The sequence below is a fragment of the Pararhizobium arenae genome, from assembly GCF_001931685.1.
GTDB lineage: Bacteria > Pseudomonadota > Alphaproteobacteria > Rhizobiales > Rhizobiaceae > Pararhizobium > Pararhizobium arenae.
The window spans coordinates 114058-171413 of sequence record NZ_MOOY01000008.1 but is presented as its reverse complement, the minus strand read 5'-3'; the positions used below and the strand labels follow the sequence as shown (position 1 = coordinate 171413).

Below are 57356 nucleotides of genomic sequence, written 5' to 3'. Positions count from 1 at the left end.
GCAAGCCAGTTCTTCGAGACTTTCAAAATTTTCGAGGGAATTGGGCTTACGGCTTCTGCGTTAGGATTCGGCCTCCATCGGACCTTTGGAGGAGTATTCATGAGATATATCAGAGACATGCACGGATATGGCGCAGCACCGCCCGTGGCCGCATGGCCGAACGGCGCGCGGATCGCGGTGCAGATCGTCGTCAATTACGAGGAAGGCGGCGAAAACTGTGTGCTGCATGGCGATGCCGCATCGGAGGCATTTTTGTCCGAAATCGTGGGCGCGCAGCCCTGGGCCGGCCAGCGCCACTGGAACATGGAATCGATCTACGAATACGGCGCCCGCGCCGGCTTCTGGCGCCTTCACCGGCTGCTCACCGAGCGTGATATTCCCGTGACGGTCTACGGTGTCGCGACCGCGCTTCAACGCTCCCCCGCACAGGTTGCGGCCATGCAGGAGGCCGGTTGGGAAATCGCTTCCCACGGCCTGAAATGGGTCGAGCACAAGGACATGGATCGTGAGACGGAACGCGCCTCGATCGCGGAGGCAATCCGCCTGCATACGGCCGTGACAGGCGAACGCCCGCGCGGCTGGTACACCGGCCGCTGCTCCGAGAACACCGTAGACCTGATCGCGGAAGAAGGCGGGTTTGCCTATGTCTCCGACAGTTATGCCGATGATCTGCCCTACTGGCATGCCCACGGCGGGCGCCAGCAGCTGGTCGTACCCTATACGCTCGACACGAACGACATGCGCTTTGCCACCGCGCAAGGGTTCAACAGCGGACAGCAGTTCTTCGACTACCTGAAGGACACGTTCGACCTGCTCTATGCGGAAGGTGCCGCTGGTCAGCCGAAGATGATGAATATCGGCCTGCACTGCCGCCTTGCCGGTCGCCCCGGCCGCGCGATGGCCTTAGCGCGCTTCCTCGATTACGTGAGAAGCCACGATCAGGTCTGGCTCGCACGCCGCATCGAGATTGCCGAGCACTGGGCGAAAACCCATCCGCCGCAGGCTAACGATAACCGTCCATCTTGCCTTGCGGAAAACGAGTTCGTCGACCGCTTCGGCGGCGTCTTCGAACATTCCGAATGGATTGCCCGCCGCGCCCATGCCGGCGAACTGGGGGCCGCCAACGACACGGCCATCGGGCTCCATGCGGCGCTCGCAGGCGTCTTCCGCGCCGCAACGGAGGAAGAGCGGCTCGGCGTTCTGAACGCACACCCCGATCTCGCCGGCAAGCTCGCACTTGCCAAGCGCCTGACGGAAAGCTCGACGCACGAGCAGGCATCCGCCGGGCTTGACGCTTTGACGGATGCCGAGCGTGCGCGTTTCACCACGCTGAACGACAACTATGTCTCAACCTTTGGCTTTCCGTTCATCATGGCCGTGAAGGGCCGCAGCAAGGACGAAATCCTCGCTGCCTTCGAAAGCCGTATCGCCAACGACCGCGAAACGGAGTTCGACACCGCCTGCCGGCAGGTGGAGCGCATTGCGCTTCTTCGCCTGCGCGACATGCTGCCGGCCTGATGCCGGCAAGGCCAGGGTGGACGCCGATCGCGCCTCTCCCGGCCTCATATTCCGGCCGCCGGGTAGGCAGCCGCCCGTTTCACCCGTTCAATCCTGAGGAGGCATGATGAAGACGATCGATATACAACCCCTGACCCGCGAAGCATTCGCACCCTTCGGTGACGTCATCGAAACCGATGGCGCACCGAGCTTCCCGATCAACGCCGGGAAATGCACCCGCTACCATGATCTCGCCAAGGTCGAGACAACCGGAGAGAAGGCGCGCGCGATGATCAGCCTTCTCAGGGGCGAGCCTTATCCGCTCCCCCTGAAGCTGAAGATGGTGGAGCGTCACCCGCTCGGCAGCCAGGCCTTCATCCCCTTGAGCGAGCACCCGTTTCTGGTGGTGGTCGCGTCGGAAACGGAAAATGGTCCCGGCGAACCGATCGCCTTTCGAACAGCGCCCGGCCAGGGCGTCAATATCGGCCGCAATGTCTGGCACGGCATCCTGACGCCGCTCGATGGCATCTCCGATTTCGCCGTCGTCGATCGCGGCGGAGAAGGCGTCAATCTGGAAGAGCATTTTTACGCCGAGCCATTCATGGTCGGCTGAATCGCGAGGCCAGCCCGGATCTTCCGGACTGGCGGTCTCTCCAACACAAAATGGCCGCGTCGATGTGAACTGACGCGGCCATTTTGTTTGCGGCGATATTCGCTTTATTCCGCGAAGAAGGCGAACCGTATGACAAACAGCGCCGCAACGATCTGGGTCGCGGGATGCAGGATGTTCCAGCGGCCGGTAAACACCTTGAGCACGACGTAGCTCACGAAACCGAAGGCAAGACCGTTGGCAATCGAATAGGTGAAGGGCATGGCAAGCGCGGTCAGCGCCGCCGGTGCCGCTTCCGTCAAATCGTCCCATTCGATCTCGGTCAGTTCGCGCATCATCAGGCCCGCGACGTAAAGCAGCGCCGGGGCCGTCGCATAGGTCGGAACGGAGGCGGCGAGCGGCGAGATGAAGAGTGCGGCCAGGAAGAAGACCGCGATGACGAGTGCGGTAAGGCCCGTGCGTCCGCCGGCCTGAACGCCTGAGGCACTTTCGACATAGGCGGTGGTGCTGCTGGTGCCCATCAGCGAACCGGCGACGATGGCCGTGCTGTCGGCCAGAAGCGCGCGGCCGAGGCGGCTCGGCTGACCCTCCTGGACGAGGTTCGCCCGCTTGGCGACGCCGATCAGCGTGCCGGTCGCATCGAACACTTCGACAAGCACGAAGACGAGGATGACATGAACCAGCCCGCCATGCAGGGCACCGACGATATCGAGCTGCAGGAACGTCGGCATCATCGAGGGCGGCATGGACACGATACCGCGGAATTCGCTGACGCCCGTGACCCACGAGAGCACCGTGACGGCTAGAATGCCGATCAGGATCGCGCCCCGGACCTTCAGGGCATCGAGCACGGCGATGACGAAGAAACCGAAGATGGCGAGCAACGGTCCGGTCTGCTTCAGATCGCCGAGACCCACGAGCGTCGCGGGATTGTCAACGACGATGCCCGCATTCTTCAGGGCGATGATGCCGAGAAAAAGCCCGATACCGGCGGCGATGGCGCTGCGCAGCGAATGCGGAATGCCGGCGATCAGCCAGCTTCGCACGCCCGTTACCGTCAAAAGCAGGAAGATGATGCCGGATATGAAGACCGCGCCGAGCGCCTGCTGCCAGGTGAAGCCGAGTGCTGCAACGACGGTGAAGGCAAAAAAGGCATTGAGACCCATGCCCGGCGCCATGCCGATCGGCCAGTTGGCGACCAGCGCCATGATCAGCGTGCCGAGTGCCGCCGCCAGACAGGTCGCGACGAAGATCGCATCCCGATCCATGCCGGTGGTCGACAGGATGTCAGGATTGACGAAGATGATATAGGACATCGTGAGAAACGTCGTGACGCCAGCAACCACTTCGGTGCGGACGGACGTTCCGTGCTCACTCAGCTTGAAAAGCCGTTCAAACATATTTCCTCCCCGTGCGGACGCCTCCGGCGCCGCCGAATGACAAAAGATTCCTCGACGCGCTCCTCCCGCCGTTGAATCATTCAAACTGTAACGGTAACGTCAGCGACATGATCGTCCCGCTGGGCGGGCGATGATGCGGTCGCACCTTCGTCTGCACAGGGTCGGGATTGTGCGTCTTCCGCGCGGTCAGCGCTAGATCGCCATTTGGGGCGTCTTTCTAAAAGACTTTCAAGTTTTTCAGGGGCAGTTCAGCCGCCATACCGGCAGTGGCGTGCGATACCAAGATTCGGACGCCTCGTCTCAGCTCTTCTCCCAATACCAGGCGACGTACATATTCTTGCGATCGTGCCGGCGCTCCTTGAGGTGCGACCGGATGGCACGAATGTCCTCCTTCTCGCAGGCGGCCCAGACGAAGGTGCCTTCCGCCATCGCGTCGATGGCCTTTTTTGCCGCCTCCACCAGCACCGCGCTGCCCCCTTGCGGATAGGAGGATCGATGCAGCCAGCGCACGTCAAGCGTGCCATTGCTCGCAAGCGCCTGCTCCTCCGCCGCATCCTGAACCTCGATAAGGGCCTGCATGTGCGTTCCCGCAGGAACCTCGGCTGCGATCCGGGCGATGGCCGGCAGGGCGCTTTCGTCGCCGATCAGCAGGATCGATCGCGCGGAGGGCAGGTGGCCGGCACCCGGCCCGATCAGGCCAACCACATCGCCGGGCTGCGCATCGCGGGCAAAGTCGGCGCCGGGGGTCGAGACACCGGGTGCGGGATGCTGCAGAAAGTCGATCCATACCTCCTTGCGCGCAGCATCGACGGCACGGATCGTGTAGACCCGAACCACCAGCTCGTCCTCGCTTTCGGGCCAAGCGATACGGCCGTCCTCGCGGAAACCGGGCCAAACCGGCGGCCTGCCTTTTGGCGGCACCAGCAGACGCACATGCATGTCGCCGCCGACGAAGGGAGTGACATCCGCGCAGGAGAAGATGACTCTTCGCATATGAGGGGTGAGGTCTTCCGCCGACACGACCTTCACCTCCTGCAGGTTGGGCAAGGCGGTCAGGGACGTCTTTTCCGACCATGTCAGTTCGAAGGGCTGGTCCTCGGCAAAATAGAAAAGATGCTCCGCAAGGATCGTGCGGCTCATCTGCAATGTCTCGGCCGTTGGACAGTCGAGATCGATCAGCAGGCGGCCGGCATTGATCTCGATCCGGGCGACACCAACATCGCTTTTCAGCACGGCCAGATCGCCGGTCCGCTCCACATCGGCATGTTCGACAAAATGCTCGCAGATTTCGTCCAGCATGTCTGTCGCGCTGCTGGGGACTGCCACGCCCGAAAGCGTGAAGGAGGAATGTTCGTTCATGCGTTTTTCTCCTTTGAGGACGGTTCGCGCGCCGTGTCGGTCGAGGCAGCCATCCGGTGGCGTCCGATGGGCAGCATGATCGGCCGCCCGGATGTGGGATCGGTGATAACCCGGCTTTCAAGCCCGAAGACATGCCGCACGGTGTCCTCGGTCAGCACCGCCTCCGGCGTGCCGGAAACGTGCACGCGGCCTTCAGCGAGGGCGACAAGATGATCCGCGTAGCGGGCGGCAAGGTTAAGATCGTGCAGGACCATGACGACGGTTGTGCCGCGCGTGCGGTTGAGGTCGGTCAGAAGATCCAGCACCTCGATCTGATGGTTGATATCGAGAAAGGTGGTGGGCTCATCGAGCAGCAGGATATCCGTCTGCTGCGCCAGCGCCATGGCGATCCACACCCTTTGCCGCTGACCGCCGGAAAGCTCGTCGACAGGGCGCTCGGCAAGCTCGAATGTTTTCGTCGCCGAAAGCGCACTGTCGACCGCCTCGTCGTCCTGCCGCGTCCAGCGGGAAAACAGGCTCTGGTGCGGATGCCGCCCGCGGCTGACGAGATCGGCGACCGTGATGCCCTCCGGCGCGATGGGCGACTGCGGCAGAAGGCCCAACGTCCGGGCAAGGTCGCGGGACGGCGTGCGGTGAATGGACTTGCCGTCGAGCAGAACCTGCCCCTTGCTTGGCGAGATCAGCCGCGACAGGGTGCGCAAAAACGTGGATTTGCCGCAAGCATTGGCACCGACGATCACGGTGATCCTACCGGGCGGAACCGTAAGATCGAGGCCATGAAGGATTTCGGTATCGTCATAACCGGCGGAAAGGCCGGTGGCGACAAGCAGGTGATCGGTCACAGCGAACCTCCGATCCGGTTGACGCGAATGATCAGGTAAATCAGGTATGGAGCCCCGAGCGCACCGGTGACGACGCCGACCGGGTAGCGGCCGGGCAGAAGATGCTGGCCGACGTAATCGGCGGCAAGCACGAGGACCGCGCCTGTCAGTGCCGACGGTATCAGCAGCGATCCATCGTTGCGCACGATCCGTCCGGCGATCGGTCCCGAAAGGAAGGCGACGAAGGCGATCGGACCTGTTGCGGCGGTGGCCGATGCGATCAGGCCGACGGCGGCGACGATCACCAGCATCCGGGTTCGCGAGACACGCGTGCCGAGGGCGGCCGCCATGTCGTCCCCCAGCCGCAGGGCTTCCAGGTCGCGGCTGCGGCTGAGGAGAACGCCACCGAAGAACAGGAGGGCAAACAGCAGCGGCAGAGCCTGATCGAGCTTTGCACCGTTGACGCTTCCCGTGAGCCATCGCATCGCTTCCTGCAGGCTCCAGGCGGGAGCAGATTGCAGAATATAGGCGATGACACTCTGCAGCATGGCGGAGACGCCGATCCCGACAAGAATGAGCCGGGTTCCGGCGACACCGTTTCGAAAGGAAAGGCCGTAGACGAGCAGCGCTACGCCAAGCCCGGCAACGATGGCGAAAACCGATACAATCGGCCCGCTCATTGACAGGACGACGATGGCAAAGACGGCCGCCGCCCCGGCGCCGGAGGTGATGCCTATGATATCGGGGCTGGCCAGCGGATTGCGCAGCATCACCTGAAACGCGACGCCCCCCAGCCCGAAGCAAAGCCCGGCGAGGATCGACAGAACGGCGCGCGGCAGGCGGAGCTGGCCGACGCTGAAAGAAGCCCCGGCAACCTCCTCGCCCAGCAGCACGCGCAGGACATCCCCCGGTGGCGTGACGGATTGCCCGACCGCCAGCGTAACGGCGAAGACCGCAACGACGAGGACCAGCAGCACCGAGAGCACGACGGCATATCTGCGGGTGCGCCCGCGGCGATTGGCGATGACCGCATTGATGGTGGAGGAATGCGCGGTCACAGATCCCTCACCCGCTGGTTCCGGACGATCCAGATGAAGAACGGCGCGCCGATCAAAGCGGTGATAATGCCGACATCAATCTCGGCGGGGCGGGCGACGATGCGACCGAGCACATCCGCCGCCAGCAGCAGGCATGCGCCGCCAAGCGCGGAGAACGGCAGCAGCCAGCGGTGATCGACGCCGATCAGCAGACGGCAGACATGCGGCACGACCAGCCCGAGAAAGCCGATCGGCCCGCATATGGCCGTTGTCGCGCCGCACAGCAGGATCGCGCCGAGGGAAGCAACAGCGCGCGCGACGGCAACGTTTTCGCCGAGCCCGGCGGCCAGATCGTCACCAAGCGCAAGAGAATTCAGTTTTCTGGCCGAGAGCAGGCTGATTGCGAAACCAACCGCCAGAAACGGCAACACCGGCAGGATACGCTGGTAGGTCGCACCGCCGACCCCGCCGATCTGCCAGGACTGGATGCCCCCGGCGATATCGCCCCGCGGCAGGACGATGGCGATGACCAGCGACGCGAACGCCACCGAGGTCGCCGCTCCGGCCAGCGCCAGTTTCAAGGGCGTCGCGCCGCCGCGACCAAGCGAGCCGATGGTGTAGACGAAGATTGCCGCACCTCCGGCGCCCGCGATCGCGGTCCAGATATACGCATAGGCGGAGGACATGCCGAACCAAGCGACGCCGACGACAACGGCAAGCGAGGCCCCCATGTTGACGCCGAGAATGCCGGGATCGGCAAGCGGATTGCGGGTCACGCCCTGCATGATCGCCCCGGCAAGTCCCAGCGCGCCACCGGCGAGCAGGGCGAGAAACGTCCTCGGGATGCGCAAGGCGACCGCTGCCCGCCCGATATTGTCCTGCGCGCCGCCGATACCTGCGGCGATATCGGCCCAGCCGACATTGCGGGTACCGATCGTCACGGACAGAAAAACGAACACCAAAGGAAGCACAACGAGCCCTGCAAGCCAGAGGCCCCGCGTCCGGTTAGAGCCGGATGCCGCAGACCAGCGCCCACGCGATGTCTTGAGGGTTGCGGCGGTCATTTCGACTTCTTGGCAGCCTCGCTGAGAAGCGTCACATAATCCTTCAGCACCCAGCGGATCGACAGCGGCGTCGGATTGGCGCCGGTGCCGACGGCATTGTTACCCAGCATCACGATCGATTCCCTGGACACCGCCGGCATGTGCAGCATCAACGCATTCGTCTTCAGGGCATCGAAGAGCATGCTGTCGCCATAGGTCACGAGAATATCGACATCATCGAAGGCATCGATCTCTTCGGCGCTGACGGAGCCCGAGAATTTTCCAGACTGCGAGGCCTGAACGACGCTTTTCGGCGATGCGAGGCCGAGATCAGCGAAGAATTTCACGCGGGTATCGTTGGTCGTATAGAAGTTGACGGTGCTCAGGTCCCATGAACTGAGATGGGTGATGAACATCGCCGACTTGCCCTTGAGTTCGGGATGCCCGGCAAGGGTGCCGGCGATATCCGCCTCGATACCCGCGATCAACGCTTCGCCTTCGGCAGCCATGCCAAGGCCGGCACTGTTCAACCGGATCGTTTCGCGCCAGTCCGTCGACCAGGGAGCCTGCGGATAGGCGATGACGGGCGCGATCTCGCTCAACGTGTCGTAATCCGTCTGGCTGAGACCGGAATAGGCGGCGAGAATGACGTCGGGGCGGGTGGCGGCGACTGCTTCGAAATCGATGCCATCGCCCTCGTCGAACAGCACCGGCGGCTCGGCCTTCAGTTCTGCGAGCTTCGCGGCAACCCATGGCAGGATTCCGTCACGATCATCATCGCCGAAATTGGCGCGCGCCATGCCGACCGGCACGATGCCGAGCGCGAGCGGCACCTCATGGTTTGCCCAGGCAACGGTCGCGACCCGCTCCGGCTTCTTTTCGATCGTGGTGGTTCCGAACGCATGTTTGATGGTGAGGGGATAGGACGCGTTTTCTGCGGCAACCGCGGATTTTCCGGCACCCGGCCAGACAAGCGCGATCAGTGCCACCACGACGACATGGAAAAGCTTCACCGCCGTTCTCCATTCAACAATATAAGTTGACGCCAAGTCTCAGCTTAATAACGCGGCGTCAACGGCAAAGCGGCCGATATCCAGAAACTGCGTGGAGATTTCCGTCGGATCGTACAAAACCGGGGAAATATACAATACTAGACAAAGACGCTCCAGTTAATAGCGGATCGTGGGGACAAGGACTTCTAGCGGGGGACCGGTCGGGCACAGGGTTCATGCGCTGTGGACGACCACACGCGATGCGGTTCGGCTGCCTCGAAACGGGATTGGCAATCCGGCCGGTCGCTTTCAGCATTTACGTCAAGTGGAACATGAATATGGACATCGATCAAACAGGCCGTTGCGCGGCGCGAGCGCCAATCCGTTACCGAAACGCGCTCCTTCTCGGCTGCACGGCGGTGATTGCGCTGACGCCCGCCCTTTCTTTGGCGCAGGATACCGGCGGCGAAGGCGACCCTACCGTGCTCGAGACGCTGGTGGTCCAGGGCTCGGGCAGCAGCGCAACCAAGCTCGATACCGATAATGATTCGAAGTCCATCGTCGCCACGGAGACCACCGGTGTCGGCAAGATGCCGAGCGAAATCCTGACGACGCCTGCTTCCGTTTCCGTCGTCACCGCCAAGGAAATCGAAGAGCGCGGCGCAAACACCATCGAGCAGGTGGTGCAGTATACGGCCGGCGTGGTCACCGATTATTACGGCTCCGACGATCGCTACGACTATTTCAAGATCCGCGGCTTCAGCCCCTTCACCTATCGCGACGGCCTTGCCATCGGCCGCAGCTGGGGCGGGCCTCTGGAAGAGCCCTACGCCTTTGAGCGCGTCGAAATCCTGAAGGGCGCCAACTCCACCGGTTTTGGCGTATCCGATCCCGGCGGTTCGGTGAACTACGTCACAAAGCTGCCGAAGAGCGAGCGCTTCGGCGAGGTCTATGGCACCGGCGGTTCGTTCTCCCACAAGGAAGCTGGCTTCGACTTCGGCGACAACATTACCGAGGACGACACGCTTTCCTATCGCCTGACCGGCAAGTTCCAGCGGTCGGACGCGGAGTACGATTATTCGCAGGACGACGAGAACTTCATCATGGGCGGCATCACCTGGCGCCCGACGGATGCGACAAGTCTTTCCTTCGTCTTCGACCATCTGGACAGGGACGGCACGCCAAGCGGCGGCGGCCATCCGCGCGGGACGGACCTCGACAGGGACGTGTTCTCCGGCGAACCGGCCTATAACTATAACGACGTCAACCGGAACACCTACAGCGTCATTTTCGATCATGATTTCGAAAACGGCCTGAGCTTCAACGCCAGCGCCCGTTCCAGTTCGTCCGATTCCGGTTTCGGCTACGCCTATCTCTTCGATGGATTGGGCGCCAACGATCCGGCAGACAGCTTGATCGACCGCTATTTCTTCGGCAGCGACAAGTCCACCGACCAGTTCATCGTCGACGCGCATGTTGTCTATGAGACAAACTTCAACGATATCGAAAGCCGCACCCTCTTTGGCGTCGAATACAACAAGATCGATACCGAAAACGACAGCTATTACGCACCGGCGTCGCAGATCGACTGGGAGAACCCGGTCTATGGCGGCGGGCCGGGTGTACTTGCACCCTACAACGTCGTGACAGCCAACCAGAAGACCAAAGCCGTCTACCTGCAGGAAGACATGACCTTCTTCGACAAGCTGACCGTGAGCGTCGGCCTGCGCAATGACTGGTTCGACCTCGAGGAAGAAGGCACCAATCTCTATACCGGGCCGTTCAGCGGCTCGTCCGATGTCAGCGAGTTCAGCAAACGTCTGGGTGTTAGCTACAAGATCACCGAGGAGCTTGCGACCTATGTGAGCTACGCCGAATCCGTCGCGCCGCCGAGTGCCGGCGTCGAGCCGACGATCGGCACCCAGTACGAAATCGGCGTCAAATATCAGCCGGATGCGTTCCCGGCCCTGTTCACCGCGTCCATCTATGACCTGACGATGGAGAACATCACCACCTATGAGGCGCCGACCTACCTCCCGGCGACGATCGACAAGGTTCGCCATCGCGGCCTCGATCTCGAAGCGAAGTTCGAGGTGAACAGCAATGTCAACGTGATCGCGTCCTATGGCTACATCGATTCAGAAATCGACGAGCCAGGCAATGTCAGCGGCTACAATGGCAAGAGCTTCGCCCAGGTTCCCGAGCATATGGCGTCCGTCTGGGGCACCTATACGCTGGAAGGCAACGGCGCGCGGGGCGACATGACCTTCGGGCTCGGCGCGCGCTATATCGGCCCCTACTATTTCGACAATGCCAACACGCGCAAGTCGGATGGCGCCGTCGTCTTCGATGCGGCCTACACCTACAAGATCCAGGAAAATACCACGTTCCAGCTCAACGCCACCAACCTGTTCGACGAGAAGCACATCGCGAACGATGACGGTGGAGCGATCTACTACAACCCCGGCCGGGCGATCATGGCGACGTTGCGCCAGACCTGGTAAAAAAAACTCGTCCCGCCCGCATTCGTCGGGCGGGACTTTTCAAGCTTGCCGGAACGACTGCAGGCGTCGCCATGCGGCGGGCGTTTCACCCACGATCTGGCGGAAGACTTTTGTGAAATGAGCCTGATCGGAAAAGCCGAGCTGTGCCGCGATACTGGCGACCGTAAGATCGCTTTCGGCGAGCAGCCCCTTTGCAAGCTCGATGCGCTTGGAAAGCAGCCATTGCAACGGCGTATGGCCTGTCGTCTGCTTGAAGACGCTTGCAAACCAGCTTTCTGACAAGCCGACGATCCCGGCCATGTCGGCGACTGACATGCGATAATCCCCGGCACCGTCGATATGCGAGAGCAGCTTGTTCATCTGCCCCTGCGTCAGCCTGCCGCCGGCACGCTCCTCGCTTTCGGCGGGAATATCGAGAAGCCCCGCGACAATGCTGCCGATCAGGCTTTCCGCGTAAACCGCATGCCGGGACGGGTTCTTTATCTCTTCCGCCAGCAACTTCGCCAGCGCATCGATTGCCGCAACATCCTGAAGTTCCACAGGCCGGCGCAACGCCGCCTGAGCCGCCGACGTGCCAACAGAGGGAGCGAGATATCGCAGGACCCGATCCCGGTGCAGATGCAGATTGAGGTGGCTGAAACTGTGCTTACGCCGGCTGCCGGTCCAGAGCGGCATGCCAGCCGGAATGTAGACGGCGCGGGCCATCGGCCGCGAACTGCGCGCCAGATCACCATCCTCGTTCGAAATCTGGACATTCGAGGAAACGTCGTTGAAGAAAAACATGATGCGGGGATCGTCGGCCAGATAGTAGCCACTGGCACCCGCCTGGCTTTCCGCTTCCCAGAGAACACTCACCAGTCCGTCATATTGACGCCATTGCACTGGAGACGTGACGCGAATGCCTTCGGTTTTCCAGGACATGGAATGCCAAAAGCTCATCTAACCATCACTTTTCAATTTACCCGTTGCCATGGCCTCGGCATCCCGCGTCCACCACCGGCCAGAGTTTGGAACCGACCTAAGTTGACCTCTATTCTCATATATTAAAGAACGGAGCAAGCCGGTACGCAGATCGAGGCGCGGGCGTTGCGGCATCTGCGGGCTTTTGCAACAGGCGTTCCTCAGTCCGCAGCAGACGCAAACTCATAAACACTAAGCTTCACCTCGCTGCAGTGTGAACTTGTAGCGACGCGGGAAAAAATGGACGCACAGCCAGGTGCGGACCGTTGGCATTACAGGTGGCGAGCAGGAGGCAGCGTCCCCTACCCGCCGTTTTGTGCCGTTCAGAGTCCCGCCGTAGCCTTGGGTACTGGCGTGTTGAGCAACTGCTGCTCCCAAAGATAGGCAATCCCGCTACCGCCAACATGCTGAACGATGACGTCAGTGATTTTTGCCGCCTGTTCGGCCCGAGCCCAATCTCGCTGCCATTCGGCGGCGAGCGCCAGCCAGGTCATCATGTTGATACCGGCCGCGATCATGCGTTGGATGGCGACCTGATGCGCCTCGACCGAGACAGCACCGGAGGCGTCGGTAATCACTGTGACATCCCAGCCTTCCCCTGCGGCTTGAATAGCCGGCATCGCGACGCATACCTCTGTCCAGAGACCGGCGATGATCAGTTGCTTGCGGCCGGTCGCCTTCACGGCATCGACCACCTTCTGATCCTGCCAGGTGTTGATGAACGTCCGGTCGATGATTTCCTGTCCTGGAAATACATCCGCGATTTGAGGAAAGAGGTTGCCGCCCCGCTCTGCAATCACGGTGGTCAGGATCGTCGGAACGTCGAACGCTTTTGCCGCTTTCGCCAGACCCACCGTGTTATTGACCACCATTGTAGGCTCGTGGCTGTTTACGTTGGCGAGTTGATAGGGCTGGTGGTCGATGAGGACGAGCACCGAATCTTCGGGGCGGAGAAGTGAATCGAGGCCGTTGCGGAAGGTCATGGATTCTCCTGACTTGCTGGTTCTTCACGGTAAAAATGGACGCTCGCCGAGAGGCGGTCCGCAAGAACACTGTCATTCTCACACACGGCACGGTAGTCCTGATAAAAGGTGAACGGTGTTGCAGAAAGAGGAACGGCGGGTGGAAATCGAGGATCTCAGGACATTCGTCGAGGTTGCCGATGCAGGCGGCATCACCTCCGCCGCGCAACGGCTCGGCATCTCCAAATCCATGGTCAGCAGACGCATCGCGCGGCTCGAGGCGGATCTTGGTGTGCAGCTCGTCGCGAGGACGACGCGGGGCATCGCGATAACAGAAGAAGGCGCCACCTTCCGGGACTACGCGGCGAGAATATCGGCCGAGATGGATTCAGCACGCGAAACGATCTCCCCGGCCGGAGATCTTCGCGGTCGCCTGCGCGTTGCGGCCCCCCTTTCGTTCGGTCCGACCCACTTCGCGCCTGTCCTGTCGCAGCTGGCGCGCCAGCATCCCCAGCTGCACGTTTATTCCTGCTATACGGACCGCTTCGTCGATCTCATCACGGAAGGCTTCGATTGCGCCATCCGGGTCGGCTATCTGCCAGATTCCAACCTCCTCGCCCGGCGTGTCGGACCTCTGTATGGAAAATTTGTTGCCAGCCCGGATTATATCGCGGCGAACGGTTCACCCGAGACACCGGACGACCTTCTCACCCATCAGGCTCTCATGCAGGGCACCGAAATATGGCAGGTCACCGATGGCGACCGGGTTCTGAACATTCGACCGCAAGGACGCTTCAAGGCAGACAACGGCGTCGCGTTGCTGGCGGCTGCGTTGGAAGGCCTTGGCATAGCAAGACTTCCGAATGGCCTGACGGATCAACATGTCGCGTCCGGCGCGCTCGTCGAGGTGATGCCACGCCATGCACCACCGGCGGCCGGCATATTCGTCGTCAGACCTCCCGGACAACACCCTGCGAAGAAGGTGCGTGTGCTGACAGAGATGCTGATCGAATGTTTCGATTCCGGCTCTTGAGCCCTCTTCAGCTCGCTGGCGCAATCCGTCGCGATAGAACCTAACCGTCGATAACGCGGGATGGGCTGCATACGATCAGGCCCCGCGGTGATGACCTTCCCCGTTGCTGTTTTAGAGAACGCATCCCCTCGTCCAGCGATATGACTGGCCATTGTTCCCCTTCCTGTAACACCCTGTCGCGATCGCCGTCGCTACGGATATCCGGGTGGAAGCACAAGATAATGCGAACAGGTTTTCGAGGCGTGTGCGCCTTCTCTGGCCTGTGGGACTTATCTAAAAATGAGTGGAAGGATCAACATGATAAATCTTAGCGGAAAGCGCGCCTTGGTGACCGGTGGCTCGCGCGGTATCGGTGCCGCTATCGCCGAGGCGCTTGCTGAAAACGGAGCCGACGTCGCGTTCACCTATCAGCGTTCGAGTGAAAAAGCTCAAAAAGTTGCGGAAAACATTACCACCCGCGGCAGGCGTGCAGTCGCCCTTCAGGCTGACAGCGCAAACCCGCAGGCGATAGCTCGAGCAGTGGAAGAAGCGGTCTCCGCACTTGGCGGGCTCGACATTCTCGTAAACAGCGCGGCGATCGGCCACGCCGGACCCATCGCGGACCTCAATTTGGAAGACTACCAGACACTGATGGATGTCAATGTCCGAGCGCCGGTGCTGTTTGCTAAAGCTGCGATTCCGCATTTGCGGGAAGGCGCCCGCATCATCACGATCGGCTCGGCCCTCGGCGAGCGCGTGCCGTTTCCCGGTCTAACCCCCTATGCGATGTCCAAGGCGGCGCTCACCGCCTTCACCCGAGGCCTTTCGCGCGAACTGGGACCGAGCGGCATAACCGTCAATCTCGTGCAACCCGGTGCGACGGACACGGATGCCAACCCCGCCGATGGCGCAGCCGCCGATTTCCAGCGCAATCTGACGTCGCTTGGACGCTACGGCGAGCCACGGGAAATCGCAAACGCCGTGGTTTTTCTTGCAAGCCCGGCCGCCAGTGTGATCACCGGCGCAACACTGACTGCGGACGGAGGGGCGATTGCGTGAGCGAGCGTTGAGCTGAGGCGGGTGCGCCGCGACTTCGGAAACGAAGCCGGTTTGAAATGCGATCAGTCATTCGGCCCTGTAGCAGGCCATCTCTTTCGAAATGCACCAGAACCGCGCTCGGGGAGCGCGGTTCTTTTCGGTAAGTGAGCCCCTAGTATCTGCGTTGTACATTGGAGGCCAACCCTAACCGGCTGGGTCCACCCGCAAGCATCAGGGTGTGAGCCAGATCATATCCGGGCACCGCCGGTCGCATCGATTATCTGGCCTGTCGTCCAGCGCGCATCGTTCGACGCAAGGAAAGCGATAACGTCGGCGACGTCCGCCGCCGTTCCGACGCGCGAGAAGACCGAAAGCGCTTCGGCGCCGGCGCGAACATCCGGCGATGCCAACCACGCGGCATTCATATCCGTCTCGGTCACGCCCGGCATCACCGCGTTGACGGTGATCCCTCGCGTTGCAAACTCCGGTGCGAGCGCCAGCGTCAGTGTCTCCAGTGCTCCCTTGGAGGCTGCGTAGGCCGGATGTGTCGGAGCCGCGATACGCGTAAAGCCGGTCGAGATGTTGATGATGCGGCCATTGTTGCGCAGATGGTCCGCAACCGCCTGGATCAGGAAGAACGGTGCCTTGTAGTTGATCGTCATCACTTCATCGAACGCGGCTTCGCTGGTGTCCTTCAAGGGCAGCGCGGGTGCGATACCAGCGTTGTTCACCAGAATATCGAGGGCGGCAGCCCCTGTATGGCTCTGCGCGGCTTCGCTGAATTGCGCCCAGAGGCTATCGGCGGCGTCTTTGCCTTGCCGAAGATCGGCCCTCACGGCGACAGCCTTGACGCCGAGCGCTTCGACGTCGCGAACTGTGGCCTCTGCCGCCTCCGGATTGGCAGTGTAGTGCACGCCAATCAACGCGGCTCCCTCCTTTGCAAAGGCAAGGGCTGTGGCCCGGCCTATGCCGCGCGAACTGCCGGTGATGAGGGCTGTCTTGTCTGCCAGTCTTCGGGACATGGATCACTCCGTTGCTAAAATAAATAGTGATCACTATATTAAGAGGCAAACGAGCGATGTCAACATTTTTATAGGGATCACTATTAAAATGGATAAACCTGTCCGAAAACGCGGCAGACCGCGCCTGCTCGATCGAGAGGTCGGGCTGGAGATCGCAGCCCGTCTGTTCTGGGAACACGGCTACGAAGGCACCTCGACGGCTGACCTCACAAAGGCGATGGGGATCAATCCGCCGACCCTCTATTCGACCTTCGGATCAAAGGAAGAGCTTTATCGTCAGGCGCTCGACTTCAGCATCGCTCGCGAGAGCGGGCGCCGGGCGCAAATCCTGCAGTCCGATCTTCCTGCTTGCGAAGCCTTGCGCCTTTACCTCTACGATATTGCCGATAGTCAAACACAGCCGGACAAGCCGCGCGGATGCATGATCTCGACGGCTGTTCTTCAACATGCGGAGGAGAATGCCTCGGTTGCGCGCATGACGGCGGCCTTGCGCGAGACTTCGACGCAAACTCTGAAGGCCCGCTTCGATCGCGCCGTCGAGCAAGGCGAATTGCCGCCGCAAACGGATACCGACACACTCGCCCGCTTCTATGCCGCGCTCATCCAGGGCATGTCCGCGCAAGCCTGCGACGGTGCCTGCAACGCTCTGCTGAGGCGGCTGATCGACACCGCGCTCATGGCTTGGCCGGGGCGGCGTTAAACCACGATGGGTTTCGTCCTCGTCTTACCGAGCAGTGCGTTCGCGCCTGCCATCTGGTAACACGAAAACTTATGTGTAAGCGCCCGCCGGCGCGTTTCCATCACTCTGGATACCAAGACCGTTAACTCCCGCCGGGAGGTCCGTCGCTGTCTGAGGCAGCGGAACGGTTCTGCGGTTGGTGGACAGTTTCCGGTATTTCGACGGTGTTAAGTTATGGTGGCGGAGAAACACCCGGTTGAAATTCGACAGATTGCGATAGCCCACCTCGAAACAGATGTCCGTGATCGGCATCGCGGTATCGGTCAAGAGCTGACCTGCCTTCCAGATACGAAGCTTGTTGACGTGATCGGTGAAGCTATGACCGCTGTTTTTCTTGAAAAATCGCGAGAAGGCGCTGTCGCTCATGCCAACCATGCGCGCCATGTCCGGCAGCCGGATGTCCTCCGACAGATTGGCAAAGAGATACGCGAAGACCTGCTGCAGGGCTTCGAGCGAGCCATAGCTCAGGTCCGGCACATATGCTTCCGAAGACAGCGTGTCGAACTCGTCCGTATCGCGCAGCAGCGAGAGCAGTGACAGGAAGGTCGAAAGCCGCCGCGAGCCGGTCTGGAACTCCATGTCGAGGATCAGCGCCTCCGCCTGTTCCCGTGCCCGGCCCTTGAAGGAAAGACCCCGCTTCGCGCGGGTGAGAAAATCATGAAGACCCGCCAGTTCGGGCAGGAAAGCCGAAGCCTGCTCCAGCTTCGACGGCAGAAACTGGATGACGATGTCGCGTCCCGGGATGCGCTCGTCCGGTCCGAGCGGCGTCACCCAGTCGTGCGGCAGGTTGCTGCCGATGACGGAGATGTGGCCGGGCGTAAACGCGCCCACATGATCGCCCGCCAGCAACACGCCGCTGGCATTGGGGATATAGTGGATCTCCACCTCGGGATGGAAATTCCAGACATTGCGCTCCCAAGGGTAGTCGTCGCGGCGCCACAGGAAGGACTCGTCGGCGCCCGTCAGAACATATTCAAATCTCGCGACCGTCGGCGACAGAACTGACATTGCAAACATCCTCCCGTGTTTCCCGGCATGCTCGTTGCTTAGCCAATCAATATTAGATTGTGCAATGCACACAAGATTTCATGGATATTTTCGGCATTTCGCGCATGAGAGTATCAGTATCGCGCAACGACCGCGCTTGTGTCCACCCCTTCTTTCCTCAACTATTGAGGTCCGTTGAGCGTGTCGGAGGAGAGTTTAGCACGCACAACCGGACCGATTTTGCGATCCAAATGGAGGAGAACAATGAACAGTTTTGTCAAAGCCGTAGGCGTCGGCTTCATCTCGCTTGGCCTTTGGAGCTCGACCGCTCTTGCTCAGGATTCCTGGTGGAAGACTGCCGCCCAGCCCTATCAGGGCGCGACCATCCGGGGCATCTCGGAATCGACCCCCGCATCGAAATATGTCGAGCAGGTGCTCGGTCCGAAATTCACCGAAGAGACCGGCATCAAGGTCGAATTCGAAGCCACATCCTGGGACCAGATGTACGACAAGGCGATCAAGGACATGGAAGCCAATACCGGCATCTATGACTTCGTCTATATCGAACAGGACATCGTCTATACCTATCTGGCCCGCAACTTCTTGGTCGATATCACCAAGTCGCTCGCTGACAACACGAAGATCGCTTCGCCGGACTTCAAGCCGGAGAACTTCACCACCTTCCTGAACTATTTCAAGGATCCGAAGTCGGGCAATGTCATGGGCGTTCCCATGGAAGCCTTCATCAAGCCCTACCTCTACCGCAAGGACCTTTTCGACGATCCGGCGATCCAGAAAGCCTACAAGGATTCAACCGGCGCGGATCTGAAGCCCGCGACGACGCATGAAGAGTACACCCAGATCGCCAAGTTCTTCACCGAATACGGTGCGGACAAGGAGCTCTGGGGAACGACCGTACAGGCCTCGTCGAGCCACCCTGCCGCCTTCTACGAATTCTTCGAGTCGGTCGCGCCGACCTTCGGCGTATACAACTGGGGCATCGATGGCACGACCTTCGCGGCCACCGAAGCGAATGGCGGCCAGATGAACTCCGCCGCCGCCAAGAAGGCGCTCAACTACTGGGTCGGCCTGCTGCAATACGCGCCGCCGGAATCGACGTCCTCCACCTGGGACGAGGTTGCAGGCACATTTGCCGCCGGCCGCGCAGCCCAAGGCCTGGTCTACGGCGAAAACGCTGCCTGGATCGCGGCCGACGAAAGCAAATCGACCGTCGTCGGCAAGGTCGGCGTCGCATTGCCTCCGGTCGAGGCGGGTGTGATGGAAGCGGCCGAAGCCGGCAAGGGGTATATCGGCTACTACGACGGCGGCGCCTTTGGCATCCCGCATTCGTCCAAGAACAAGGACGCTTCGCTGCTCTTTCTACAGTATATCGGGCAGGCTTCTGTGCAGACCGACTGGGCACTGGCCGGCTCCCGTATCGTCATGAACTCGACCTACGATGATCCCAAGATCGTCGAACAGGACAAGAAGATGAACGGGTACTACACGCTGATGCGTGAGGATGGAAAGCTGTTTGCCGGTGCGCCGCCGTACCCGTTCCATTCGCAGGTTCTGCAGGTCGTCGCGCCGTTCATCTACAAGGCCATCATCGGTGAAATCAAGCCGGACGATGCACTTGACCAGGCCGCCACAGCGGCCGAAGCGGAGCTCGTGAAGCTCGGTTATCGCAAGTAAAAAACCGTACCTCCCGGCGGTTGGCGGTCGCCTTTCAGACAAGGTGGCCGCCCCGTTTCCTGACTGCGTTTTGCAGGGTCTTTCCCGCGACGCTCATTGCCGGGCGAACAACACTTCAAGCATGATCTGACGGAGCGAAGGATGAGACAATCCAACATCGGATGGCTGTTTCTGGCACCAGCCACGCTAATCCTGTTCGTCGTAGGGTTCCTTCCCTTCATCTACATTCTCTATGTCGGGTTCTTCGACTGGAACACCAACGCGGTCGATCCCACCCTGCGCTGGGCGGGTCTGCAGAATTATCGCAGCCTGGTTTTCGATACGACGTTCCTGAACTCGCTGGCGCGCACGCTGGTCTTCGCCTTCTTCGTCGTCATAAGCGAGCTTTTGCTTGGCTACATCCTCGCCCGCGCGCTGATGGCAGACCGCCTTTGGGGTCGGCAGTTCTTCCGCACGATCCACACCTTGCCGATCGTTGTCGCGCCCATCGCAGTCGGCGCCACCTGGCGGCTGCTCTGCGTTCCGGGCTTCGGCATCGTGCCCTATTACCTGAAACTCTGGTTCGGCATCGACTACAACATCTCGACCAATGCCTATCATGCCTTCGGCACGGCGATCATCATGGACCTGTGGCACTGGACACCGTTCGTCACGCTGTCCCTCATGGCGGGGCTGACCGCCCTGCCGAAAGAACCGCTCGAGCAGGCGCAGATCGATGGCGGCAACAAGCTGCAGATCTTCTGGTACGTGATCGTGCCGATGTTGAAGCCGGTCCTGCTGACGACCGTCTTCATCCGGCTGATGGACGCGCTGCGCTCGGTCGATGAAATCTGGATGCTGACCAAGGGCGGTCCGGCCGAAGCGACCCGGTTCATCGGCCTTCATATCTGGATCAACGTCTTTCCGAAGACGGACTACGGCTACGGCGCGGCCATGTCCCTTCTCACGCTTTACGTCACCATCGTTTTGAGCTGGCTGCTGTTCGTCGCCATGACCGGCCGCAAGGGAGGCGCACAATGAGACGCTCCGGCATAACCTCGTTTATCCTGTGGGTCTGCCTGACCATTCTGACGCTGCTCCCGGTCTGGTGGATGCTGGTCGTTTCGATGCGCCCTCGGGTGAAGCTTTATTCGAAGTCGGTCCTTATCGACGATCTCTACTGGGACAATTTCCTGGCGGTGCTGAACAGCTCGACCTTCCTGCAGTATCTCTGGAATTCGATGGTCGTGGCGACATCGAATGCGGCGCTGGTCTGCGCGCTCGGCCTGCTCGCGGCATTCGGGCTCTCTCGCTTCAAGATCAGCGGCGGCGACAACGTGTTCTTCTGGCTGATCACAAACCGCATGGCGCCGCCGGCCGTGTTTCTGCTGCCGCTCTTTCTGTTGTTCACCAAGTGGTTCGTCTTCGGCGATTTCATGCTGTTCGACACGAAGATCGGCCTGATCCTGCTCTATTGCGTCTTCAACCTGCCCTTCGCCATCTGGCTCCTGAAGGGCATGCTGGACGGGATTCCGCTGGAGCTGGACGAAGCAGCAAGGGTCGATGGGGCCACAACCGGTCAGGTGCTGTCCCACGTCATCCTGCCGCTGGCGCGGCCGGGATTGGCCGTCACCTTCATCCTGACCTGGATTTTCGCCTGGAACGAGTACCTGTTCGCAGCGACCCTTACGTCTTCGGCCGGCGCCAGGACTGTGACGACAGCGCTCGCCGAGTATGTCTCGGTCACCGGGACGAACTGGGGCGAGATGGCGGCGATGGCGTTTCTCACTACGCTTCCGGCCCTGGTCGTGCTCGGCTTCGTGCAGAAGCACATCGTGACAGGTCTGACCTTCGGTGCATTGAAAGGGTAAGATGATGGCTGGCATTCAACCCAATAAAGCCGACCGCGACGGGTTTCTGCCGATCCGGACCAACGGCTTCGACAGGGGCTTCATCTCGGTCGTGATCCTGATCCTGGTGCATCTTCTCTGGATGCGCTTCCTGGAGGGCCTGTTGCCCCTATGGGTGGCGACGGTGCTCTGCCTGGCGCTGGCCGTATTCATTATCCGAAAGGGCTAAAAGACATGAGATCGCTCGTTCTCGAACGAAAAGACGAACTGCGCATTCGCGACCTGGACCCGAAAGAGGTGCTCGGTCCCGCCGACGTTCGCATCGCCATCAAGACCGTCGGCGTCTGCGGCTCGGATGTTCACTATTATACGCATGGCGCCATCGGCCCCTTCGTTGTGCGCGAGCCCATGATCCTCGGCCATGAAGCCGCCGGCATCATCGAAGAGGTCGGCAGCGCGGTCGAGAACCTGAAAGTGGGTGACCGCGTTTGCATGGAGCCCGGTATTCCCGACCCTCAGAGCCGCGCGTCGCGGCTCGGTCTCTACAATCTCGATCCCGCCGTGCGCTTCTGGGCAACGCCTCCGGTGCATGGCGTGCTGAGGCCGAGCGTGATCCACCCGGCGGCCTTCACGTTCAAGCTTCCGGACAATGTTTCTTACGCCGCCGGCGCCATGGTCGAGCCGCTGGCCGTCGGCTTTCAGGCCGTTTCCAAGGCGAAACTGACGCCCGGCGCGGTCGCGCTGGTCACGGGCGCTGGGCCGATCGGCATGGTGACGGCGATCGCGGCGCTGTCGGCGGGCTGCGCCAAGGTGATCGTGACCGACGTAGTCGATGAAAAGCTTGCCGTGGCGCGCAAGCTCGGGCCGGCCATCATGACCGCCAACGTCCGCTCGCAGGACCTGAAGAGTGTCATTGCCCGCGAAACAGACGGCTGGGGCGTCGATGTCGTGTTCGAATGTTCGGGCGCGGCCGGAGTGATCGCAGACACGGTGCATCACGGCTGCCCCGGCGGCGCCATCGTCTTTGTCGGCATGCCGCTGCAGCCGGTGCCGCTCGATATCGTCATCGCCCAGACCAAGGAACTGCGCATCGAGCACGTCTTCCGCTACGCCCATGTCTATCCGCGCATCGTCGCGCTGTTGGGATCGAACCAGATCAACGTCGACGCGCTGATCACCGATACCTACGCTTTCGAGGATTCTGTCGAGGCGTTCGATTACGCCGTGCGGCCGAAGCCGTCTTCGGTGAAGATCCAGATCGAGCTTGGTAAGTAGCATGTATCTGCAGAAGCTGGATCTGAGCGGAAGGGTCGCGGTCGTCACCGGTGCAGGACGTAACATCGGTTATGCCTGCGCGGATGCGCTGTCTGAAGCCGGCGCGCATCTCGTGCTGACCGATCTCGATGAAGAACTCGGCCAGTCGGCCGTCTCGAAACTCGCCGCGATGGGCCGAAAGGCCGAATTTGTACGCCTCGACGTGACCGATTCCGGCGAAACCGACCGTGTCGCGGCGGCGATCGCTTCAAAGCACGGTCGCGTCGATATTCTTGTCGCCAATGCCGGCGTCGCTGCCCACAGCCCGGCGGAGGCAATGTCCGATGCGGATTGGCTCAAGGTCGCAAACGTGAACCTCAACGGCGTGTTCTGGAGCAATCGCGCCTTCGGAAACCTGATGCTGAAGGCGGGCAAGGGCTCGATCGTCAATATCGGCTCTATGTCCGGCATCATCGCCAACCGCCCGCAGCCGCAAGCCGGTTACAACGCCTCGAAGGGGGCCGTTCATATGCTGACAAAGTCGCTTGCGGCCGAATGGGCCGAGCGGGGCGTCCGCGTCAACGCGGTCGCGCCGACCTATATCGCGACCGACATGACGAAGGCCGCGATCGAAAAGACCGGTTGGGACAAACAGTGGATGGACATGACGCCGATGAAGCGCATGGGCGACGTCGAGGAAATTGCGTCCGTCGTCCTGTTCCTGGCATCCGATGCCGCCAGCCTGATGACCGGCAGCATTGTGGTTGCGGATGCAGGATACACCTCATGGTGAAACTGCCCCCGCACCCGTCCCGAATGATCCGCGGCCTTGCCGCCACACTGACTGAGGATTGAGATATGGCGACGATCGAGCTCGACCAGGTTGACAAGCATTACGGCTCCTATCACGCACTGCGCAACATCTCGTTCGATATAGCCGACGGTGAGTTCGTCGTCCTGGTCGGACCCTCCGGTTGCGGTAAATCCACGCTGCTGCGATCGCTTGCCGGCCTTGAGGAGATCACCGGCGGCACGATCAAGCTTGGCGGACAGCGTGTCGACCACATCCCCGCCAAGGACCGTGACGTGGCGATGGTCTTCCAGAACTACGCGCTCTATCCGCATATGACCGTCCGCGAGAACATGGCATTCGCACTGAAGTTGCGTGGCGAAACTCTTACCGATCGGAATATCAAGGTCGACAAGGCTGCCGAGATGTTGCGGCTTACGCCCTATCTCGACCGCTATCCGAAGGCGCTCTCCGGCGGCCAGCGGCAGCGTGTCGCCATGGGACGCGCGATGGTTCGCAACCCAAAGGCGTTCTTTTTCGACGAGCCCTTGTCAAACCTCGACGCCGCATTGCGCGTGGATATGCGCTCGGAGATCAAGGCTCTTCACCAGCGCCTCGGCGCGACATCCGTCTACGTCACCCATGACCAGATCGAAGCCATGACCATGGCCGACCGCATCGTCGTGCTTCGCGACGGCAAGGTGGAGCAGATCGGCGCGCCGCTGGAGCTTTACGACAGGCCGGCCAATACCTTCGTCGCCGGCTTCATCGGATCGCCGGCAATGAACATGCTGCCGGCCACGATCGATCTCTCTTTGAACGCGGCTCGGCTCGCCGATGGATCGGCCCTTCCCCTTCCCCAAGGCATCAAGGCAAGCAACGGCCAGGAGGTGATCTACGGCGTTCGTCCCGACCAGTGGACGCTGTCGCATGGCGAGACGGGCGTGCCGGTGACTGTCGAATTGATCGAGCCGACGGGGGCGGAAATTCTCCTGGCAGCCCGATTGGTGGGCCAGCGTGTGTTGTGTGCCTTCCGCGAGCGCCTCGCACTGAAGCCGGGCGACGGGATTAGACTTAATGTCGATCCGGCCGCGGCTCACGTGTTCGACAGGCAGACCGACCAAAGACTGGCGTTCTGAGCAACAGGCAGCGGGAGATCGAGCGTGTCGGACTTTACGGGAAAAACAGTCATCATCACCGGTGCTGGCAAGGGCATCGGTCGCGCCTGCGTTGAACTGCTCACGCAGCGGGGGGCGCGGGTCGTCGCCCTTTCGCGCTCGCAGGCCGATCTGGATGAACTGGCCGCGAAGTTCGGCGCAACCGTGCTATCGGTCGATCTCGCGGACAATGCCGCGGCACGCGCCGCCATGAAGACGGCGGGATTGGCAGACGCGCTCATCAATTGCGCGGGAACCAACGTGCTCGAAAGCGTGCTCGATATGACCGAGGACGGTTATGAGCAGGTGCTTGGCATCAACCTGCGGGCCGCGCTGATTTGCGCGCAGGAGTTTGCGCGGGCTCGCATTTCAAATGGCGGCGGCGGCGGTACGATCGTGAATGTCACCTCGATCGCCGGACATCGCGGTTTCGTGGATCATGTGGCTTACGCCGCCTCAAAGGCGGGACTGGAAGGCGCGACGCGCGTCATGGCCAAGGAGCTTGGCGCCTACGGAATCCGCGTCAACGCGGTGGCGCCGACCGTGACCATGACGGAACTTGCCGCCAAGGCGTGGTCCGAACCTTCAAAACGTGACCCGATGATCGTACGCCATCCGATGGCGCGTTTTGCGGAGGTCGACGACGTCGCACGCGCGATAGCACTGCTGATTTCGGAGGACGCTGCCATGGTCAGTGGCGCAGTCCTGCCCGTCGACGGCGGCTTCCTTGCAGTCTGAAAACAAAGAGCGAGACAAGACGATGACAAAACCACTTGAAGGAAAGATCGCTGCGGTGACCGGGGCAGCGTCCGGTATCGGGCTGGCCACGACCCGTGCCCTGATCGATGCCGGCGCCAAGGTTGTGATGGTCGATTACAACAAACAGGCGCTCGAAACCTACGCCGCCGAGTTCGGCGACGCCGTCGTGATACAGGTTACCGATCTTCTGGACGCCGCGAGCTGTGCGGCCATGGTCCCGGAAATCCTGGCGAAGGTCGATCACCTCGACATCCTGCACTGCAATGCCGGCTCCTACATTGGAGGGGACCTGATCGATACCGATACCGCGACAATGGACCGGATGCTCAACCTCAACATAAATGCCGTCATGAAAAACGTGCGCGACGTCGCTCCGCACATGATCGAGCGCGGGACCGGGGACATCCTGGTTACGTGCTCTGTGGCCGGCCATGCGCCGATCCAGTGGGAGCCGGTCTATTCCAGCTCCAAATGGGCGATTACCAGTTTCGTCCAGATCATGCGCCGGCAGCTCAAGAGCCACGGCATCAGGGTCAGCCAGGTCTCCCCCGGCCCGGTGGTTTCCGCCCTGCTCGCAGACTGGCCCGCGGAAAACCTTGAGAAGGCAAAAGCCAATGGCAGCCTGATCGAGCCTTCAGAGGTCTCAGACGCCATCATCTTCATGCTGACCCGACCGCGAAACGTCACGATCCGGGACATGATTGTCCTGCCGACAAATTTCGACGTGTAGGTCGGGAGCGCGCAATATTTGCCCCGGCATACCGCTGGACGAATAAAATTCATCCACGCATGCCGCGCAAACGTGTGCAGCGTTTTGCGAAAAGACATGCGTGAAAACAAAGTCCTAAAGCGTGCGAGCGAACCTGAAAGGGCGCGACACGCTTAGAGGCGCTCGCCGCTTTTCCAGTAGTTGTCGATGATGTGCTGGCCGTTGTTCACGATCCGCTGACCGAGTTCGGGATCGCCTCCATGCAGCGTATCGGGGTCGCCGCCGCACAGGCGCACGAAGGTCACCTGCTGCACCGTGAACATAAAATACTCCCTGCTGGTCGGTTCGAATTCCAGCCCAGCCTCCTTAAATCCCTCAGCAACTTCGATGGCTGCGTCGTCGATCGCCCTGAAGACCTTATCGAGCATGGCGCGTTCAGCTGTCTCGCGGATTTCAAGGTACTTGCGCTGCTCAGGCGTCGGAACGGAGCAGGTTTTCTCGGTCATCTCTTCTCCTTCGGTTTGGGTTGGCAGACCAGGGTTTCGCGCTATGTCGGCTGGAAAGCAGGGAGACAGCGAATGAAGGTCCAAAAATTCAGTTTATCTGACGCAAAGCTCGTCAAATCGCCCGGACAGGATGCAGATGTCTATGTCGGAAACTTGGTTGACGAGACAACCGGCGGCCCAGTCACGATCGGCTACGGCCGCTATGCCCCCGGACAAGCGCTCACAGAAACGATGGCCGTGGATGACACGATGATCGTGCTTGAGGGACGTTTGTCCGTAGCTACAAGCGACGGCACTGTCACCGCAGGGCCGGGAGACATCGTCTATATGCCCAAAGGTCAATCCGTAACGATTTCCACCGACGAAGAGGGTGCGACGACGGCTTACGTGACGTATCCGCATTGGGCCGAGGCTCGCGAGAGCTGAACCAGGAAGGTCATCATCTTGCTCTCGCTGCAGCCCCGAAAACGGTCTATCGCAGGTCAGCTACAATCCGTTCCCGGGTCAGGGCGAACCTCAGGCGGTGCGGCGGTCAATAGCCCTCGCGCCTCCTTCTGATCTCCCGGAGCATTCGCAGGTTTTCTCTGGCCTGTTCCGCGTTAATCAGCGCTTTTTCCTGGTTCATAAGTTGCTCGCGTTGAAGACGGCGCTGCTGCATGGACATGCAGCGACTGTAATCCCGGTACGCGGAGCAGTGGCGCCCATCGCCGTAAGGATCATCTCCGGCAGTCGTGCAGCCGGCGAGCGTCAACACGCCCAGCGTCCCGGCCAAAATCGATATATGGGTCTTCTTCAGATCAAACATGGTCATCATCATTCTGCAGTTGGTTGGATTGGCTTAACCGGGTTGATGTTCAGGCCCGTCCAGTGGGCGGCGAAAGCCCACATGTCGGCGTGCTGGGCGATGAGCTTTTCGAGCGGCATGCCTGCACCATGACCAGCCCTCGTCTCGATGCGGGCCAGCCGCGGTTTCGATCCGAGGTCGGCGGCCTGCAAGGCGGCGATGTATTTGAACGTGTGGGCCGGAACGACGCGATCGTCGGCATCGGCGGTCGTCGCCAGGATTGCCGGATAGTCCACACCCTGCCTGATCGTATGATAGGGAGAGTAGGTCATTATGGTGCGGAAATTCGGCTCTTGGGACGGATCGCCGAATTCGCTGATCCAGAACCCTCCGGCCGTGAACTTGGCAAAGCGAAGCATGTCCATCACACCGACGCCCGGCAGCGCGACGTCGAACAGATCGGGCCTTTGGTTCGTCACCGCCCCGACCAGAAGGCCGCCGTTGGATTCGCCCTGGATGGCAAGCCCGTTCGATGCGGTAATGCCGCTCTTTTTCAGGAATTCGCCGGCGGCGATAAAATCGTCGAACGCATTCTGCTTTTTATCGAGCTGTCCGGCGCGATGCCAAGCTCTGCCATATTCCCCGCCGCCGCGGATGCCGGCAATTGCCAAGACTCCGCCCTGCTCCACCCAGGCGAGTTGGATCGGATTGTAATAGGGAAGCTGAGGGATTCCGAAGCCGCCATATCCATAGAGCAGCGTCGGAGCAGCTGTCGTGACGTCCTTACGGCGTACGATAAAAATCGGCACCTCGGTCCCGTCCTTCGACCGATAAAACCGTTGTTCGACGGCGATATCGTTCGGATCAAGGGAAGCCTTCGGCTCCGCCCAAGGCTTTACGGAATTGGTGTCCGTATCATATCGATAGATCGCGGTCGGCGCATCGAGGGCGGTAAAGCCGAAGAACGCCTCCGTATCGCCCGGACGTCCCTGAAAGCCGCCCGCCGTACCGATGCCGGGCAACCCGACCGTCCCGTCGAAAGCGCCGTTCATACTGAAGCGGCGTATTTCCGTTTTGGCATCGACGAGATAGGCGATGAAAAGTCCGTTACCCATCAGCGCGGCATCATTCAGAACCGCGTTGTCGGCATCTTCGGCGACGATCTCAACTGCATGCGGATCAGGCTCGGTGAGGTCGAGCGACACGACGCGCCGGCGCTCGGCTCCATCGGTGGTGACAAGAATGAGCTTGCTGCCGTCATTGCCGATGACAGACCATTCAGCGTCCATATGCGGCACGATCGTCTGCGGCTTCCAATCCGCGGACGCGAGATCGACAACGGTGAGTGCATTTTCGTTCGTTCCCGGCGTCGAGGAAATAGCGAGATAGCGGCCGCCTTCCGCGCGATCGGAGACATGCAGCAGGCCCGGTCGATCGGGTGAGGAATAGATCAGCCGATCATCTGCCTGAGGCGTGCCGAGCTTATGGAAATAGACGGCGTGATTGGCAATGGCCGCGCCCGCGGCACCTTGAACCGGCTCCGGCATGCGCGAATAGAAGAAGCCTGAATTATCCGGAGCCCAGTTGATACGCGTGAACCGGGCCCAGTCCACGACATCCTCAAGCTCCTTTCCGCTCTCGACATGGAGCACCCGGATGGTCCGCCAGTCGCTACCGCCCTTCTGCACGCTGAACGCCACGTAGCCGCCGTCGTCCGAGACGCTCCATTCGCCGATCGCATCGGCGTTGTCGTCCGACCAGGAATTGGGATCAAGCAAAAGACGAACGTCGCCGAAGGCGCCATCTCGGACATACAAGGAAGGCTGGTTCTCACGACCTTTGTGCAGGGTGAAGAAATATCGATCACCACGCTTGCGAGGGACCGTATAGCGCTCGTAATCGAACAGGCTCGTCATCCGGCTTTCCAGGATGTCGCGACCCGGAAGCGTATCGAGATAGTCCTGCGTCACCTTGTTCTGCGCCTCGATCCAGGCAGCGACAGCCTGATCATTGGTGGCCTCGTTTTCCAGCCAGCGGTAGGAATCCACGACGGTCCGGCCGAAATGCTCCTCCGTCACATCGACGCGCTCCGTCTCCGGATAGGTGATCTTTGACATGTCGTTCTCCAGGGGTTGTGCCGATACGCTGCTGAACTGGACGACCAGCGACATCGCGATGGCGGTGGATCTTCTCATCAATGTTTCCTCGCAAATGGTGGTGACAGGACCCCATGTTCCTAGCCCGGAAAAACCAATAATGGCACTTAGTGTCATTATTGTGATGCGATAGATGCTGAAATCCTGGAGCGCCTAACACATTTATTTTGGTAAAATGGCACATATTGACATATTCTGAGGTCTGGAAGCATCAGCCGGAGATCGCTATGAGCAGGACGGTTCGGGAAGGCGCGCATATCGACGTGGCACGAAGCGCCGCGCGTCTATTTCTCGAGAAAGGGGTTGCAGGCACTAGCGGCGACGAGATCGCGGATGCGGCCGGCATCTCGAAGCGAACCCTCTGGCGTTATTTTCGCACGAAGGAGAGCTGCATTGAGCCGCTCTTTGCGCTGACGTCGCAGCGCTTTGCCGAAAAGCTCAAGAACTGGCCCCTCGATATGTCCGTAGAGCGGTTTCTGGAGCTTGCCTACGACTTCAGCAAGATCGGCGCCCAGGAAATCGAGGACGGCAGGTTGGTCGTGCACCTTATCGCGCGGCTGGAGGACGAGCCCGCCCTGCTCGAACCTTTTTTCATGGCCACACGAATGACGGAAATGACGATGGCGGGCGTGATTGCTTCGCGACTTGATCTTTCGCCAACGGATTTCGAGGTGCGATTATGCGCCGCCACCGTTGCCGCAGCCATGCGGATCATCGACGAGACCATCAGCAGGGCAGCGGTTAAATACGGACAAGTCCCGACCGTTGCCGAGACCAACGATCGCCTCGCGCAAGCAATCCGCCGCGCCAGCACCCTGCCGTTCTGCGATCCGGTGACCCCGCGACCGCGGTAGTCGGCGCCGCCATTCGCCAGCAGCGGGAGTTTTGGGCATCTAAGAAACAGAGATATACGTCGCCGAACCCGGCCGACGCCTTGGCTATACCGTGACCGCACCAGGCCCGCCCCCGCAATATGCACAAAGCTGGTTGCTCACGCCCCAGGGGTCAGGCTGCATGGTGACGACGGAAGAGGTCGGAGTCGGTGAGATGGCGAAAACGGCATCCAGCAATGGCGACCTGCTTGTCTACCTGGCGCACGAGCTATGGCTTGCTTGGCTCCGGTTCGTATCGCGAACAGGACCACGTCCAATTGACTGATAATTTCAGAGTGTCGGCTCGACCTTGGCAGAATGCCTGTGTGACTTGCTGCGGTCGATACGTCACCTCGCCGATCAGATCAGACGCGCAAGTTTCAGCGCGTCTGCCGCTTCCTTTTTCGAAGGCACGATCGGCCAGATGAGCGCCGAGCGGGAGGAATACAGCTGGTTCAATGTAAGCCAGCCTCAAAGCACCCCACCCTGGGGTGATGTCAGGTTCAATCCGCCGGCGTTGGGGACTTGGTTGATTGGACGAATGCTCAGCATGTCGGCAAGGCTGTCGCCCGGTGACGGCAGAACGCCAAACAGGGCACCCGCCCCATCGTCGCTCCAGACGACGCTACCATCGAAATCAATAAGCAATTCCGCAAACATCGACGTTTTGCGGGCGGACTTGGTCTCAGGCAAGCTGTCAGGAGAAAATGGCAGGGACACGGGCATAAGGCGTTCCAAACGAAGTCGGCCTCTTTTACTCCGAACTGGTTAAGAATTGCGGCGCGGTGATTACAGAAACGTCACCGGCATCGAAGAACAGATTGCGAATTTAAGCACCTTCGAAAGTAAAGCCATGCGTGTGGTGTCGTCAATTATTGCTCTCTGTAGCTTCCCACCAATCGCCCAACGCATCAATGAGCGGCAACAGCCGTACTCCTGCAGCTGTCAGATCGTACTCGACGCGAAGCGGATAGCCGTCAAACTCGGTGCGGCGGACGATGCCGGCATCCTCCAACCTGCGCAGTTCGAGCGTCAGCATCTTGTGCGAAATCGTCGGATTGTCCCGGCGAAGATCGCTGAACCGCTTGGTGCCCTCCTGCAGATAGTAGATCAGCAATGTCGGCCAACGACCGCTGAGTATCTGCATCACTTCCTCGATGGGGCAGCGGGAAATAAGATTTCTCACTCGTAGCTCATGGTAACAAAAAGGTGCGTAATTTACTTGGCGCAGCCGCCCGGTATGGTTCAGCTTCGCTGCGCAGCGTGATCAGAAGAAATCACGGAGAACGAGAGAATGGAACCCATACTCATATACGGCTTTCCGGCGGGAAGCTCCATGGGCCTCGTCGCCGCTCTCGAATGGATGGGCAGGCCCTACAGGCTTTGCCGGGTCGATATGTTCGGTGAGATGCGCGATCCCTCTTACAGGCGGATTAACCCGCGCGTTGAAACGCCCGCATTGATAACCGACCAAGGTGACGTGCTCACGGAAACCCTTGCGATCTCCGCATGGCTGGAAGCCCGGGATACAGAACGACGGATCAGCTTCGATCCGTTGTCGCGAGAGGCCGACCGGATGCGTCAATTGATGGCGTTCATCAATACCGGCTTCACCGGAGCGTTCGGTCCTCTATGGGCCGCGATGGAAATGCAGCCACCCAAGCCCGCGATGCAAGCGGCCTTGAAGGAATGGGGCCGTGAAGCCGTCATCGAACGCCACAACCGGCTGGAAGAGATGATTGGGAATACTCGATATCTGATCACAGACCATCCCACGCTGGCCGACGGCATTCTGATCGGCGTCGCTCGCTGGCTCGATTTCCATCAGGTTGCCGACAGGTCCCGCTGGCCGAAGCTCTCGGCCCTGCGGAACCGTCTCGAAGCCGACCCCGCCGTGATCCATGCAGTTTCCTTGGAGAACGGTGAGGTATCGCCGGGCAACGGAACTTGTCAGGGCCATGTCGATTTGACCGACGTGATCGACCGGTTCGGCTCCCAGTAAGCCCACGGCGCGGCCCATGGCGATCTCTCCCGGGCCGCGCGTACGCCGACCAACCCGAACGGGTTCCGAAATTCCTGATGGTTCGGCAGCTTGCAGAACCAAAGTGCTATCTCCGAATAACTGCAATGAGGGATAAAGCATAGCCTTCCCCCGTGTTCCAAAAGTGTTTCATGGACTGAGCGGCAACACGCTGCATCCATTGAGATCATTGGGCATACTTTGCAACACGTTGCAGCACCCAACGTTAAGCGCACGATTTCTAACTGTTTGATTTCGAGAGAAAAATATGGTGCCCGGAGGCGGATTTGAACCACCGACACGCGGATTTTCAATCCGCTGCTCTACCAACTGAGCTATCCGGGCATCCCTGCTTCGCAAGCAGTTGTTTCCATTCGGGAAACCGTGGGGCGTTTGGTGCGCCCCGGAAGTGAGCGGGGTTATAACATCTTGTTCGGCGGTGTCCAGCACCAAATGACGTTTTTTTGCAGCTTTTTGCGTATGGTCAGAAGCGATTGATAATACTTGCTTATCGGGCGAATTACGCAGCTCATTTCAGCTGTTGTCGTCAGCTTTTGTCTCGTCATCGGCAACGGGAATTGCGTATGAGCCGGTCAGCCAACGGTTCAGGTCGACATTGCGGCAACGGTCGGAGCAGAAGGGATAATGTTCCCGGTGTGAGGGTCTGCCGCATTCGGGACACGGCACGGTCTTGCGCAGTGGCGCCACCTTTGCAGACGGCTTTTCCTGATCGTCGCTGCCCATGCTCAGCCTTCCATCCAGCCGCTATGGATATCGTATCCCTCACCGGAAAGCAGGTTGACCGTCTCCTGCAGCGGCAGGCCGACGACGTTGGTGTAGGAGCCGATGAGCTTCACCACGAAGCTGCCGGCGATGCCCTGGATGCCGTAGCCACCCGCCTTGCCCCGCCATTGGCCCGACGCGATGTAGCTGTCGATATCGCGCGTCGAGAGCCGTTTGAAGCGGACCTTGGTATCGACCACCTTCTGGCGCACGGCGCGGGTCGGCGTAATCAGGCAGATACCGGTATAGACCCGGTGGCTGCGGCCGGAGAGAAGATGCAGGGCGCTGGAGGCATCGCTCACCAGCTCCGGCTTGCCGAGAATGCGCCGGCCGACGGAGACGACCGTGTCTGCCGCCAGGATATAGGCTTCATCCCAACCAGGCTCACCTTTCACCGCCGCAAGGGCCGCACGCGCCTTCTCGCCGGCGAGACGCCAGGCAAGCGAGCGCGGATGCTCCGCGCGCTTCGGGGTTTCATCGAGATCCATCGGCATCAGGCGCGCAGGCTCGATGCCGGCCTGCGCCAGCAGTTCGACACGCCGCGGCGAGCCGGAAGCGAGGATTAGCTTTTGTGTCATCGCAACAGGGCCATCGTTCGATTTCGGTTCGGGGCAAATTCAGGGCCGACGATGCGGGCTTGCCGCATCCAGCCAAAGCCGGCCGGCATCACGGTGCGCCGGCGGATGTGCTTACTTGAAGCGGTAGGTGATGCGGCCTTTGGTCAGATCGTAAGGGGTCATCTCGACCAGAACCTTGTCGCCGGCCAGAACACGGATGCGGTTCTTGCGCATGCGGCCAGCCGTGTGCGCGATGATCTCATGCTCATTTTCAAGCTTCACGCGGAACGTCGCGTTCGGAAGCAATTCGGTAACAACGCCCGGGAATTCGAGGACTTCTTCTTTCGCCATGTAGGATATGTCTTTCTGGTTTTGCTGGGGACGCTCTTGCCGCCCCTTAAAAATTTGCGCGGAAACTACACAATCACTGCCCATTTGTGAACAGCGATGATCCCGCTTTTCCTTGATTTGTCTGCCTATGGCATGTTGGCGCGGCTTTGTCCAAGCAAACGATGCCGGATGAGCGTCTCCAGATGTTCGCGCACCTCACGATAGGCGGAAACGATCTGCTCGCGGGTACCGGTGGCCACCGTCGGGTCCGGCGTCGGCCAGTAGGTGACGTCGATCGCCATGGAACGGGTCAGTTCCAGTGCCGCATGATGCGCCTCCGGCGCGAGTGTCACGATCATGTCGAAGTAATCGTCTTCCAGCTCTTCCAGCGTGTGCGGCTGGTGGCGCCCGATGGTCAGGCCAAGCTCTTCCAGAACGACATCGACGAAAGGATCGCGTTCGCCGGTGCGCACGCCGGCAGACGCGATATAGGTGCCGGCGGGCAGGATCGACTTTGCCAGGACTTCTGCCATCGGCGAACGGATCGCGTTCATGCCGCACATGAAGAGGATGGAGCCCGGCGGCTTCCTCTCCTCGCGTTCGGAAGCGAACGCCACCGTCACGCCCCTACCCGCGCCAATAGAGCACGCAAACCAGCGTGAACAGCCGGCGCGCGGTATCGAAATCCACCTTGATCTTGCCCTCCAGCCTGTCCATCAGGGTTTGCGAACCATCGTTGTGGATGCCGCGACGCCCCATGTCGATCGCCTCGATCTGGCTTGGCGTCGATTGGCGGATTGCCTCGTAGTAGCTTTCGCAGATCATGAAATAGTCCTTCACGATGCGGCGGAACGGCGTCAGCGACAGGATATGGGTGGCGACGGCCTCGCCGCTCTCGGTGCTGATGGCGAAAACAAGCTGCTTGGCGTTGATCAGCGACAACTTCAAGCGGTAGGGCCCGCCCGCATGACCGGCGGGCTCGAAGGAGTTTTCCTCGATCAGATCGAAGATGGCAACGGCGCGCTCGTGTTCGACATCCGGCGTCGAGCGGCCGATGGTCTCATCCAGCACGACATCGAAAAGACGGTGGCTGGAGGGCTTCGTCATCCCTCATCCCCGAGATTGAGGCGGATTGCAACCGAGCGCGCATGGGCTTCCAGCCCTTCCGAGCGGGCCAGCGCGATGGCCGCAGGGCCGAGATCGCGAAGCTGATCGGCACCAAGGCGCAGGATGGAGGTGCGCTTCATATAATCGAGAACGCCGAGGCCCGAGGAAAAGCGGGCGGACCGCGCCGTTGGCAGAACGTGGTTCGAGCCACCAACGTAGTCCCCGATCACTTCGGGCGTATGGCTGCCGACGAAGATCGCGCCGGCGTTGCGGATCTTCGGGATCATCGCTTCGGCATCGGCAAGCGCCAGCTCGAGGTGTTCGGCGGCGATGCGGTTTGCCAGCGGCACGGCCACTTCCAGCTCCGGCACAAGGATGACGGCGCCGAAATCGCGCCAGCTGGCGCGCGCCGTTTCAGCTCGCGGCAAAACTGTCAGCTGACGCTCGACAGCCGCTTCGACGGCGGCAGCCAGCGGCGCATCGTCGGTGATCAGGATCGACTGGGCGCCGACATCATGCTCCGCCTGGGCGAGAAGATCGGCGGCGATCCAGTCCGGATTGTTGTCTCGGTCGGCAATCACAAGCACTTCCGAAGGGCCGGCGATCATGTCTATGCCGACGGTGCCGAAGACCTGACGCTTGGCGGCCGCAACATAGGCATTGCCCGGACCCATGATCTTGGCGACAGGCGCAATCGTCTCGGTGCCATAGGCAAGCGCGGCGATCGCCTGCGCACCGCCAATCCTGTAGATTTCTTCGACACCGGCCATACGGGCGGCCGCGAGCACAGCGGGGTTGATGACGCCACCATTGGCCGGCACGACCATGACGATGCGCTCGACACCGGCAACCTTTGCCGGCAGTGCATTCATCAGCACGGAGCTTGGATAGCTCGCCGTGCCGCCCGGCACATAAAGGCCGACAGCATCGATTGCCGTCCAGCGCGAGCCGAGACCGACACCCATGGAGTCTTCGTAGATATCATCCTTCGGACGCTGGCGGGTGTGATGGGCCTCGATGCGCACGGCGGCAACCTTCAGCGCGCCCAGCACTTCGGAGGGCACGGCAGCGATGGCCGCGTCGATTTCCTCTGCCGTCACCTTCATCGGCGTGACGGAAAAATCCAGGCCATCGAAGCGGTGGGTATATTCCGCAAGAGCTGCATCGCCCCTTAGGCGCACGTCCTCGATGATCGTGCGTACCGTCGCGTTCACATCCTCGGACACCTCGCGCTTCGTCGTCAGGAAGGCGGCAAAATCCTTCTCGAAGGCGGGGGAGAGGTAATCCAGACGAATAGCCACGCGATCAGGTCCTTGTTTTCTGCAGATCAAACCGAAAGCCGGAGCGGCTCTCCTGCCGGAATGAAGGGCGGCAGTGCCCCTTCCACAACTTCAGGCCGCCGGATGGCGCGGCTTGAAGCCGGTTTCCCATGCGCCGCCCGTATCGGCAAGCTGCGCTTCGATACATTCGACATCGAGCGCAATCGTCGCATCGGCAGAGAGAAGAAGCTCGATCGTGCCGTCCGGCCCCTCGCCCTTCTGCTCGAAGCTGATCGCCAGCAGCGACAGCACCTTGTCGTTGTCGCCCCGGTCGAAACCGACCGAGCGCACCGCCTCAACCCGCTTGAACACAAGCGCCGCGCGGCGGCGCTCGTAAACCTTCGAACGCGCCTCAGCAGTTTCCCAGACGAAACGATTGATCTCGACGGAAAATTGCCCGGCGCGGGCATTGAAGGCAAGATCGGAAACCTTGAAGACCGCATCCTGCACATGGGCGGAAACGATCTCCAGATCCTCGACGTCCAGCGCCATCAGCTTCAATGTAGTCATGCGTATCAACCCCTTGCCGCAGCCTTTCATAGCGCATTGCCGATGAAGGACATAGGACGGCGGCGCCCTTTGCGCAACAGCCGGCTGCGGCTTCACGGATCAGTCGCTGACCCGCTCGACATTGGCGCCGCAGGCATTGAGCTTCTCTTCCAGACGCTCGAAGCCGCGGTCGAGATGATAGACGCGCGACACCATGGTTTCGCCTTCCGCCACAAGGCCCGCGATGACCAGCGAGACCGAGGCGCGCAGGTCCGTTGCCATGACCGGCGCACCCTTCAGGCGTCCAACGCCCTCGATCTTGGCGGTCTGGCCCGACAGCGAGATCCTGGCGCCGAGGCGGGCCAGTTCCTGAACGTGCATGAAGCGGTTTTCAAAGATCGTTTCGGTGATGTGGGAAACGCCGGAGGATTTGGTCATCAGGCCCATGAACTGCGCCTGCAGGTCCGTCGGGAAGCCCGGGAAAGGATCGGTAACGATATCGACCGGCTTGATGCCGCCGCCATTGCGCACGACGCGCAGGCCGCTTTCGGTCTCGGTGATCTCGGCACCGGCGCGGCGGATCGCTTCGAGAGCAGTGTCGAGCAGCGCCGCATTCGTGCCTTCAAGCACCACATCGCCGCCGGTCATGGCAACGGCCATGGCATAGGTGCCGGTTTCGATACGATCCGGCAGGACGCGGTGACGCGCGCCGGAGAGCGAGGTGACGCCTTCGATGGTGATGGTGCTGGTGCCGGCACCGGAAATCTTGGCGCCCATGGCATTGAGGCAATTGGCGAGGTCGACGACTTCCGGCTCGCGGGCAGCATTGCCGATGGTGGTCGTGCCATTGGCAAGCGTTGCCGCCATCATCATCACATGGGTCGCGCCGACAGAAACCTTCGGGAAAACGTAGCGGGCGCCGACAAGGCCGCCCTTGGGCGCCGTTGCATTGATATAGCCGCCGTCGATTTCCATATTGGCGCCGAGCGCCGCCAGACCTTCGATGAACAGATCGACCGGCCGCGTGCCGATGGCGCAGCCGCCCGGCAGGGAAACGCGGGCCTTGCCTTCGCGGGCAAGCAACGGGCCGATGACCCAGAAGCTGGCGCGCATCTTCGAGACCAACTCATAGGGAGCCGTCGTATCGACGATATTGCGCGAGGTGAAATGGATGGTGCGCGCGTAGCTTTCGCCCTGGCGTTCGCGGCGGCCGTTGACGGAGATGTCGGCGCCATGATTGCCGAGGATGCGGATAAGCTGCTCGACGTCTGCCAGATGCGGTACGTTCTCAAGCGTCAGCGTGTCGTCGGTGAGAAGCGAGGCGATCATCAGCGGCAGGGCTGCGTTCTTCGCGCCGGAGATCGGGATGATGCCGCGCAACTCGTTGCCGCCGGTAATTCTGATACGGTCCATATGATATTACGGGCCCGTGCCCGCCTTTCTTGAAGACAATCTTCCTGTGGGATTGGCGCGTCATAACCGAAGCGCCGGGAAATGAGAAGGACATTGCGCGGGCAGACGGCCAAAACGCGGGGGCGACAGCCGGACTGCAGGTTCGCCGGAACTTATTCGCCTGATTCGCGCGAATTTGCGGCAACATCCGTCGGCTCGGCCGAATTTCCCGTATCGCCGTCCACTGCTGCCGGCAGGTTGGACCGTTCGTCTTCCGCGCCGGCCCTGCGCGCCCTGCCCTGCTGCTTGCGCCTCAGGAGATTTTCCCTAAGCGTTCTTGCGGCCCGCTCGCGCCGCGCCTGCGCCTGCCGCTCGGCCTCCGAGGCCCTTGAGCGGGCGGGTTTTGCCTGGGGATTGCCACCGTTCTGATCGTCGTTTTCGTCCATGCCGCCGCAATAGCGCAAATTCGCGACAACCGAAAGCCATGCACGCTTTTCCGCCTTCGCCTCACGAAATCTACGGATTGGTGCTTGCGCTTGTGAAAAACCTATGGCAATAGGCCCTCGCTCGCGCCGGAACGGACTTATCCGCGGCGCCGGATGCTGCTATAGCTCAGGGGTAGAGCACTCCCTTGGTAAGGGAGAGGCCGAGAGTTCAAATCTCTCTAGCAGCACCAGTTACCCCATGATCTTGATTTGATTTCTCTTCCGCCGCTGCATCGTATTCTCCGCTATCGCTGGGAATAAGGATTGATAGATCATAAGCGACGCGGTAGGGAAATCGGAGACGAACAGGACCAAACCCTTATCCATGGCGATTTCCGACCTTATCCTTCAGCTCAAGCATGCCCCCGGGCCCAACCATGATCTTGATGTCTCGATCGGCATCATCATGGGCTACAAGCGCGAGGTGCAGATGGTGGATGAGGCTGACAGAAAAAGCCGCAAGGTCATCTGGCTTTATCCTGAAAAGGATGGGGAAGTTCCGCTGCCCCGCTTCACCGAAAACCTCGAGGACGCCTATCTGCTGGCGAGGACGGTCATGCCCGGCTGCGTCGGCGGCGTGAGCTGGGACCATGACGGCGCCACCGCCAAACTGGACGACGGTCCTTATTTTACCGCCGCAACGCCTGCGCTCGCCCTCTGCATCGCAGCGCTCAGTGGCGCCTACGCCGAAGACGAAGAGATGTCCCACAGCGTGCAATAGCCCTGAAGGCCAATGCGCTTGTTGCTGTGCTCCCCACGGCACCCATCCCGCAAGGCAGGATGAGACCGGTCTTTCAGAACCTTAGATAGAGGACACCATCTCCGACATGGGGCCAACTTGACATTTTCCATTTTGGAACATAAAGTGAACATACGAACACCGGCATCGAAAATGAAAGGACCGATGCCGGTGATGACGATCATATAAAGAGGAAACGAGCCATGAGCAGAACGGAAGAAATCATCGAACGGGTCCGCGCAACCGTGGCGCAGTCGCAGGCCTTGCGGGAACGCGCCATGATCTACCGCGCAAACGCTCGCACTTTGACGGACCCGGCCCCGAACAGAAATGGCCAACTGCATTTCGTCTTTTCCAGGGAACCCGAAACCGTCAGGCACTGACGCAGAACTTTGAAGGCCTTTTCCGTTGTAAGGTGTGAGCCCGGCCGCATGCAAACTGACGGGAACGACCTGAAGCCACCCGGGCACGGCCTTCCGATACGGAGTAACGCCGCGATTTTGTCAAAATCTCTCTTCGTAATGCGTCAGTTCGGCGTTTCGACACGTTGATCGCTGAAAGCGTGCCGGCAACGCATCGAATGGGCCGGCAAAGCATCGAATGGAGTGAGGGGTTGAACATGGGCCAATGGCGTAACGAACCGATGCACCCCGGGCATATCGATCTTTGCCAAAGGGTCTTTGATGCTGCCTGCTCCGCGAGGGAGATCGAAACCGACAGCGATGCGCGCGATCCGGTCGCCGCTTACGTGCTCACCCTCTACCGACATGGCGTCAGGGATGAAGAAGAGCTGCTGCAGCGCGTTCTCAAGGGCCTCGACGAAGATTGCTGAGACATATCCGCAAGCAATCGACTATAGGGCGCTGGCTGCTGCTGATGTATCATCGCTCCGTTGCAGACACATCAGGGCGGCTCGATATGCAGGACAAGCGTTACAAGATCAGACCGGAAACGGACGGATCGTGGACGGTCGTTGATACGTTGACAGGGCTGCCCGCTGCTTCGGACGGGCGCGACCTGATGAAACTTGCCCGGGACGATGCCCAAGATATTGCCGACGTCCTGAATGAAGACGGGGCCTGCAACGGTAAAAGCCCGCTCGTTTAAGCCGCTTGCGCCTCAACGCTCATGCGAACTCTCGCGGGCGATCGCTCCCAGATCGGCCGGGTAACGAGTTTGCTTTCGGGCCTATCCGTCGCCGATTGCGAAATCCTTCCTCCAAAAGAAAAGGCGGCACGAGGGCCGCCTTGACGATGGTCTTTCAGCGGACCTCAGTTCGAGAGGTCGTCGATGACGTTGGATGCAGACGACGCAATGCCGATGGGTCGCGCCACAATGCCAAGGAACTTCACCAGATCGACAGAGGGATGACGCGACACATAGATGACGTCACGGCTCTTGACCGGGAAAGTCTGCCCGACGATCAGGCTGTCCGGCTTTGACATATCAAGCCGGTACACGATCGGATAACGGCCGACATTGTCCGGCTGCATGCCCTTGGACAGCATGGCATTGAAACGTTCCGTGCCAAGCAGGCTCATGACGATGTCCGGCTCTTCATAACGGAACACGAAATAGCCCTTGGCGTCGACCCTGGTATCCGCACCGCCGCCCGCGAGGGCAACGGCCTCGAGAAGATTGAGATCGGTTGCGCCAAACTCGATGCGCCGGTTTGTCTTCACGGCGCCGAGAACAGTGAACGTTCTCGGATCCTGCATGACGTAGACCTGATCGCCCGGCCGAACGAAAATATTCTCTGACGGGTTCTCGATCACGTTCTTGAGAAGCGCTGTGCCTGTCTTCTTGCCACGGACGAGCGTGACATAGGTCTCGTAAGGCTGGCCGACCGGGCCGCCTGCCTTGGCGATCACTTCGTTGATCGTCTCCGGCACAAGATTAAGCGGGACCACGGCGGAGCGCGCGACGGCGCCGGAAACGGTGACATTGCGCGAGGCGGTTCCGACGCTGGTTACGATGACGTCAGGCTCGACCGCCTTCTTGACGAGGGCATCGAGAATCGTCTGGCGCGCTTGCTCCAGCGTCTTGCCTGCGAATTTCACCTGACCGACATACGGTATGGAAGCTGCGCCGTTCGGCTGCACGACGAGGTCGAGGGTCGTCTGTTTCGATTCGGATGTCGAAAAGAGGCCATCGCTGCCGGCTTCGAAAATCGTGACCTTCAGCAGATCGCCAACGCCGATCACGACCTGACCGACTCCGCCGCCAATGCCGAAACGGCGGCTCAGCGCTGTCGATGTGTAGTTGGAGACCAGGCGTGCAGAGCGCGCGTCGACGTCGACGACGTCATAGGCAACCGTATTCTCGCGACCGATCTCCTGCGCCGACCGCCCCGCATCCTTAACGATTTCGGAAGAAAGGGGGCCTTCCCCCGGAACTGCCTGACAGCCCGCAAGTACGGCACACATCAGGATGGCATTCAAACGGTTCAATTAAACCACTCCGAAATCGGCATTGGGCATCTCCCATGGAGTGCACCGTTGCCGCTGCATTCTATAAACCGGACTTCCGATTGCACCCTGAAAAGCACAATCGGTGTCCCACAACAAGCCATTCGAGCTAGGTTGCACGCAAATATTCATGGGTGCGCTTTTCGTGCAATACAGACCCGCAACCGTTACGCCCTGTCTCCATTTTTGTTTTGGACGCATGTGCAACATGTGTATTTTCGCATGAAAAAGGTTGAAAGCTGGTGAACATTGATTAGAGCTTCACAAAGTAGCTGATGACGGAATGCCCCAAGCTTTGACGCTGGGGCGAGATGGCAAACGGTAAGTTGCGATTGCAATTTGATGCTTCAAATGCGATCAGCAGGACAACTCACAGCAGTTCAGAGCGTTCGATTGAATATGACAGTTGAAATAATTGGGCGCGCTTGCGTCGCCCCGGGTGCAGATTCCCCGCAGGCTCTTTTCCGGCTTCTGCGCCAGGGCAAGAGCGCCGTCACGCGCATACCTCCCGATCGGTGGGATCTGGCCCGTTTCTGGCACCCCGCGCAGGGCACGCCCGGCAAAACGTATACATTCGCCGCAGGCGTTCTGGACAGCATCTACAATTTCGATCCTGCCGCTTTCGGCATGTCGCAGCGCGAGGCCCAGCATATGGACCCGCAGCAGCGCGTGTTGCTGCAATTGGCCTGGCGCGCGCTTGAAGATGCCAATATCTCGATCCCGTCGCTTCAGGGCGAAAATGTCGGCGTCTATATCGGCGCATCCAGCCTCGATCATGCAAACCTGACGGTTCAGGACCCGGCCGCGGCCGGTCCGTACTTCATGACCGGCAACACGCTGTCGATCGTTTCCAACCGCATCTCGCACATCTTCGGCCTGAGCGGACCGAGCATGACGATCGATACGGCATGTTCTTCGTCGCTGGTGGCGCTTGATCAGGCCATGCGGGCGCTGAACACCGGCGAAATCGATACGGCGATCGTCGGCGGCATCAATATTCTCGCCCACCCCCTCTCCTTCGTCGGTTTTGCGCAGGCGCGCATGCTGTCGCCGGAAGGGTTGTGCCGCGCCTATGATAATGACGGGGCCGGCTACGTACGCGCTGAAGGCGGCGTTGTCTTCGTCCTGCGTCGTTCTGATCGCGCGAAACAGGAGAAAGACCGCAGCTACGCGAAGATCGTCGCCACCGGCGTCAACTCCGCGGGCCGCACGAACGGCATCTCCCTTCCCTCGCGCGAATCCCAGGCCAATCTGCTGCGCGCGATCTACGAAGGCAATAATATCGATTCCAACCAGGTCGCGTTCGTCGAAGGCCATGGCACGGGCACCAAGGTCGGCGACCCCGCGGAGGTCTGGTCCATCGGAACGGTCATCGGCGCCAATCGTCGCGCGCCTGTTCCGATCGGCTCCATCAAATCCAATATCGGCCACACGGAACCGGCATCCGGCCTTTTCGGCGTGCTCAAGGCCGTGATGGCACTGGAGAACAATTATCTCCCCGCATCCCTGCATTTCGACACGCCCAACGACAACATCGATTTCGACGGCCTGAATGTTCGCGTCACGGCAAACCCGATCGAATTGCTGCGTGGCAAACGGGCACGTCTCGCCGGCATCAATTCGTTCGGCTTCGGCGGCGCCAACGCGCATGTGGTCATCTCCGATCCTGATCCCGTTCAGGAGGAGCGCCAGCGCAACAATGCGACGGGGCATGTGTTCCTCGCGAGCGCCCATACGGCCGGCAGCCTCAACGAATTGCTGAAATCCTACAAGGCTACATTCGCAAAGGCCTCCCGCGAAGAGGCGCGCTCCATCATTGCAGCCTCCGGCGCAAACCGGACCCTGATGCGCCACCGCTTCGCCGCCCGTAGCGACAGCCCCGAAGATATCGTCCGCGCTATCTCCCGCCATCTCGACAATCCTGCCTCCGACATCGGCGAGATCGGCGAGGCGGCGACGAAGGATGCAAAAGTCGCCTTCGTCTTCTCCGGCAACGGCTCGCAGTGGGCCGGCATGGGTGTGGAAGCCTTCCGTGAAAACCTGCATTTCCGGCAGTGTTTCACCTCCGTCAGCGCACTTTTCAAGTTCCATGCCGATATTTCCCTCGTCGATCTTCTGACCGATCCCGAACTCGACAGGAAGCTTGCCGACACCAAGATCGCGCAGCCGCTTCTCTTCGCGGTACAGGCAGCCCTTTCCGACTCGCTCGTTGCCATGGGCATCAAGCCCACAGCCGTCTTCGGCCATTCGGTCGGCGAGATCGCGGCGGCCTATGCCGCAGGTGCTCTTTCCCTCGTCGATGCCGTGTCTATCGTTGCGAAACGGTCTCTGCACCAGGATCTGCTGGCAGGACAGGGCACCATGGCGGCCGTGATGCTCGGCGAAGAAGCCGCTGCAGCCTTCGCCAAGGCGCGCGGGCTGGAAGACGTTTGCGTCGCCGCGATCAACGCCCATAACTCGGTGACGATCTCCGGACCGGCGAACGAGGTCTCCGCGTTTCGCGACGCCGCCCGCAAAGCCAAGATTCCGGCCCAGGTTCTGGACATCAACTATCCGTTCCATCACCCGATCATCGATCAGGCGAAGAAGGCGTTCCTCGCGGATATCCCGGACATCGCGCCACGCCGCACGGAACTTGCCTTCATCTCCACGGTAACCGGCGACAAGCTGGATGGTACGCAGCTCGATCCGGAATACTGGTGGAAGAACGTGCGCGAGCCGGTTCGCTTCCAGGCGGCGACGGAAGCCGCAATTGCGATGGGCTGCAGCCTTTTCGTCGAAATTTCGCCGCGCGCTATTCTTTCCTCCTACCTCAAAGAAACCGTCAAGCAGTCGTCAGCGCCCGGCACTGTTGTGCCCACGCTATCGCGCGATACCGGCGAGAAAGGTCAGGATCCCGTTTCCCGGGCCATGGCGCGGGCTATAGCCCATGGCGCCGCGTTCGACGGTGGCCGGCTTTTCGGCCAGCGCAACGCCCATATCCGGCTGCCCGACCTGCCGTTCGAAGGTGTCGAACTGCGTCCGTCGTCGACAAGCGATACGATCGACCTCTTTGGCGGCATCGAAAGCATCTACACACTGGTCGGCTGGCGCTCGGATCCGAACGGCGGCAGCTGGAAAAACCATATCGACGCCCATCTTTTCCCGGACCTTGCCGAACACGTCGTCGATGGCAAGGCGATCATGCCGGGCAGCGGCTTCATCGAAATCGCGGTTTCCGCGGCCCAGCAGTTCTACGGTACGCAGCAGGTCGAGATCACCAACCTCGAAATCGTAAGGCCGCTTGAGCTTTCCGACAGCCGCATCATGGAACTGTCGACAATCGTCTCGGCCGAGACCGGCGATATCGAGATCCGCTCGCGTGAACGCCTGACGGACGACGACTGGGCCGTTCACGCCGTCGCGCGCAGCCGCAAGCCCGTTTCAAGAAACGAAGCCACGAGCGCTGAGATACTTGCGGGGCTGCGATCCACCGGAACCGTGCTTCCCGCACGCGCCTACGAAACCGCCCGTCAGTTCGGTCTCGACTACGGGCCGCATTTCCAGTTGATGACTAAGGCCATTACCTACGGCGATCGTTTCATCGATGTTGAACTGAAAGAGCCCGCCGTCGCCATCGGCCATCCATTCGTTCGATACAGCCTGAATCCGATCTCGGTCGATGCCACGTTCCATGGCCTTGTGGCGTTGTTCGACCGTCTCTCGGGCGATATCGGGGGAGCGCCTTTTATTCCCGTGCGCTTCGGGTCGGTTCGCGTTCTGAATGCAGGCGAGACGATCCAGCACGCCGTTGTCGAAATCGAGCGTGTCAGCGCCAATTCGATCAAGGCCAAGTTCCGTTTCTATGGAAAGAATGGCGCGATCGTCGCCGCATTTGACGATTGCCGCTTCCGTCGCACCTATTTGCGTCAGCACAAGACGCTGGATATGCTTTCTTTCCATTACGAAGCTGTTCCCTCGGAAGCCTCGCTTTCGGCCAAAGCAACGGCCCTGCAGTTCCCACTTCTGACTCCGGCCGAGGGAAGCGGCATCGACAATACGACCCTGCTTCTCAACGCTGCGATCTACAGGGCCTGCCACGAAATCGCGCTGAAGGTCGCCAATGGCAAGAACAAGGTCGATCCCCGCTCATTGCCCGGCGATTTCGCCTTCCGCTGCTTCCTGAACAGCTGTCTCTACATTCTTGAGGACGCCGGTCTGGGCGAGCAGAAATCCGGAACCTGGGCGATCGAGCCGGAATTTGCCTTGCCGCCCGTGGCGGATATCTTGAAGGAAGTTTACGGGGAAAATTCCGAGCGGATCGTCGAGGCGGTTCTGATCAACGACACATACGTCGAGGCCATCGAGCGCATCGCAGACTTGCAGCAGGCTGAAAAAGCCGGCGTCGATCTGGATGACACGCAGATGCCGGCCTTCATCAGCGAAGCCACCCTCGACCATCAGGCCGTTCACTCTCCCGTCACGCGACTGCGCGCCAACATCATTCTCGATGCTGTCGAAAATGCGCTGAAGGCGGCATCCGGGGAAAGTCTGCGTATCGTCGAAGCCGGTACCGTATCTTCCGCCTTTTCCCGCAGCCTTGCCAATCTGGCAGCACGCTATCAGGCGGCCCTCGTGATCGCGGAACCTCGCGACAATGCACAGCGCAACCTTGAAATCGCCTTCGAAGACGACGCCCATGTAAAGGTGCTCAAGAAGGAAGACCTCGGAAAGATTTCGGCTTTCGACCTCATCGTCAGTGCGTCCGGCGCGATCTTCACGCTCATCGACGAGGACACCGCCCTGCGGGGTTCGATCAGAGCCGGTCTGCGCGCGGGCGGCCGCCTTGTTGCGGCAGCCAACGCGCCCACCATCTTCAGCGACTTTGCATTCGGCCTGACCGAAGGCTGGTTTGCACGCAGCCAAGCGACGGAGTTCCCGGTCGGGCGACTGGCAACGGTGACCCAGTGGCAGAAATGCCTTGAAGACCTCGGCCTGCGCAATATCGTGATCGAGGATCGCGAGACGGCTTACGGCAACATCATTACCGTAGAAGGCGAAAGCGGTTTTGCCGATACGTCCAAGGAAGAGGCTGCAGCCGGGGGGCCGATCCTCCTCCTTCACGATGCATCCCTGAAGCAGAACCGCACACGCCTTGAGCAGTCGGGTGTTACCTCCGTGGCGCTCAAGGGTGACCTTGAGGCTGACAAAGCGGTTCTCGAACAGGCCTTCTCGGCGCTCAACGGCAAACCGATCCGGGCCACATACATGGCCGCCACGACCAACGCCGATTCGCTTGCCGATTCCGAGGCACTGCAAACCGCCGTTCTGCAACTGAGCGCATTCGCCGAAGCCGTGCGCGCCCATCAGTCCAAAACCCATTCCGTGCCAGATGCTCATCCGCGTCTCGCCTTGCTGCTTGAAGGCGGAGCGCCCGTCACCACGGGGCAGAAAGGTGCTGCGAGCGTCAATAGCGGCCTTTGGGCTTTTGCCCGTGTGCTGCAGAACGAATACGACACCATCGATATTCACTGCTTCGACATAACGTCAGCCGAAAGCATGGATGTAACCGCGCAGATCGCGACAGCGAACAAGCTTCTTGATCGAGGCGGCAGCAACCGCGAATGGCTGTTGGATGCCCAGACCGGGATGGTCCGCGAAGTTCGTGCGGTTTCCGGTTCGGCCGACAAGGCGCTGCGCCGTACGCGTGATTTCAAGGCCGCAACGATCCGCCAGCAGGTCAGCTCGCAAGTGGGCAGCATCGTCTGGGAGGAAAGTGTCGTTCCCGCTCCCGGATCGGGGGAAATCGTGGTCAAGGTTGCGGCAACCGGCCTCAACTTCCGCGACGTCATGTGGGCCATGGGCCTGCTGCCGGAAGAAGCCCTTGAGGATGGTTTTGCCGGTGCGACGATCGGCATGGAACTTTCAGGTCACGTCGTTGCCGTCGGTTCCGATGTAACGGATCTAGTGGAAGGCGATGCCGTAATGGCAATCGCACCTGCTGCCTTCTCCACGCACACGGTTGTCTCGCGCGCAGGCGTTGCCAAACTGCCGGCAACGGTCAGCGCCGTCGCCGCGGCGACGGTTCCCGTGGCCTTCCTCACCGCTTACTACGCCCTGGTCGAACTCGGCCGCATGCGTGCAGGTGAAACGGTTCTGATCCACGGTGCGGCTGGCGGTGTCGGCCTTGCTGCCCTGCAGATCGCAAAACTGCAAGGCGCGACTGTGATCGCCACGGCCGGCACGCGTGAGAAGCGTCGCTTCGTCAAGATGCTCGGCGCGGATCATGTTTTCGATTCCCGCACGCTCAGTTTTGTTGAGGATGTCCGTGGCGTTACGGGTGGCGAAGGCGTCGATCTCGTCCTGAACTCGCTTTTTGCCGAGGCGATGGAGCAGAGCCTGGGGCTGGTAAAGCCTTTCGGCCGCTTCCTGGAACTTGGAAAGCGCGACTATTACGCCGACAGCAAGATCGGCCTTCGTCCCTTCCGCCGCAATATCAGCTACTTCGGCATCGATGCCGACCAGTTGCTGGTGAACGCACCGGAACTGACGAAGCGGATATTCACTGAAATCGGTGCGCTGTTCGAAGAGGGCAAGCTTGTGCCGCTACCCTACCGCGCCTTCAATTTCGACGAGATCGGCAATGCTTTCCGTCTGATGCAGAACGCGGGCCACATCGGCAAGATCGTCGTCGTTCCTCCCACAGCCGGCCGCGACGAGATCAAGAGCTCGCCGGCGGAACGGCTCGTCATCGAGAATGACGGCGTTCATCTCGTCGTTGGCGGTATCGGCGGCTTCGGTCTCGCCGCAGCCAACTGGCTTGTTGAGAAGGGCGCCCGCAACATCGCGCTCAGCACGCGCCGCGGCGTTGCGGACGTGGAGACCGTGGCTGCAATCGACCGCTGGGCGAAGAAGGGGGTTTCGACCACCGTTCATGCCTGCGACATCACCAACGAGGCCGCGGCTGGCGACCTGCTCGACCAGTTGCGCTCCATCGGCCCGCTAAAGAGCATCATTCATGCTGCCATGGTGCTGGATGATGCGCTGATCGGCAATCTCGACCGTGCCCGCAACAAACCCGTCATCGACGTCAAGGCCAAGGGTGCTGCCATCCTTGACCGACTGACGCGTGCTGATCAGCTAGATCGCTTCATCCTCTTCTCTTCGGCAACCACGCTGGTCGGCAACCCGGGCCAGGGTAATTATGTGGCGGCGAACGGTTACCTCGAAGGGCTGGCGCGTGCACGCCGCAAGGCAGGCCTGCCTGCCCTGGCAATCGGCTTCGGAGCCATTGCCGATGCCGGCTACTTGACCCAGAATGCCGACGTCAACGAGTTGCTTTCGAAGCGGATTGGCAAGACGGCATTGAAGGCGCAAGTGGCGCTGGCACAGGTCGAAGCCTACATCCGCTCCGACCCTGGCACCGTGGACGCTACCGTTGTGATGATTTCGGAACTGGACTGGGCGGCGGCCCGCAATCTGCCTGTCGTTCGCAATGCCCTCTTCGAGGTCATCATGCGCAGCGCCGACCAGAATGCCCAGGGTGGTGATGGCCGCTCGATTGATCTCGTCGCCATGATCGAAGGAAAATCCGCCCAGGAAGCGGAAGATCTTCTTTTCGATCTCGTCGCCAACGAGATTGCCGCAATTCTGCGCGTGTCGAAGGATACGATTTCCCGCAACAAGGTGTTGAAGGAAATCGGTCTCGACAGCCTCATGGCCGTAGAACTTGGGATCAGTTTCCAGCAGAATACCGGCTTCGACATGCCGCTCAGCGGCGTGGCGGACAACACGACCGTCGGCGACGTGGCGCGCAAACTGTACGAAAAAGTCAGCAAACGCGACCAGAGCGGCGGCGACGAACACGAGCAGGGCGAAAACAAGCTCGTGCAGGATCTCGCCCAGCGCCACACGGGCACCGACGCGGAAAAGGCAGCAAGCCAATGAGCAAAAACGAAGAGGGTCGCGCCGTTTCGAAGATGACCAACAGCGTGAAGCAGAGCCTGCTGGATCGCATGCGTAACACGCACCAGTCGTCCGAACGCAACCGCATGGCTCGCACCGAGCGAGAGGTCGCCCCCCCGGTCCGGCGCAAGCAGACCAGGTTCGAGGATTTGCCGGAGTACAAGCAGGTCCTGACGCAGAAGTTCGCAAGCGAACAGCTCGGCATCGCCAACCCGTTTTACCGAGCCCATCAGACGGCGGCCGGCGCAACGACGGTGATCGACGGACGCAAGCTGATCAATTTCGCGTCTTATGATTATCTTGGCCTCAACCGCCATCCGCATGTGCTTGCCCAGGCGCACGACACGATCAACGCCTTCGGTATATCGGCCTCAGCGAGCCGGCTGGTCGCGGGCGAGCGCCCCGCCCATGCCGAGCTTGAAGAGCGGATTGCTGCGTTCTACGGTGTCGAGTCTTCGGTCTGCTTTGTCAGTGGTTACTTGACCAATGTGGCGGCGATCAGCTGCCTGATGGGTCCGAAAGATCTCGTCGTCCACGATGAATTCATCCACAACAGCGCCCTTGCCGGCATCAAGCTTTCGGGTGCGACCCGGCGCCTCTTCAAGCACAACGACGCCAACGATCTCGAGCACGTACTGCGCACTGTATCCGGTGACTATCGACGGATCCTGGTGATCGTCGAAGGCATCTATTCGATGGACGGCGACGTCGCCAATCTGCCGGCGATCATGAAACTGAAGGCAGAATACGGTTTCTGGCTGATGGTCGATGAGGCCCATTCGCTCGGCATCCTCGGCAAGCGCGGACGCGGAACATTCGAGCATTTCGGCATCGATCCGACCCAGGTCGATATTTGGATGGGAACACTTTCAAAGACGACGTCGAGCTGCGGGGGCTATATAGCCGGAAGTGCTGCGCTGGCGGCCGTCCTGAAAGCATCCGCCGGCGGCTTCGTCTACAGCGTTGGATTGGCCCCCGTGCTTGCGGCTTCTGCAACGGCAAGTTTCGATATTCTGGAACAGGAGCCGGAGCGGTCGGCGGCTCTGAAGCGAAACGGTTCGCTATTCCTGAAGCTGGCCCAGGAGGCCGGTCTCGACATCGGTCTCAGCGCCGGCTTCTCCGTCGTTCCGGTCCTTGTCGGCGATTCCCTTCGCGCTGTGCAGCTCTCCAATGATCTGATGGAAGCCGGCATCAACGCCCTGCCGATCATTCATCCCGCCGTACCGGAAGGCATGGCCCGTCTGCGCTTCTTCATCACCAGCGAGCACACGGAGGAGCAGATCCGCCACACGGTGACGCTGACAGCGGAGAAGCTGAAGGAATTGACCGAGCGCAATTTCGGTCTGGCCTCGGTCGATATCCAGCAGATGATGAACATGCTGTCGGCGCGCTGAGCGGCGCGTCACAGACTCTCGCGACCTGGCTTGCGTGCCAGCCCAAACCGCGCAAGAAAGGCCTCTACCTTTTCTCCTGCGGATGGCTTTCATGACGCATGTGATCGTCACCGGCGGCTCCAGCGGCATAGGCCTGGCTGTCGCCCGAATTTTCGCGGCTCGCGGTGCGCATATTTCACTGCTTGCCCGCACGCCGGAATTGCTTGTCGCCGCGCGGGAAAACCTGCTTGCAACATATCCTGAGACGAAGGTCCATATCGAGAGCGTGGATGTCGCCGACAATACAGCAGTTGCAGACGTTGTTCTCCGTTGCGAAGCCTTGCTCGGTCCCTGCGACACACTGGTTGCATCTGCTGGCATCGTTCAGCCAGGCCGATTCGAAAATATGCCTGCGGCGGTTTTCGACCGACAGATCGACACCAATTTCACAGGCAGCGCCAATGCCGTGCGCGCCGTCTATGGCGCAATGAAAGCGCGTGGAGATGGACGCATCATGCTCGTATCGTCCGGCGCCGGGCTCATTGGCATATACGGCTACAGCGCCTACAGCGCCTCCAAATTTGCTCTTCATGGTTTTGCGGAAGCCCTGCGCGCGGAAGCCCGTCCGCATGGCGTGACCGTTTCCGTTTGCTTTCCGCCCGACACTGTCACCCCTCAGCTTGCGCGCGAAATCGCGGAGCGTCCCCCTGAAGCTGCTGTCGTCATGGGCAAGGTTGCCCCCTGGCCAGCGGAGGCGGTGGCCGCCAGGATCGTCAATGCAATTGACCGCGGCACCTTCGAGGTTTTCTTCGGAGCGACCCTTTATGGACTCGGCCGCTTTGGTTCACTGGCAAAACCGTTTCTGAACAGATGGTTCGATCGCGCCATCTTCAGGTTGGTCCGCCGATGACAGGGGAAGGCCGGTCTCAAATCGAGATCGCGGCTTGTTTCTGCCGGTGATTGCTTTAAATCTCGCCCTTGCGCACGACGGGTAAGGCCGCGTTGCGATAGAACTGCTTCGAGGATACCGCTTGCTGACGACATTGCCGCATCTGCATGATCATCCGCTGGCGTTGACCCTCTTCTCCTATCTCTTCGCTTGCGCGGTCGTGTTTGCCACCGACAAATACGCTCTGCCGAAACGGCAGCGGCGCAGGCATTCGCTTCCTCGCAATCTCAGGCGCAGCATTGCCGATGTGATCGCCAGGCTACCGATCATCGCGCTGGTGTTCGCCGGCTTCTTTTCGATTTCTTGGCGCCCGCTTTATGCTGCCGCCGGAACGATCAGCTTCTTCGTGATCTTCAGTGGCATTTCCCGGGCCAAGTTCAAGTTCATCCGCGAACCTCTCGTGTTCTCGGACATCGCGCTGGTGGCGGATGTCTTCAAGTACAAGTCCATCTTCTATGCCAACTCGCTGAACATCGTTTTCTGGCTCGTTTCCTTCCTCTACGTGTTCGGCGCTTCGGCGCTCTACATGTATTTCGAGCCGCATCTGCTTCCGGCAGACAACCGGCTCTTTTGGATCGTCATCATGATCCTCGTTGCCGATCTGCCCTGGGTCCTCTTGTTCTATGGCCCGGTCAACAGGCCTGTTGCCAGGGTCGTCCAGCATCTGGTTGGCAAACCCAATGCCAAGGAAAGCACGCTTCGCTTCGGCACCTTTGCCTCGATCATCTTCCACTTCATCATCTGGCTCGGCCGCCAGCGGGAAAAAATCGTTGCGGAACTCTCTGAGCGTTTCCTTGCTGTCGTTCAGGATCTGATAGGTCATGACGAAGACAACAAGGCTCCGTTGATCGTTGTCTGGCAATCGGAATCCTTTATCGACATGCGCCACTGCGGGGTCGAGGGCCTGGAACTGCCGACCGTCGACAGGATGCGCACGCTCGCGGCCCAGTGGGGCCGGCTGGCAACCGTCTTCGAGGGTGGATACACGTTGCGCACAGAGTTCGCCGTCCTAAGTGGTCTGGAGCCGGACGATCTGCATGTCGATGCCAGCTATCCCTATCTGCGTGCCAGCCATTACACCAATATCGTCTGGCCGACCAAGTTGCTGAAGGCCGGCTGGAACACCCATTTCATCCATCCCTATGACCGAACCTTCTTCCTTCGGCACAAGGCGATGCCCCAACTCGGCTTCGAGAAGATGTCGATGCTCGACAGCTTCGACCACGATCCGCTTCGCGACGGCCCCTACGTGTCGGATTCAGCACTTGTGGACAAAGTGCGCGACATCATCGCCGAGCAGCCCGACGACGCAGGCAGCTTCCTTTTCGTTGCCACCATGGCCAATCACGGCCCCTGGGAGCCGGGCCGGGTCGAGGGCATGAGCGATCCTGTCGAAATCTATCTCGAAATCCTGCGGCAATCCGACAAGGCGCTCGGCGAACTGATCGATCACCTCGAATCCCTCGATCGCCCAGTCTGGCTGCTGTTTTACGGAGACCACGCGCCCCTGCTGAAATCCTTTGCCGATCCGTTCCCGGATCCCCGAACCGACTATTTCATCGTGCCGCTCGCGCAAGCGAGAACCGGCAACGAGGAACCGACCGAGTTCAGGGAAGACGAGCCGTGGAACCTGCTGAAGGCCCTGTTGCGCCATGCCGGCCTTTGACGCGAGCGCGGCAGCGGAGCGCTGCTTTCTCTTCCTGCAAGGCCCCTCTTCGCCCATCTTTGCCAAGATTGCCGACCATCTGAGGAAAAAGGGGTACACCTGCCTGCGCATCAACCTCAACGCCGGCGACCAGATTTTCTGGCGACGCAGCGGCGCCTATGCCTATCGCGGTAAAGGTGGAGAGCCGTGGCGCCAATACCTCGAACGATTCATCGTTACCCACCGCATCACCGATCTCGTTCTCCTGGGCGAAGAGCGGCCCTATCACCGGATTGCAGTAGACGTGGCCAAGGGCCATGGCATCGACATCGCCGTCGTCGAGATGGGATATCTGCGGCCGGACTGGCTGACGATCGAGCGCAACGGCATGTCCTCCAACTCTCACTTCCCGGCTGTGCCAGACGACATTCTGGAGGCCGCCAGCGGCTTGCCCGAACCGGATTGGAAGCGCCGCTACAGCCAGACGTTCCTAGCAGAAGCAGCCTACGATCTTCTCTACAATCTGCCCAATGTCTTTTTCTGGTTTCTGTATCCCCACTATCGGCGCCACGCCCTGTTTCATCCCTTGGCGGAATATGCCGGCTGGGTGCTTCGCCTTGCTGGCGGGAAGCGGCGAGCCCGGGCGGCCGACCTCGCCATCCGGACCTTGATCGCAGACGAAAAGCCATTCTTCGTCTATCCGCTTCAGCTGCAGACGGACTATCAACTGAGAGCGCATTCTCCCTACAACGACCAGCGAGAGGCAATTTCGGAGGTCCTTCGATCCTTCGCCAGCCATGCGCCTATGGATGCCAGACTGGCCATCAAGGTCCACCCGCTGGACAATGGTCTGATCGACTGGCAGGGTATGATATCCAGGCTCAGTCGGGAACTGGATGTTGGCGAACGGCTCGTTTATCTCGACGGTGGCAACCTCGATGCCATGCTGCTTGCCTGTCGCGGCGTCGTTACCGTCAATTCAACGGTCGGATTGAACGCCTTGCAGAAAGGCGTGCCGGTCAAGGTTCTCGGGGCGGCGATTTTCGATGTTCCCCGTCTCAGCGACCAGGCACCCCTCGATGCCTTCTGGAGCACGCCGATGCCGCCCGAACTCAGAGTGCGGGACGCGTTCTTCCGGTTGGTCGCCTCCGCGATCCAGGTTCGCGGGAACTTCTACTCCTCGGCGGGAACGGATGCCGGAGCTGAGGCGATCGCCGCCCGTCTCGATAGCCGTCTGCTGAACGAGCCAAACGGTTTCGTCACTCCCAAACCGCGGACACGACCGGAAAAACGTAGCGATCGGTAATCACAATTCTTCCGGGGGCTTGCGCCAGGAATCGAGCCATTCGCGGGTATAGCGCTGTTTCCTTCCACGATCCCAAGTAACGCCGCGACGAATGATCTTCGCGGGCGTGCCGCCGATCACGACATTGCCTTCCTCGAAGACCTTGTTGACGAAGGATTTCGCGCCGACGACACTGTCGTCGGCAATGACCGTTCCCTTGCTGATCACGGCGCCGACGCCGACCCACACGTGATCGCCGATCGTGACGGAGGCTGCGGGATTGAGTCGAACGCGCTTCTTGTTGTCGATCAAAGCATGGGCGTCACTTGTTCGTACTTCGATATCACGGGAGAACATGCAATGTCGCCCGATGGTTATATCTTTGTTTTCCATGCACAAAAGATAGACCGAAACGAAGGTGGTCCTGTCGCCGATGGTGACCGTCTGCTTGTTGCCCTTGACCAGAATCTCGCCGGCCAACCGGCAATTCTTGCCGATGATTACCCGGTTTCCATTGCCCTGCACGGTGATATGGCCCGTGAAGCGCGAGGAGCGATCCATCTCCACCAGATTGTCCGTACCCCGCAGCCGGACGGTCGCAACCATATTGCGAGGTGCAACAACCTTGTTGGCCTTGCCCCAATCGAGAACGACACCCAAAGGCCGCAGCAAGCGCACACGGGGAAGCGAGCGCAGACGATTCCATAGTCTTGAAAGGAAATTCATTCTCGAACTCATGGGCGCCGCAAGCTTGAAAGGCGCCCAACACAGATCCAATACCCCGACCGGTCGGCGGCAAGGAAGGCACACAGCCTTTCGCGCCGCCACCAGCAACCATCACCGAGGATCAGTTGCGGTCGCGAATGTTGTAGTAACCCATCACAAAGACGGCCCAGGCGAAAAGCAAGCCGAGCGTCACGATGAAGGAGTTGAGGAGCCGGCTCGGATATTGGGCGAGCTCAGACAGCGTCGGCTCGATAAAGGTTGCGAGATACCGCTGCTTGCTGCTGGCATCCATGCGCGCCTTTTCAAGGCTTGCCAGGGAAGCACCGTAGGCGCGTTCCGCAAACTCCCGTTCGGTTTCAAGGGATTCGTATTTCTGTATACGGCCCGCGACATCCGAAGAGGCGCCCTCCGTGCCGCTCGCATCACCACTGCCCAATCGCTGCCGCTCGGTTGCCAGCTGCTGCTCAAGGCTCTCGATCCGTGCTTTCAGCACGCGCATACGCGGCGTATCGTCCCCCATCTGGGTTCTTGCTGTCGCGAGATCGGAATTGAGCTTGACGAGTTCAGCTTCGAGACCGCCGACGATCTGTAGCGCCAGCTTGGCGCCTTCGACCGGATCGACTTCCTGCGACTGATCGCGGTAGGCGCGCAAAGCCACGCGCGCTTCGGCAAGCCGCTTCTCAGAAAGCTCCACCTCCTCACGCGACGCGCGAAGCACGCCTTCGCGCGCGTCAGAGGACAGGTTGTTGACGAGCTCATCGCTTTTCTGGATCACGAATTTGGCGATTTCCTGCGACTGCACGGGATCGAAAGCGCGAACTTCCAGCTCCATGATGCCGGACGCATGGTCGAAGTTGACCCGGACCATGTTGCGCCAATAGGCAAGCTTGTCCTCAAGTGCTTCTCCACCCCACAGGCCATAGAAATAATCGAGGCCGCGCACGGCAAAAATACTATCAAGATCGAACTTTTGTTCGACCTCAGCCAGCATTTTGGAGCTGCGGATATAGTCGATCAGGATGTAGCTGTCCGATGTCGTGTTGCCGGACGATGCCTGGGTGAAGAGGCCCATCAGATCACCGCCGCTGGCGGCATCGATGCTTCTGACAGCGAAGGACGCCGAACTGTGATACTGGTCGGCTGCGACAAAGATCATGTAGAAGGTCGACAGCGAGGCAGGAATGGCCACGCCTGCGATAAAGCTGCCGACGATCACGGCATGTCGCATGCGCAGTTTGCGCAACTTCTTGA

54 protein-coding genes and 2 tRNA genes (1 of these 56 running past the window's edge) are annotated in these 57356 nt (G+C 60.4%); 28 read left to right on the top strand and 28 right to left on the bottom strand.

The features are described from left to right. Positions 1–99: 99 nt before the first annotated feature. Both puuE and BLX89_RS18520 read left to right on the top strand, forming a co-directional pair. Positions 100–1518 (top strand): allantoinase PuuE, encoded by a 1419-nt coding sequence (puuE, locus tag BLX89_RS18525; RefSeq protein WP_075292434.1) that lies wholly within the window; start codon positions 100–102, stop codon positions 1516–1518. A 106-nt stretch (positions 1519–1624) separates the two neighbouring features. Beyond that, positions 1625–2110, top strand: coding sequence for an ureidoglycolate lyase (locus BLX89_RS18520; protein WP_075292578.1), 486 nt, complete (start codon positions 1625–1627; stop codon positions 2108–2110). A 104-nt stretch (positions 2111–2214) separates the two neighbouring features. On the opposite strand, the gene BLX89_RS18515 is transcribed toward BLX89_RS18520, so the two are convergent. The 6 genes from BLX89_RS18515 to BLX89_RS18490 form a co-directional block, all read right to left on the bottom strand. Beyond that, complete coding sequence (locus BLX89_RS18515; RefSeq protein ID WP_075292433.1) at positions 2215–3507, bottom strand: NCS2 family permease; 1293 nt, start codon at positions 3505–3507, stop codon at positions 2215–2217. Between the two features lie 300 nt (positions 3508–3807). Next, positions 3808–4866: a DUF2218 domain-containing protein gene (locus BLX89_RS18510; protein WP_075292432.1), complete on the bottom strand. Its 1059-nt coding sequence runs from the start codon at positions 4864–4866 to the stop codon at positions 3808–3810. After that, on the bottom strand, positions 4863–5708 hold the full coding sequence (locus BLX89_RS18505) for an ABC transporter ATP-binding protein (protein ID WP_075292431.1): 846 nt from the start codon (positions 5706–5708) through the stop codon (positions 4863–4865). Before BLX89_RS18505 ends, BLX89_RS18510 begins: the two co-directional genes overlap by 4 nt. Further along, on the bottom strand, positions 5705–6745 hold the full coding sequence (locus tag BLX89_RS18500) for a FecCD family ABC transporter permease (protein ID WP_075292430.1): 1041 nt from the start codon (positions 6743–6745) through the stop codon (positions 5705–5707). Before BLX89_RS18500 ends, BLX89_RS18505 begins: the two co-directional genes overlap by 4 nt. Next, complete coding sequence (locus tag BLX89_RS18495; protein ID WP_075292429.1) at positions 6742–7788, bottom strand: FecCD family ABC transporter permease; 1047 nt, start codon at positions 7786–7788, stop codon at positions 6742–6744. The genes BLX89_RS18500 and BLX89_RS18495 overlap by 4 nt, the downstream gene beginning before the upstream one ends. Then, entirely contained in the window at positions 7785–8759 is a 975-nt protein-coding gene (locus BLX89_RS18490; RefSeq protein ID WP_075292577.1) for an iron-siderophore ABC transporter substrate-binding protein, read from the bottom strand. Before BLX89_RS18490 ends, BLX89_RS18495 begins: the two co-directional genes overlap by 4 nt. A gap of 338 nt (positions 8760–9097) precedes the next feature. Here BLX89_RS18490 and BLX89_RS18485 point away from each other — a divergent pair, with 338 nt between their 5' ends. Then, positions 9098–11263 (top strand): TonB-dependent siderophore receptor, encoded by a 2166-nt coding sequence (locus BLX89_RS18485; RefSeq protein ID WP_075292576.1) that lies wholly within the window; start codon positions 9098–9100, stop codon positions 11261–11263. A 39-nt stretch (positions 11264–11302) separates the two neighbouring features. Here the strand turns inward: BLX89_RS18485 and BLX89_RS18480 are convergent, their stop codons facing one another. Together BLX89_RS18480 and BLX89_RS18475 are read right to left on the bottom strand one after the other, a co-directional pair. Further along, positions 11303–12202: a helix-turn-helix domain-containing protein gene (locus tag BLX89_RS18480; protein ID WP_075292428.1), complete on the bottom strand. Its 900-nt coding sequence runs from the start codon at positions 12200–12202 to the stop codon at positions 11303–11305. A gap of 344 nt (positions 12203–12546) precedes the next feature. Next, complete coding sequence (locus BLX89_RS18475) at positions 12547–13206, bottom strand: hydrolase (RefSeq protein WP_075292427.1); 660 nt, start codon at positions 13204–13206, stop codon at positions 12547–12549. A gap of 139 nt (positions 13207–13345) precedes the next feature. Here BLX89_RS18475 and BLX89_RS18470 point away from each other — a divergent pair, with 139 nt between their 5' ends. Together BLX89_RS18470 and BLX89_RS18465 are read left to right on the top strand one after the other, a co-directional pair. Next, positions 13346–14218, top strand: a complete 873-nt coding sequence (locus tag BLX89_RS18470; protein WP_075292426.1) for a LysR family transcriptional regulator — start codon at positions 13346–13348, stop codon at positions 14216–14218. A gap of 297 nt (positions 14219–14515) precedes the next feature. After that, complete coding sequence (locus BLX89_RS18465; RefSeq protein WP_075292425.1) at positions 14516–15256, top strand: SDR family NAD(P)-dependent oxidoreductase; 741 nt, start codon at positions 14516–14518, stop codon at positions 15254–15256. Between the two features lie 227 nt (positions 15257–15483). Here the strand turns inward: BLX89_RS18465 and BLX89_RS18460 are convergent, their stop codons facing one another. Then, complete coding sequence (locus tag BLX89_RS18460) at positions 15484–16257, bottom strand: SDR family NAD(P)-dependent oxidoreductase (RefSeq protein ID WP_075292424.1); 774 nt, start codon at positions 16255–16257, stop codon at positions 15484–15486. 88 nt (positions 16258–16345) lie between these two features. Here BLX89_RS18460 and BLX89_RS18455 point away from each other — a divergent pair, with 88 nt between their 5' ends. Beyond that, positions 16346–16957, top strand: coding sequence for a TetR/AcrR family transcriptional regulator (locus tag BLX89_RS18455; protein WP_075292423.1), 612 nt, complete (start codon positions 16346–16348; stop codon positions 16955–16957). A gap of 69 nt (positions 16958–17026) precedes the next feature. Here BLX89_RS18455 and BLX89_RS18450 read toward each other — a convergent pair whose 3' ends face one another. Continuing rightward, positions 17027–18004, bottom strand: a complete 978-nt coding sequence (locus BLX89_RS18450) for an AraC family transcriptional regulator (protein WP_245292863.1) — start codon at positions 18002–18004, stop codon at positions 17027–17029. A 243-nt stretch (positions 18005–18247) separates the two neighbouring features. Between BLX89_RS18450 and BLX89_RS18445 the strand changes: the two genes are divergently transcribed. From BLX89_RS18445 to BLX89_RS18405, 9 genes are all read left to right on the top strand, one after another. Next, complete coding sequence (locus BLX89_RS18445) at positions 18248–19678, top strand: extracellular solute-binding protein (RefSeq protein WP_075292422.1); 1431 nt, start codon at positions 18248–18250, stop codon at positions 19676–19678. Positions 19679–19819: 141 nt separating this feature from the next. Next, complete coding sequence (locus BLX89_RS18440; RefSeq protein ID WP_075292421.1) at positions 19820–20698, top strand: carbohydrate ABC transporter permease; 879 nt, start codon at positions 19820–19822, stop codon at positions 20696–20698. Next, positions 20695–21528 (top strand): carbohydrate ABC transporter permease, encoded by an 834-nt coding sequence (locus tag BLX89_RS18435; RefSeq protein WP_075292420.1) that lies wholly within the window; start codon positions 20695–20697, stop codon positions 21526–21528. The genes BLX89_RS18440 and BLX89_RS18435 overlap by 4 nt, the downstream gene beginning before the upstream one ends. Positions 21529–21532: 4 nt before the next feature. Next, complete coding sequence (locus tag BLX89_RS18430) at positions 21533–21736, top strand: DUF2160 family membrane protein (RefSeq protein WP_425348619.1); 204 nt, start codon at positions 21533–21535, stop codon at positions 21734–21736. Positions 21737–21741: 5 nt separating this feature from the next. Beyond that, positions 21742–22782, top strand: a complete 1041-nt coding sequence (locus BLX89_RS18425; protein ID WP_075292418.1) for an NAD(P)-dependent alcohol dehydrogenase — start codon at positions 21742–21744, stop codon at positions 22780–22782. 1 nt (position 22783) lies between these two features. Beyond that, positions 22784–23554, top strand: a complete 771-nt coding sequence (locus BLX89_RS18420; RefSeq protein ID WP_075292417.1) for an SDR family NAD(P)-dependent oxidoreductase — start codon at positions 22784–22786, stop codon at positions 23552–23554. A gap of 65 nt (positions 23555–23619) precedes the next feature. Further along, complete coding sequence (locus tag BLX89_RS18415) at positions 23620–24690, top strand: ABC transporter ATP-binding protein (protein ID WP_075292416.1); 1071 nt, start codon at positions 23620–23622, stop codon at positions 24688–24690. Positions 24691–24714: 24 nt separating this feature from the next. Then, complete coding sequence (locus BLX89_RS18410; RefSeq protein ID WP_075292415.1) at positions 24715–25446, top strand: SDR family oxidoreductase; 732 nt, start codon at positions 24715–24717, stop codon at positions 25444–25446. A gap of 22 nt (positions 25447–25468) precedes the next feature. Next, positions 25469–26197 (top strand): SDR family oxidoreductase, encoded by a 729-nt coding sequence (locus tag BLX89_RS18405; RefSeq protein WP_075292414.1) that lies wholly within the window; start codon positions 25469–25471, stop codon positions 26195–26197. Between the two features lie 152 nt (positions 26198–26349). Here BLX89_RS18405 and BLX89_RS18400 read toward each other — a convergent pair whose 3' ends face one another. After that, entirely contained in the window at positions 26350–26682 is a 333-nt protein-coding gene (locus BLX89_RS18400; RefSeq protein WP_075292413.1) for a hypothetical protein, read from the bottom strand. Between the two features lie 15 nt (positions 26683–26697). Here BLX89_RS18400 and BLX89_RS18395 point away from each other — a divergent pair, with 15 nt between their 5' ends. Then, positions 26698–27108, top strand: a complete 411-nt coding sequence (locus BLX89_RS18395; protein WP_075292412.1) for a cupin domain-containing protein — start codon at positions 26698–26700, stop codon at positions 27106–27108. A gap of 106 nt (positions 27109–27214) precedes the next feature. On the opposite strand, the gene BLX89_RS18390 is transcribed toward BLX89_RS18395, so the two are convergent. Continuing rightward, positions 27215–27487, bottom strand: a complete 273-nt coding sequence (locus BLX89_RS18390) for a hypothetical protein (protein ID WP_143523674.1) — start codon at positions 27485–27487, stop codon at positions 27215–27217. Positions 27488–27495: 8 nt separating this feature from the next. After that, on the bottom strand, positions 27496–29661 hold the full coding sequence (locus BLX89_RS18385; protein WP_245292862.1) for a prolyl oligopeptidase family serine peptidase: 2166 nt from the start codon (positions 29659–29661) through the stop codon (positions 27496–27498). 188 nt (positions 29662–29849) lie between these two features. On the opposite strand from BLX89_RS18385, the gene BLX89_RS18380 reads away from it, so the two are divergent. Continuing rightward, positions 29850–30476, top strand: coding sequence for a TetR/AcrR family transcriptional regulator (locus tag BLX89_RS18380; RefSeq protein WP_083637668.1), 627 nt, complete (start codon positions 29850–29852; stop codon positions 30474–30476). 489 nt (positions 30477–30965) lie between these two features. Here BLX89_RS18380 and BLX89_RS18375 read toward each other — a convergent pair whose 3' ends face one another. Next, positions 30966–31220, bottom strand: a complete 255-nt coding sequence (locus BLX89_RS18375) for a hypothetical protein (protein ID WP_075292410.1) — start codon at positions 31218–31220, stop codon at positions 30966–30968. A 142-nt stretch (positions 31221–31362) separates the two neighbouring features. Further along, positions 31363–31680, bottom strand: a complete 318-nt coding sequence (locus tag BLX89_RS18370; RefSeq protein WP_075292409.1) for a winged helix-turn-helix transcriptional regulator — start codon at positions 31678–31680, stop codon at positions 31363–31365. A 108-nt stretch (positions 31681–31788) separates the two neighbouring features. Between BLX89_RS18370 and BLX89_RS18365 the strand changes: the two genes are divergently transcribed. Further along, positions 31789–32496, top strand: a complete 708-nt coding sequence (locus BLX89_RS18365) for a glutathione S-transferase family protein (RefSeq protein WP_075292408.1) — start codon at positions 31789–31791, stop codon at positions 32494–32496. A gap of 287 nt (positions 32497–32783) precedes the next feature. Here the strand turns inward: BLX89_RS18365 and BLX89_RS18360 are convergent. The 10 genes from BLX89_RS18360 to BLX89_RS18315 form a co-directional block, all read right to left on the bottom strand. After that, positions 32784–32859, bottom strand: a tRNA-Phe gene (locus BLX89_RS18360). A 189-nt stretch (positions 32860–33048) separates the two neighbouring features. Continuing rightward, entirely contained in the window at positions 33049–33258 is a 210-nt protein-coding gene (gene yacG, locus BLX89_RS18355) for a DNA gyrase inhibitor YacG (protein ID WP_075292407.1), read from the bottom strand. A 2-nt stretch (positions 33259–33260) separates the two neighbouring features. Further along, entirely contained in the window at positions 33261–33875 is a 615-nt protein-coding gene (locus BLX89_RS18350) for a Maf-like protein (RefSeq protein ID WP_075292406.1), read from the bottom strand. Positions 33876–33986: 111 nt separating this feature from the next. Further along, positions 33987–34205 (bottom strand): translation initiation factor IF-1, encoded by a 219-nt coding sequence (infA, locus tag BLX89_RS18345; RefSeq protein ID WP_004435948.1) that lies wholly within the window; start codon positions 34203–34205, stop codon positions 33987–33989. Between the two features lie 125 nt (positions 34206–34330). Further along, positions 34331–34747, bottom strand: coding sequence for an arsenate-mycothiol transferase ArsC (locus BLX89_RS18340; RefSeq protein ID WP_075292405.1), 417 nt, complete (start codon positions 34745–34747; stop codon positions 34331–34333). Positions 34748–34811: 64 nt separating this feature from the next. Continuing rightward, on the bottom strand, positions 34812–35291 hold the full coding sequence (locus BLX89_RS18335) for a UPF0262 family protein (RefSeq protein WP_075292404.1): 480 nt from the start codon (positions 35289–35291) through the stop codon (positions 34812–34814). Then, positions 35288–36592, bottom strand: a complete 1305-nt coding sequence (hisD, locus tag BLX89_RS18330) for a histidinol dehydrogenase (protein ID WP_075292403.1) — start codon at positions 36590–36592, stop codon at positions 35288–35290. Before hisD ends, BLX89_RS18335 begins: the two co-directional genes overlap by 4 nt. 90 nt (positions 36593–36682) lie before the next feature. Continuing rightward, complete coding sequence (locus tag BLX89_RS18325) at positions 36683–37120, bottom strand: DUF2948 family protein (RefSeq protein WP_075292573.1); 438 nt, start codon at positions 37118–37120, stop codon at positions 36683–36685. A 99-nt stretch (positions 37121–37219) separates the two neighbouring features. Beyond that, complete coding sequence (gene murA, locus BLX89_RS18320) at positions 37220–38512, bottom strand: UDP-N-acetylglucosamine 1-carboxyvinyltransferase (protein ID WP_075292402.1); 1293 nt, start codon at positions 38510–38512, stop codon at positions 37220–37222. Positions 38513–38664: 152 nt separating this feature from the next. Next, a complete protein-coding gene (locus BLX89_RS18315) occupies positions 38665–38937 on the bottom strand; it encodes a hypothetical protein (protein ID WP_075292572.1) in 273 nt (90 codons plus the stop codon). A 155-nt stretch (positions 38938–39092) separates the two neighbouring features. On the opposite strand from BLX89_RS18315, the gene BLX89_RS18310 reads away from it, so the two are divergent. From BLX89_RS18310 to BLX89_RS18290, 5 genes are all read left to right on the top strand, one after another. Continuing rightward, positions 39093–39167: transfer RNA gene (locus tag BLX89_RS18310), tRNA-Thr, on the top strand. A 134-nt stretch (positions 39168–39301) separates the two neighbouring features. Next, positions 39302–39697 carry a hypothetical protein gene (locus BLX89_RS18305; RefSeq protein ID WP_075292401.1) on the top strand — a complete coding sequence of 132 codons (396 nt, stop codon included), beginning with the start codon at positions 39302–39304 and terminating at the stop codon, positions 39695–39697. Positions 39698–39918: 221 nt separating this feature from the next. Then, positions 39919–40098: a hypothetical protein gene (locus tag BLX89_RS18300; protein WP_075292400.1), complete on the top strand. Its 180-nt coding sequence runs from the start codon at positions 39919–39921 to the stop codon at positions 40096–40098. Between the two features lie 236 nt (positions 40099–40334). Then, entirely contained in the window at positions 40335–40547 is a 213-nt protein-coding gene (locus BLX89_RS18295) for a hypothetical protein (RefSeq protein WP_075292399.1), read from the top strand. Beyond that, positions 40541–40822 (top strand): hypothetical protein, encoded by a 282-nt coding sequence (locus BLX89_RS18290; RefSeq protein ID WP_245292861.1) that lies wholly within the window; start codon positions 40541–40543, stop codon positions 40820–40822. Before BLX89_RS18295 ends, BLX89_RS18290 begins: the two co-directional genes overlap by 7 nt. Before the next feature lie 164 nt (positions 40823–40986). Here BLX89_RS18290 and BLX89_RS18285 read toward each other — a convergent pair whose 3' ends face one another. Then, positions 40987–42141 carry a polysaccharide biosynthesis/export family protein gene (locus BLX89_RS18285; protein WP_425348621.1) on the bottom strand — a complete coding sequence of 385 codons (1155 nt, stop codon included), beginning with the start codon at positions 42139–42141 and terminating at the stop codon, positions 40987–40989. A gap of 441 nt (positions 42142–42582) precedes the next feature. Between BLX89_RS18285 and BLX89_RS18280 the strand changes: the two genes are divergently transcribed. From BLX89_RS18280 to BLX89_RS18260, 5 genes are all read left to right on the top strand, one after another. Further along, positions 42583–50109: a type I polyketide synthase gene (locus BLX89_RS18280; RefSeq protein WP_075292396.1), complete on the top strand. Its 7527-nt coding sequence runs from the start codon at positions 42583–42585 to the stop codon at positions 50107–50109. Continuing rightward, positions 50106–51521 (top strand): aminotransferase class I/II-fold pyridoxal phosphate-dependent enzyme, encoded by a 1416-nt coding sequence (locus tag BLX89_RS18275; RefSeq protein WP_075292395.1) that lies wholly within the window; start codon positions 50106–50108, stop codon positions 51519–51521. Before BLX89_RS18280 ends, BLX89_RS18275 begins: the two co-directional genes overlap by 4 nt. Before the next feature lie 91 nt (positions 51522–51612). Further along, entirely contained in the window at positions 51613–52410 is a 798-nt protein-coding gene (locus BLX89_RS18270) for an SDR family oxidoreductase (RefSeq protein WP_075292571.1), read from the top strand. 97 nt (positions 52411–52507) lie between these two features. Further along, positions 52508–54115, top strand: a complete 1608-nt coding sequence (locus BLX89_RS18265; RefSeq protein WP_075292394.1) for an LTA synthase family protein — start codon at positions 52508–52510, stop codon at positions 54113–54115. After that, the gene (locus tag BLX89_RS18260; RefSeq protein WP_075292393.1) at positions 54102–55400 is read left to right on the top strand and encodes a capsule biosynthesis protein; all 1299 of its coding nucleotides are present in this window, start codon (positions 54102–54104) and stop codon (positions 55398–55400) included. Before BLX89_RS18265 ends, BLX89_RS18260 begins: the two co-directional genes overlap by 14 nt. Here BLX89_RS18260 and BLX89_RS18255 read toward each other — a convergent pair whose 3' ends face one another. Continuing rightward, positions 55401–56105, bottom strand: coding sequence for an acyltransferase (locus tag BLX89_RS18255; RefSeq protein ID WP_075292392.1), 705 nt, complete (start codon positions 56103–56105; stop codon positions 55401–55403). A gap of 121 nt (positions 56106–56226) precedes the next feature. After that, positions 56227–57356, bottom strand: the 3' portion of a protein-coding gene (locus BLX89_RS18250; RefSeq protein ID WP_075292391.1) for a KpsE/RkpR family capsule polysaccharide export protein. 196 nt of this gene lie beyond the right edge of the window; 1130 of the gene's 1326 nt are visible here — the last part of the coding sequence; its start codon lies beyond the right edge, outside the window; its stop codon occupies positions 56227–56229.

Coding starts and splice junctions, on each gene's coding strand:
- puuE (WP_075292434.1), top strand. CDS start 100: ATGAGATATATCAGAGACATGCACGGATATGGCGCAGCACCGCCCGTG.
- BLX89_RS18520 (WP_075292578.1), top strand. CDS start 1,625: ATGAAGACGATCGATATACAACCCCTGACCCGCGAAGCATTCGCACCC.
- BLX89_RS18515 (WP_075292433.1), bottom strand. CDS start 3,507: ATGTTTGAACGGCTTTTCAAGCTGAGTGAGCACGGAACGTCCGTCCGC.
- BLX89_RS18510 (WP_075292432.1), bottom strand. CDS start 4,866: ATGAACGAACATTCCTCCTTCACGCTTTCGGGCGTGGCAGTCCCCAGC.
- BLX89_RS18495 (WP_075292429.1), bottom strand. CDS start 7,788: ATGACCGCCGCAACCCTCAAGACATCGCGTGGGCGCTGGTCTGCGGCA.
- BLX89_RS18485 (WP_075292576.1), top strand. CDS start 9,098: ATGGACATCGATCAAACAGGCCGTTGCGCGGCGCGAGCGCCAATCCGT.
- BLX89_RS18480 (WP_075292428.1), bottom strand. CDS start 12,202: ATGAGCTTTTGGCATTCCATGTCCTGGAAAACCGAAGGCATTCGCGTC.
- BLX89_RS18475 (WP_075292427.1), bottom strand. CDS start 13,206: ATGACCTTCCGCAACGGCCTCGATTCACTTCTCCGCCCCGAAGATTCG.
- BLX89_RS18465 (WP_075292425.1), top strand. CDS start 14,516: ATGATAAATCTTAGCGGAAAGCGCGCCTTGGTGACCGGTGGCTCGCGC.
- BLX89_RS18460 (WP_075292424.1), bottom strand. CDS start 16,257: ATGTCCCGAAGACTGGCAGACAAGACAGCCCTCATCACCGGCAGTTCG.
- BLX89_RS18455 (WP_075292423.1), top strand. CDS start 16,346: ATGGATAAACCTGTCCGAAAACGCGGCAGACCGCGCCTGCTCGATCGA.
- BLX89_RS18450 (WP_245292863.1), bottom strand. CDS start 18,004: ATGTCAGTTCTGTCGCCGACGGTCGCGAGATTTGAATATGTTCTGACG.
- BLX89_RS18445 (WP_075292422.1), top strand. CDS start 18,248: ATGAACAGTTTTGTCAAAGCCGTAGGCGTCGGCTTCATCTCGCTTGGC.
- BLX89_RS18440 (WP_075292421.1), top strand. CDS start 19,820: ATGAGACAATCCAACATCGGATGGCTGTTTCTGGCACCAGCCACGCTA.
- BLX89_RS18435 (WP_075292420.1), top strand. CDS start 20,695: ATGAGACGCTCCGGCATAACCTCGTTTATCCTGTGGGTCTGCCTGACC.
- BLX89_RS18430 (WP_425348619.1), top strand. CDS start 21,533: ATGGCTGGCATTCAACCCAATAAAGCCGACCGCGACGGGTTTCTGCCG.
- BLX89_RS18425 (WP_075292418.1), top strand. CDS start 21,742: ATGAGATCGCTCGTTCTCGAACGAAAAGACGAACTGCGCATTCGCGAC.
- BLX89_RS18420 (WP_075292417.1), top strand. CDS start 22,784: ATGTATCTGCAGAAGCTGGATCTGAGCGGAAGGGTCGCGGTCGTCACC.
- BLX89_RS18415 (WP_075292416.1), top strand. CDS start 23,620: ATGGCGACGATCGAGCTCGACCAGGTTGACAAGCATTACGGCTCCTAT.
- BLX89_RS18405 (WP_075292414.1), top strand. CDS start 25,469: ATGACAAAACCACTTGAAGGAAAGATCGCTGCGGTGACCGGGGCAGCG.
- BLX89_RS18400 (WP_075292413.1), bottom strand. CDS start 26,682: ATGACCGAGAAAACCTGCTCCGTTCCGACGCCTGAGCAGCGCAAGTAC.
- BLX89_RS18390 (WP_143523674.1), bottom strand. CDS start 27,487: ATGTTTGATCTGAAGAAGACCCATATATCGATTTTGGCCGGGACGCTG.
- BLX89_RS18385 (WP_245292862.1), bottom strand. CDS start 29,661: ATGAGAAGATCCACCGCCATCGCGATGTCGCTGGTCGTCCAGTTCAGC.
- BLX89_RS18380 (WP_083637668.1), top strand. CDS start 29,850: ATGAGCAGGACGGTTCGGGAAGGCGCGCATATCGACGTGGCACGAAGC.
- BLX89_RS18375 (WP_075292410.1), bottom strand. CDS start 31,220: ATGCCCGTGTCCCTGCCATTTTCTCCTGACAGCTTGCCTGAGACCAAG.
- BLX89_RS18365 (WP_075292408.1), top strand. CDS start 31,789: ATGGAACCCATACTCATATACGGCTTTCCGGCGGGAAGCTCCATGGGC.
- yacG (WP_075292407.1), bottom strand. CDS start 33,258: ATGGGCAGCGACGATCAGGAAAAGCCGTCTGCAAAGGTGGCGCCACTG.
- BLX89_RS18350 (WP_075292406.1), bottom strand. CDS start 33,875: ATGACACAAAAGCTAATCCTCGCTTCCGGCTCGCCGCGGCGTGTCGAA.
- infA (WP_004435948.1), bottom strand. CDS start 34,205: ATGGCGAAAGAAGAAGTCCTCGAATTCCCGGGCGTTGTTACCGAATTG.
- BLX89_RS18340 (WP_075292405.1), bottom strand. CDS start 34,747: ATGTGCGGCATGAACGCGATCCGTTCGCCGATGGCAGAAGTCCTGGCA.
- BLX89_RS18335 (WP_075292404.1), bottom strand. CDS start 35,291: ATGACGAAGCCCTCCAGCCACCGTCTTTTCGATGTCGTGCTGGATGAG.
- BLX89_RS18325 (WP_075292573.1), bottom strand. CDS start 37,120: ATGACTACATTGAAGCTGATGGCGCTGGACGTCGAGGATCTGGAGATC.
- murA (WP_075292402.1), bottom strand. CDS start 38,512: ATGGACCGTATCAGAATTACCGGCGGCAACGAGTTGCGCGGCATCATC.
- BLX89_RS18315 (WP_075292572.1), bottom strand. CDS start 38,937: ATGGACGAAAACGACGATCAGAACGGTGGCAATCCCCAGGCAAAACCC.
- BLX89_RS18305 (WP_075292401.1), top strand. CDS start 39,302: ATGGCGATTTCCGACCTTATCCTTCAGCTCAAGCATGCCCCCGGGCCC.
- BLX89_RS18300 (WP_075292400.1), top strand. CDS start 39,919: ATGAGCAGAACGGAAGAAATCATCGAACGGGTCCGCGCAACCGTGGCG.
- BLX89_RS18295 (WP_075292399.1), top strand. CDS start 40,335: ATGGGCCAATGGCGTAACGAACCGATGCACCCCGGGCATATCGATCTT.
- BLX89_RS18285 (WP_425348621.1), bottom strand. CDS start 42,141: ATGTGTGCCGTACTTGCGGGCTGTCAGGCAGTTCCGGGGGAAGGCCCC.
- BLX89_RS18280 (WP_075292396.1), top strand. CDS start 42,583: ATGACAGTTGAAATAATTGGGCGCGCTTGCGTCGCCCCGGGTGCAGAT.
- BLX89_RS18275 (WP_075292395.1), top strand. CDS start 50,106: ATGAGCAAAAACGAAGAGGGTCGCGCCGTTTCGAAGATGACCAACAGC.
- BLX89_RS18270 (WP_075292571.1), top strand. CDS start 51,613: ATGACGCATGTGATCGTCACCGGCGGCTCCAGCGGCATAGGCCTGGCT.
- BLX89_RS18260 (WP_075292393.1), top strand. CDS start 54,102: ATGCCGGCCTTTGACGCGAGCGCGGCAGCGGAGCGCTGCTTTCTCTTC.
- BLX89_RS18255 (WP_075292392.1), bottom strand. CDS start 56,105: ATGAATTTCCTTTCAAGACTATGGAATCGTCTGCGCTCGCTTCCCCGT.